At 72.7% G+C, this 55,661-nt stretch carries 53 protein-coding genes and 2 pseudogenes (1 of these 55 cut by a window edge); 31 read left to right on the forward strand and 24 right to left on the reverse strand.

Going from position 1 to position 55,661, the window contains the following annotated elements:
- Positions 1-112: 112 nt before the first annotated feature.
- The 5 genes and pseudogenes from ACIBVP_RS03760 (at position 113) to ACIBVP_RS03780 (ending at position 6,408) form a co-directional block, all read left to right on the forward strand.
- Positions 113-2,296 (forward strand): hypothetical protein, encoded by a 2,184-nt coding sequence (locus tag ACIBVP_RS03760; RefSeq protein ID WP_396104403.1) that lies wholly within the window; start codon positions 113-115, stop codon positions 2,294-2,296.
- Positions 2,296-2,777: pseudogene (locus ACIBVP_RS03765) on the forward strand (AAA family ATPase); the annotation flags it as partial. The gene ACIBVP_RS03760 and the pseudogene ACIBVP_RS03765, both read left to right, overlap by 1 nt.
- Before the next feature lie 150 nt (positions 2,778-2,927).
- Positions 2,928-3,275, forward strand: coding sequence for an AAA family ATPase (locus ACIBVP_RS03770; protein ID WP_396104930.1), 348 nt, complete (start codon positions 2,928-2,930; stop codon positions 3,273-3,275).
- Complete coding sequence (locus tag ACIBVP_RS03775; RefSeq protein ID WP_396104404.1) at positions 3,272-4,399, forward strand: DUF58 domain-containing protein; 1,128 nt, start codon at positions 3,272-3,274, stop codon at positions 4,397-4,399. Before ACIBVP_RS03770 ends, ACIBVP_RS03775 begins: the two co-directional genes overlap by 4 nt.
- Positions 4,396-6,408 (forward strand): DUF3488 and transglutaminase-like domain-containing protein, encoded by a 2,013-nt coding sequence (locus ACIBVP_RS03780; protein ID WP_396104405.1) that lies wholly within the window; start codon positions 4,396-4,398, stop codon positions 6,406-6,408. Before ACIBVP_RS03775 ends, ACIBVP_RS03780 begins: the two co-directional genes overlap by 4 nt.
- Here ACIBVP_RS03780 and ACIBVP_RS03785 read toward each other — a convergent pair.
- Positions 6,405-7,943, reverse strand: coding sequence for a protein kinase (locus ACIBVP_RS03785; protein ID WP_396104406.1), 1,539 nt, complete (start codon positions 7,941-7,943; stop codon positions 6,405-6,407). The two genes, ACIBVP_RS03780 and ACIBVP_RS03785, sit on opposite strands and share 4 nt — an antisense overlap.
- Before the next feature lie 64 nt (positions 7,944-8,007).
- Between ACIBVP_RS03785 and ACIBVP_RS03790 the strand changes: the two genes are divergently transcribed.
- The 4 genes from ACIBVP_RS03790 to ACIBVP_RS03805 all read left to right on the forward strand — a co-directional run bounded on the left by ACIBVP_RS03790 (position 8,008) and on the right by ACIBVP_RS03805 (position 12,112).
- The gene (locus ACIBVP_RS03790) at positions 8,008-9,462 is read left to right on the forward strand and encodes a methyltransferase (RefSeq protein WP_396104407.1); all 1,455 of its coding nucleotides are present in this window, start codon (positions 8,008-8,010) and stop codon (positions 9,460-9,462) included.
- Positions 9,463-9,544: 82 nt separating this feature from the next.
- Positions 9,545-9,883, forward strand: coding sequence for a PadR family transcriptional regulator (locus ACIBVP_RS03795; RefSeq protein WP_396104408.1), 339 nt, complete (start codon positions 9,545-9,547; stop codon positions 9,881-9,883).
- The gene (locus ACIBVP_RS03800) at positions 9,880-10,860 is read left to right on the forward strand and encodes a hypothetical protein (protein WP_396104409.1); all 981 of its coding nucleotides are present in this window, start codon (positions 9,880-9,882) and stop codon (positions 10,858-10,860) included. The genes ACIBVP_RS03795 and ACIBVP_RS03800 overlap by 4 nt, the downstream gene beginning before the upstream one ends.
- 484 nt (positions 10,861-11,344) lie before the next feature.
- The gene (locus tag ACIBVP_RS03805) at positions 11,345-12,112 is read left to right on the forward strand and encodes an IclR family transcriptional regulator (protein ID WP_396104410.1); all 768 of its coding nucleotides are present in this window, start codon (positions 11,345-11,347) and stop codon (positions 12,110-12,112) included.
- On the opposite strand, the gene ACIBVP_RS03810 is transcribed toward ACIBVP_RS03805, so the two are convergent.
- On the reverse strand, positions 12,075-12,869 hold the full coding sequence (locus ACIBVP_RS03810; RefSeq protein ID WP_396104411.1) for an enoyl-CoA hydratase/isomerase family protein: 795 nt from the start codon (positions 12,867-12,869) through the stop codon (positions 12,075-12,077). The genes ACIBVP_RS03805 and ACIBVP_RS03810 overlap by 38 nt on opposite strands.
- Positions 12,866-14,056, reverse strand: coding sequence for a CaiB/BaiF CoA transferase family protein (locus ACIBVP_RS03815; RefSeq protein ID WP_396104412.1), 1,191 nt, complete (start codon positions 14,054-14,056; stop codon positions 12,866-12,868). Before ACIBVP_RS03815 ends, ACIBVP_RS03810 begins: the two co-directional genes overlap by 4 nt.
- Before the next feature lie 187 nt (positions 14,057-14,243).
- On the opposite strand from ACIBVP_RS03815, the gene ACIBVP_RS03820 reads away from it, so the two are divergent.
- Genes ACIBVP_RS03820 through ACIBVP_RS03830 form a run of 3 tightly spaced genes read left to right on the forward strand, consistent with a single transcriptional unit; the run spans position 14,244 to position 15,998 of the window.
- Positions 14,244-14,834 carry a hypothetical protein gene (locus ACIBVP_RS03820; RefSeq protein WP_396104413.1) on the forward strand — a complete coding sequence of 197 codons (591 nt, stop codon included), beginning with the start codon at positions 14,244-14,246 and terminating at the stop codon, positions 14,832-14,834.
- Positions 14,835-14,844: 10 nt separating this feature from the next.
- The gene (locus ACIBVP_RS03825) at positions 14,845-15,195 is read left to right on the forward strand and encodes a hypothetical protein (RefSeq protein ID WP_396104414.1); all 351 of its coding nucleotides are present in this window, start codon (positions 14,845-14,847) and stop codon (positions 15,193-15,195) included.
- Positions 15,192-15,998: a hypothetical protein gene (locus tag ACIBVP_RS03830; protein ID WP_396104415.1), complete on the forward strand. Its 807-nt coding sequence runs from the start codon at positions 15,192-15,194 to the stop codon at positions 15,996-15,998. Before ACIBVP_RS03825 ends, ACIBVP_RS03830 begins: the two co-directional genes overlap by 4 nt.
- Here ACIBVP_RS03830 and ACIBVP_RS03835 read toward each other — a convergent pair.
- Positions 15,995-17,044 carry a hypothetical protein gene (locus tag ACIBVP_RS03835; protein ID WP_396104416.1) on the reverse strand — a complete coding sequence of 350 codons (1,050 nt, stop codon included), beginning with the start codon at positions 17,042-17,044 and terminating at the stop codon, positions 15,995-15,997. The two genes, ACIBVP_RS03830 and ACIBVP_RS03835, sit on opposite strands and share 4 nt — an antisense overlap.
- A gap of 65 nt (positions 17,045-17,109) precedes the next feature.
- On the opposite strand from ACIBVP_RS03835, the gene ACIBVP_RS03840 reads away from it, so the two are divergent.
- Entirely contained in the window at positions 17,110-18,120 is a 1,011-nt protein-coding gene (locus ACIBVP_RS03840) for a DUF5937 family protein (protein WP_396104417.1), read from the forward strand.
- Here the strand turns inward: ACIBVP_RS03840 and ACIBVP_RS03845 are convergent.
- Entirely contained in the window at positions 18,096-18,506 is a 411-nt protein-coding gene (locus ACIBVP_RS03845; RefSeq protein ID WP_396104418.1) for a hypothetical protein, read from the reverse strand. The genes ACIBVP_RS03840 and ACIBVP_RS03845 overlap by 25 nt on opposite strands.
- Between ACIBVP_RS03845 and ACIBVP_RS03850 the strand changes: the two genes are divergently transcribed.
- The 3 genes from ACIBVP_RS03850 to ACIBVP_RS03860 are packed head-to-tail and all read left to right on the forward strand — an operon-like array spanning position 18,505 to position 20,101.
- Entirely contained in the window at positions 18,505-18,909 is a 405-nt protein-coding gene (locus tag ACIBVP_RS03850) for a hypothetical protein (RefSeq protein ID WP_396104419.1), read from the forward strand. The two genes, ACIBVP_RS03845 and ACIBVP_RS03850, sit on opposite strands and share 2 nt — an antisense overlap.
- Positions 18,906-19,514 (forward strand): ClpP family protease, encoded by a 609-nt coding sequence (locus ACIBVP_RS03855; protein WP_396104420.1) that lies wholly within the window; start codon positions 18,906-18,908, stop codon positions 19,512-19,514. Before ACIBVP_RS03850 ends, ACIBVP_RS03855 begins: the two co-directional genes overlap by 4 nt.
- Positions 19,511-20,101 carry a ClpP family protease gene (locus ACIBVP_RS03860; protein WP_396104421.1) on the forward strand — a complete coding sequence of 197 codons (591 nt, stop codon included), beginning with the start codon at positions 19,511-19,513 and terminating at the stop codon, positions 20,099-20,101. Before ACIBVP_RS03855 ends, ACIBVP_RS03860 begins: the two co-directional genes overlap by 4 nt.
- Here ACIBVP_RS03860 and ACIBVP_RS03865 read toward each other — a convergent pair whose 3' ends face one another.
- A complete protein-coding gene (locus ACIBVP_RS03865) occupies positions 20,102-20,449 on the reverse strand; it encodes a helix-turn-helix domain-containing protein (protein WP_396104422.1) in 348 nt (115 codons plus the stop codon).
- A 165-nt stretch (positions 20,450-20,614) separates the two neighbouring features.
- Between ACIBVP_RS03865 and ACIBVP_RS03870 the strand changes: the two genes are divergently transcribed.
- Positions 20,615-20,920, forward strand: a complete 306-nt coding sequence (locus tag ACIBVP_RS03870; protein ID WP_396104423.1) for a hypothetical protein — start codon at positions 20,615-20,617, stop codon at positions 20,918-20,920.
- A gap of 3 nt (positions 20,921-20,923) precedes the next feature.
- Here ACIBVP_RS03870 and ACIBVP_RS03875 read toward each other — a convergent pair whose 3' ends face one another.
- The 3 genes from ACIBVP_RS03875 to ACIBVP_RS03885 form a co-directional block, all read right to left on the reverse strand.
- Positions 20,924-21,310 (reverse strand): hypothetical protein, encoded by a 387-nt coding sequence (locus tag ACIBVP_RS03875; RefSeq protein ID WP_396104424.1) that lies wholly within the window; start codon positions 21,308-21,310, stop codon positions 20,924-20,926.
- 19 nt (positions 21,311-21,329) lie between these two features.
- On the reverse strand, positions 21,330-22,481 hold the full coding sequence (locus tag ACIBVP_RS03880) for a hypothetical protein (RefSeq protein WP_396104425.1): 1,152 nt from the start codon (positions 22,479-22,481) through the stop codon (positions 21,330-21,332).
- A gap of 95 nt (positions 22,482-22,576) precedes the next feature.
- A complete protein-coding gene (locus ACIBVP_RS03885) occupies positions 22,577-26,917 on the reverse strand; it encodes a protein kinase (RefSeq protein ID WP_396104426.1) in 4,341 nt (1,446 codons plus the stop codon).
- A gap of 243 nt (positions 26,918-27,160) precedes the next feature.
- Here ACIBVP_RS03885 and ACIBVP_RS03890 point away from each other — a divergent pair, with 243 nt between their 5' ends.
- Genes ACIBVP_RS03890 through ACIBVP_RS03910 form a run of 5 tightly spaced genes read left to right on the forward strand, consistent with a single transcriptional unit; the run spans position 27,161 to position 32,720 of the window.
- The gene (locus ACIBVP_RS03890) at positions 27,161-28,297 is read left to right on the forward strand and encodes a serine/threonine-protein kinase (protein ID WP_396104427.1); all 1,137 of its coding nucleotides are present in this window, start codon (positions 27,161-27,163) and stop codon (positions 28,295-28,297) included.
- A 40-nt stretch (positions 28,298-28,337) separates the two neighbouring features.
- On the forward strand, positions 28,338-29,144 hold the full coding sequence (locus ACIBVP_RS03895) for a hypothetical protein (RefSeq protein WP_396104428.1): 807 nt from the start codon (positions 28,338-28,340) through the stop codon (positions 29,142-29,144).
- Positions 29,144-30,259, forward strand: coding sequence for a hypothetical protein (locus ACIBVP_RS03900; protein ID WP_396104429.1), 1,116 nt, complete (start codon positions 29,144-29,146; stop codon positions 30,257-30,259). The genes ACIBVP_RS03895 and ACIBVP_RS03900 overlap by 1 nt, the downstream gene beginning before the upstream one ends.
- Positions 30,256-31,839 carry a substrate-binding domain-containing protein gene (locus ACIBVP_RS03905; RefSeq protein ID WP_396104430.1) on the forward strand — a complete coding sequence of 528 codons (1,584 nt, stop codon included), beginning with the start codon at positions 30,256-30,258 and terminating at the stop codon, positions 31,837-31,839. Before ACIBVP_RS03900 ends, ACIBVP_RS03905 begins: the two co-directional genes overlap by 4 nt.
- Positions 31,840-31,880: 41 nt before the next feature.
- Complete coding sequence (locus ACIBVP_RS03910; protein ID WP_396104431.1) at positions 31,881-32,720, forward strand: hypothetical protein; 840 nt, start codon at positions 31,881-31,883, stop codon at positions 32,718-32,720.
- Here ACIBVP_RS03910 and ACIBVP_RS03915 read toward each other — a convergent pair.
- The gene (locus tag ACIBVP_RS03915; RefSeq protein ID WP_396104432.1) at positions 32,701-34,023 is read right to left on the reverse strand and encodes a protein kinase; all 1,323 of its coding nucleotides are present in this window, start codon (positions 34,021-34,023) and stop codon (positions 32,701-32,703) included. The two genes, ACIBVP_RS03910 and ACIBVP_RS03915, sit on opposite strands and share 20 nt — an antisense overlap.
- 158 nt (positions 34,024-34,181) lie before the next feature.
- Here ACIBVP_RS03915 and ACIBVP_RS03920 point away from each other — a divergent pair, with 158 nt between their 5' ends.
- Entirely contained in the window at positions 34,182-34,934 is a 753-nt protein-coding gene (locus ACIBVP_RS03920) for a class I SAM-dependent methyltransferase (protein WP_396104433.1), read from the forward strand.
- A gap of 16 nt (positions 34,935-34,950) precedes the next feature.
- On the opposite strand, the gene ACIBVP_RS03925 is transcribed toward ACIBVP_RS03920, so the two are convergent.
- Both ACIBVP_RS03925 and ACIBVP_RS03930 read right to left on the reverse strand, forming a co-directional pair.
- Complete coding sequence (locus tag ACIBVP_RS03925; RefSeq protein WP_396104434.1) at positions 34,951-35,997, reverse strand: Gfo/Idh/MocA family protein; 1,047 nt, start codon at positions 35,995-35,997, stop codon at positions 34,951-34,953.
- A complete protein-coding gene (locus ACIBVP_RS03930; protein ID WP_396104435.1) occupies positions 35,994-36,572 on the reverse strand; it encodes a TetR/AcrR family transcriptional regulator in 579 nt (192 codons plus the stop codon). The genes ACIBVP_RS03925 and ACIBVP_RS03930 overlap by 4 nt, the downstream gene beginning before the upstream one ends.
- Positions 36,573-36,649: 77 nt before the next feature.
- On the opposite strand from ACIBVP_RS03930, the gene ACIBVP_RS03935 reads away from it, so the two are divergent.
- Positions 36,650-37,828 carry an FAD-dependent monooxygenase gene (locus ACIBVP_RS03935; RefSeq protein WP_396104436.1) on the forward strand — a complete coding sequence of 393 codons (1,179 nt, stop codon included), beginning with the start codon at positions 36,650-36,652 and terminating at the stop codon, positions 37,826-37,828.
- Positions 37,829-37,951: 123 nt separating this feature from the next.
- On the forward strand, positions 37,952-38,302 hold the full coding sequence (locus tag ACIBVP_RS03940) for a nuclear transport factor 2 family protein (RefSeq protein ID WP_396104437.1): 351 nt from the start codon (positions 37,952-37,954) through the stop codon (positions 38,300-38,302).
- 118 nt (positions 38,303-38,420) lie between these two features.
- Here the strand turns inward: ACIBVP_RS03940 and ACIBVP_RS03945 are convergent, their stop codons facing one another.
- The 3 genes from ACIBVP_RS03945 to ACIBVP_RS03955 are packed head-to-tail and all read right to left on the reverse strand — an operon-like array spanning position 38,421 to position 39,962.
- On the reverse strand, positions 38,421-39,524 hold the full coding sequence (locus tag ACIBVP_RS03945) for an acyl-CoA dehydrogenase family protein (RefSeq protein ID WP_396104438.1): 1,104 nt from the start codon (positions 39,522-39,524) through the stop codon (positions 38,421-38,423).
- Entirely contained in the window at positions 39,517-39,777 is a 261-nt protein-coding gene (locus ACIBVP_RS03950; RefSeq protein ID WP_396104439.1) for an acyl carrier protein, read from the reverse strand. Before ACIBVP_RS03950 ends, ACIBVP_RS03945 begins: the two co-directional genes overlap by 8 nt.
- The gene (locus ACIBVP_RS03955) at positions 39,774-39,962 is read right to left on the reverse strand and encodes a hypothetical protein (protein ID WP_396104440.1); all 189 of its coding nucleotides are present in this window, start codon (positions 39,960-39,962) and stop codon (positions 39,774-39,776) included. Before ACIBVP_RS03955 ends, ACIBVP_RS03950 begins: the two co-directional genes overlap by 4 nt.
- 193 nt (positions 39,963-40,155) lie before the next feature.
- Between ACIBVP_RS03955 and ACIBVP_RS03960 the strand changes: the two genes are divergently transcribed.
- Entirely contained in the window at positions 40,156-41,751 is a 1,596-nt protein-coding gene (locus ACIBVP_RS03960; protein WP_396104441.1) for an acyl-CoA synthetase, read from the forward strand.
- A 52-nt stretch (positions 41,752-41,803) separates the two neighbouring features.
- Here ACIBVP_RS03960 and ACIBVP_RS03965 read toward each other — a convergent pair whose 3' ends face one another.
- Positions 41,804-43,663, reverse strand: coding sequence for an acyl-CoA dehydrogenase (locus ACIBVP_RS03965; RefSeq protein ID WP_396104442.1), 1,860 nt, complete (start codon positions 43,661-43,663; stop codon positions 41,804-41,806).
- A 172-nt stretch (positions 43,664-43,835) separates the two neighbouring features.
- Between ACIBVP_RS03965 and ACIBVP_RS03970 the strand changes: the two genes are divergently transcribed.
- Positions 43,836-44,606, forward strand: coding sequence for an endo alpha-1,4 polygalactosaminidase (locus ACIBVP_RS03970; RefSeq protein ID WP_396104443.1), 771 nt, complete (start codon positions 43,836-43,838; stop codon positions 44,604-44,606).
- Here ACIBVP_RS03970 and ACIBVP_RS03975 read toward each other — a convergent pair.
- Complete coding sequence (locus ACIBVP_RS03975; protein WP_396104444.1) at positions 44,603-45,442, reverse strand: class I SAM-dependent methyltransferase; 840 nt, start codon at positions 45,440-45,442, stop codon at positions 44,603-44,605. The genes ACIBVP_RS03970 and ACIBVP_RS03975 overlap by 4 nt on opposite strands.
- A 73-nt stretch (positions 45,443-45,515) precedes the next feature.
- Here ACIBVP_RS03975 and ACIBVP_RS03980 point away from each other — a divergent pair, with 73 nt between their 5' ends.
- A complete protein-coding gene (locus tag ACIBVP_RS03980) occupies positions 45,516-46,430 on the forward strand; it encodes an EamA family transporter (RefSeq protein WP_396104445.1) in 915 nt (304 codons plus the stop codon).
- A 4-nt stretch (positions 46,431-46,434) separates the two neighbouring features.
- Here ACIBVP_RS03980 and ACIBVP_RS03985 read toward each other — a convergent pair whose 3' ends face one another.
- Positions 46,435-47,436: a hypothetical protein gene (locus ACIBVP_RS03985; RefSeq protein ID WP_396104446.1), complete on the reverse strand. Its 1,002-nt coding sequence runs from the start codon at positions 47,434-47,436 to the stop codon at positions 46,435-46,437.
- A 181-nt stretch (positions 47,437-47,617) separates the two neighbouring features.
- Here ACIBVP_RS03985 and ACIBVP_RS03990 point away from each other — a divergent pair, with 181 nt between their 5' ends.
- Positions 47,618-48,622, forward strand: coding sequence for a LacI family DNA-binding transcriptional regulator (locus ACIBVP_RS03990; protein ID WP_396104447.1), 1,005 nt, complete (start codon positions 47,618-47,620; stop codon positions 48,620-48,622).
- Positions 48,623-48,645: 23 nt separating this feature from the next.
- Here ACIBVP_RS03990 and ACIBVP_RS03995 read toward each other — a convergent pair whose 3' ends face one another.
- Positions 48,646-49,095 carry a GNAT family N-acetyltransferase gene (locus ACIBVP_RS03995; RefSeq protein ID WP_396104448.1) on the reverse strand — a complete coding sequence of 150 codons (450 nt, stop codon included), beginning with the start codon at positions 49,093-49,095 and terminating at the stop codon, positions 48,646-48,648.
- Between the two features lie 130 nt (positions 49,096-49,225).
- Here ACIBVP_RS03995 and ACIBVP_RS04000 point away from each other — a divergent pair, with 130 nt between their 5' ends.
- Both ACIBVP_RS04000 and ACIBVP_RS04005 read left to right on the forward strand, forming a co-directional pair.
- Positions 49,226-50,290 (forward strand): GNAT family N-acetyltransferase, encoded by a 1,065-nt coding sequence (locus tag ACIBVP_RS04000; protein WP_396104449.1) that lies wholly within the window; start codon positions 49,226-49,228, stop codon positions 50,288-50,290.
- Positions 50,290-51,387 (forward strand): annotated as a pseudogene (locus tag ACIBVP_RS04005) (MFS transporter); the annotation flags it as partial. The gene ACIBVP_RS04000 and the pseudogene ACIBVP_RS04005, both read left to right, overlap by 1 nt.
- 7 nt (positions 51,388-51,394) lie before the next feature.
- Here the strand turns inward: ACIBVP_RS04005 and ACIBVP_RS04010 are convergent.
- The 5 genes in view from ACIBVP_RS04010 to lysX are tightly spaced (at most 10 nt apart) and all read right to left on the reverse strand, a layout consistent with a single transcriptional unit that may run on beyond the window.
- Entirely contained in the window at positions 51,395-52,321 is a 927-nt protein-coding gene (locus tag ACIBVP_RS04010; RefSeq protein WP_396104450.1) for a DMT family transporter, read from the reverse strand.
- Between the two features lie 10 nt (positions 52,322-52,331).
- The gene (locus ACIBVP_RS04015) at positions 52,332-53,372 is read right to left on the reverse strand and encodes a M20/M25/M40 family metallo-hydrolase (RefSeq protein WP_396104451.1); all 1,041 of its coding nucleotides are present in this window, start codon (positions 53,370-53,372) and stop codon (positions 52,332-52,334) included.
- Positions 53,356-54,264 (reverse strand): [LysW]-aminoadipate kinase, encoded by a 909-nt coding sequence (locus ACIBVP_RS04020; protein WP_396104452.1) that lies wholly within the window; start codon positions 54,262-54,264, stop codon positions 53,356-53,358. Before ACIBVP_RS04020 ends, ACIBVP_RS04015 begins: the two co-directional genes overlap by 17 nt.
- Positions 54,185-55,207 carry an N-acetyl-gamma-glutamyl-phosphate reductase gene (argC, locus tag ACIBVP_RS04025; RefSeq protein ID WP_396104453.1) on the reverse strand — a complete coding sequence of 341 codons (1,023 nt, stop codon included), beginning with the start codon at positions 55,205-55,207 and terminating at the stop codon, positions 54,185-54,187. The genes ACIBVP_RS04020 and argC overlap by 80 nt, the downstream gene beginning before the upstream one ends.
- A protein-coding gene (gene lysX, locus ACIBVP_RS04030; protein WP_396104454.1) for a lysine biosynthesis protein LysX crosses the window boundary here: on the reverse strand, positions 55,204-55,661 show its 3' portion. The gene runs 406 nt beyond the window's last position; the window shows 458 of its 864 coding nt (coding positions 407-864); the start codon falls outside the window, past its right edge — the gene reads right to left on this strand; it ends in the stop codon at positions 55,204-55,206. Before lysX ends, argC begins: the two co-directional genes overlap by 4 nt.

Consider the following 55,661-nt stretch of genomic DNA (forward strand, 5'->3'; position numbering starts at 1 on the left):
CGGGCGCGGGCTCCGAACAACTGCCGGAACCGTGACATCGGTTCCGATGGTCCTTGACGGACCAAGTCGGTAGCATCGCGCGCGCAGGTCGGGGAGACTTGGGGATTCAGCCGTGCTTCAGGGGATTGCCCGGCGACTGTTCGGCACGCGGGGACGCGTGCGTGACTCGGCGAGTTTCGGGGCCGCCTCGCTCGGTGTGCTGCTGATCGCCGGTGCCGTGCTCGGCACCGGCGTGGCGCGCACGGCGGTCGACGTGTCCGACGGGCTGACGTGGCTGCCGGACGACCCGCGTGGCGAGGTCGTCCAGGTGAACCCGGCTTCGGGGCGGCCGGAGGTTCGGCTGCGGGTCGCCGGCGGCGACGCGCGGCTGGAGATCACGCAGAAGGACGGCGTGCTGGTCGTGCTCGACCGGCGGACCGGGCAGATCACCGTGATCGACCTCGCGACGCTGCTCGCGAGCGGGCGGCGGCAGGTCCCGCCGGGCACGGCCAGCAAGGTGCTGGTCTCGCAGGGACGCGTCTACGTGGTCGACCGGGTGGCGGGCACGATCACCAACGCCGACCCGGTGACGCTCGCGGACGTCGGCGGGCCGTGGCGGGCCGGGCAGCCGCTCGCGGACGTCGTGGTGGACGAGGCGGGCGTCGTGTGGGCCGTCGACCACGACGGGCACCTGCACGCGCTCGAGTGGTCCGACGACGACCGGGCGTTCCGCGAGAAGTCCGACGAGACCGTGCGTGGCGCGGGCCCGGCGACCGTGCTCGTCCCGCACAGCACGGGCGTCACGCTGTTCGGGCTCGACGACGGTGTGGTCGTCCAGGTCGGCACGGGACAGGACGTGAGCGGCGCGACGCCACGACTGCCCGGCGAGGTGCTCGCCGCCCAGAACAGCCCGTCCGGGCTCGTGCCCGCGGCCGTGCCCGACCGCGGCGCGGTCGTGCTCGTCTCCGGCGAGCGGGTGGTGCGGGTCGACGCGGCAGCACTGGGCTGCGGACGGCCGGGCAGGCCGGTCGTGTTCCGCGACCGCGTGTACGTGCCGTGCCTCGGGTCCGGGAAGGTCATCGTGCTGGACCGGGGCGGCGAGCGCGGCGCGAAGGACATCCCCACCCCCGGCGGCGGCGACCCGCAGCTGGTGTTCGACGACGGGCGCCTGTTCATCAGCGGCCCCGGCGCCGAGCGCGGGGTGATCGTCGACGCGGACGGGTCCACGAAGCCGGTCACGATCCGCAGCCCGGAACTGCCCGTCGTGAACCCCGACCGGCCGCCGATCCCGGAGGTGCCGACACCGCCGCGGCCCAGCCCGCGACCGGAGGAACCGACCCGGCCCGGCAGCGGGCGCGGTGACCAGCCCAGGCCACCGGACACGCCCGGGCCCGGCACCACCACCGGGCCGTCGCGGCCCGGCGGTGGCACGGGCGGGGCGCCGGGCGCGCCACCGGGTGTCACGGTGATGCTCGCCGAGCGCACCGGCACCGAGCTGACCGCCACCGTCAGCTGGGGCACGCCCGCCGACAACGGCTCCGCGGTCACCTCGTACACGGTCGTCGCGAGCGGCGACTTCACGGGCGGCAGCCAGTCGACGCGGACGACCGAGACGACCGTGCGGCTCACGTTCCCGTGCGCGGGCACCACGTTCTGCGACAACGGCAGCCTGGACGTCGCCGTCACGGCCACCAACCGGGCCGGGCGCGGCGCCACGGGCACGGCCGCCTGGACCGTGCCTCCGCCGCAGCAGCAGCCGACGACAACGACCACCCGGCCACCCGTGCCGACCACGACGACGAACCCGCCCGCGCCGCCCACGACCACGACGCAGCCACCGACCACGACGACGACACCGCCCCCGCCGCCGCCCCCACCGCCGCCGTCGTTGCCGTCCGCGGGCGCGTCGGTCATCGGCACCGTCCTGTCTGGCGGGCGGCAGGACTACACCCGGACCATGGCGCTGAACCCGCCGAGCGACTGGGCGACCCACAACGGCCGCTGCGAGCTGGTGAACACCACCCACGGCTACGCGGTGACGATCGCCTGCTCGGCGACCAGCGCCGAGATCGCCGTCGAGCAGGGCGGCAACCGGCTCGTCGTCCGCGCCCACGCGAGCGACGGCCGGTCCGTGGACTCCGCGCCGAAGTCGGTGCCCGGGCCGAGGGAACCCATGTGCGGGAAGTACCTCTGCTTCGGCACCGGCAAGATCGTCGAGCTGTCACCCGTCGAGCGGCCGATCCGGTTCGGGCAGGCCGGCGCGGGCCTCGGCCTGCTGGTCATCGCGGTTTTCTTGTACGCCAGGAGGAACGACTGATGACCGTGGTGACCGGACAGGGCGTCGGCGAGCACGAGATCGCCCAGTTCAAGGTGCTGCACACGCAGGTGGCGGACGCGGTGGAGACCGCGGTGCGCGGCAAGCGGGACGTGGTCGACCTGGTGCTGGTCGCGTTGTTCGCGGGCGGGCACGTGCTCCTGGAGGACGTGCCGGGCACCGGGAAGACGACGCTCGCCCGCGCGGTCGCCGGTGCGCTCGGCGGGCTGTCGCGGCGCGTGCAGTTCACGCCCGACCTGCTGCCGTCGGACGTCACCGGCACCTCCGTGTACGACCCGCGCAGCGGCCAGGTCAGCTTCCGGCCGGGCCCCGTGTTCGCGAACGTGGTGCTGGCCGACGAGATCAACCGCGCCGCCGCGAAGACCCAGTCGGCGCTGCTCGAGGTGATGGAGGAACGCACGGTCACCGTGGACGGTGTCGCGCACGCCGTGCCGGAGCCGTTCCTCGTGGTGCCACGCAGAACCCGATCGACCTGGACGGCACGTACCGCCTGCCGGAGGCCCAGCTCGACCGGTTCATGGTGCGCACGTCGATCGGCTACCCGGAACCCGCGCACGAACTGGACGTGCTGCGCCCCGGCAGCAGCGCGGGCCGCGTGGCGCAGGTGCCGACCGTGACGAGCCCGCAGACCGTCGCGGGCTACGGCAGGCTGCTCGCCGACCTGCACGTGGCGGAGCCGATCCTCGGCTACATCAGCGAACTGGGCACCGCCACACGGGCGGAACCCGCGCTGCGCCTGGGCGCCAGCACCCGCGGCCTGCGGGCGATGGTGCGGTGCGCGCAGGTGTTCGCGGCCGCCCAGGGCAGGCACTTCGTGGTGCCGAGCGACATCCAGCGGCTCGCTGTGCCCGTGCTGGCGCACCGGCTGGTGCTCACCAGGGAGGCGCTGCTGGCGGGCACGACCACCGAGGACGTGCTGGCGGCGGTCGTCGAGCGCGTGCCGGTGCCGCGGCCGTCATGATCCGGCTGACGTGGCGCGGCACCGGGGCGCTCGTACTCGGCGTGGCGCTGACCGGGCTCGGCCTGTGGTGGCGGTACCCCGGCGTGGCGGGCCTCGGGCTCGCGCTCGTGGGGTTGGCGGTGGCCGGGGTCGTGAGCGTGGTCGTGCCCGCGCCGGTGCGGGCGTACCGGTCCGTGCGGCCGCGCACCGTGCACCGGCTCGGCACGTGCACCGGGACGCTCGAGCTGACCAGCACGGCGCGGCGGCCGCCGGTGCGGCTCGACGCCGTCGAGTCCGTCGGCGGCGAACCGGTGCCGGTCGCGGTGCCGCTGCTGGCTGCGCGGGCGGGCACGACCGTCGAGTACCCGATCCCGACCGCGCGGCGCGGCGTCCTGCGCGTCGGGCCGCTCGAACTGCGCAGGCACGGGCTCGCCGGGCTCGCCGCCTCGCGTGCCGTGCTCGGCGACGCCGTCGACGTCCGGGTCGTGCCGAGGGTGCTGCCGGTGCGCGGGCTGCCGTCCGGGGTGCGGCGCGGCCAGGTCGGCGCGGACGAACGCGTGGAGCGCGGCGGCACCGACCTGGTCGGCCTGCGCGAGTACGTGCCCGGTGACGACCTGCGCAGGCTGCACTGGGCCACGAGCGCACGCACCGGCACGCTCATGATCCGCGAGGACGCCGACCCGGCACGCCCGCACCTGGCCGTGCTGCTCGACGACCGCGTGACCAGCCATCCGGACGCGGACGGGTTCGAGGACGCGGTGGAGCTGGCGGCGTCGTTGCTCACCACCGCGGTCGGGGCCGGGCACCCGGCACGGCTGCTGGCCGCGTCCGGTGCGGTGGACGTCGAGGTGGACGGCGACACCGACCACGTGCTGGCCGCGCTCGCGGACGTCGGGCTCGCCGGCGGGGCCGGGGCGTTGTCGGTGCCCGTGCGGGACCTCGACGTGGTCGCGGTGGTCTCGGGGCCGGGGGCCGAACAGGCGCCGCTGCTGCTCGAGGCAGGGCGGGCGTCGGTGGGGGTGGTCATGGTGGTCGACCGGTCCGTCGACGCGCCGTCGTTCGCCGCGGTCGGCACCGTGCTCGTGCTGACCGGCCCTCGGGCCGAGGACGTGCTTTCCTTGTGGGACACGGTGGTGGCGCGGTGATCGCCCGCGCCGGGTGGTCGGCCGCGGTGCTCGTGACCGGGGCCGTGCAGCTCGCCGCGGGCTGGGCCGGCGGCACCGCGGCCGTCGTGTTCGCCGCCGCCGTCGTGGTCACGTACGCCCTCGTGCTCGGCGCGCGAGCCGTCAAGGTGCCAGCCGGGCTCACCGTGCTCGCCGTGCCGACCGCGGCGGTCGTGGGCGCCTACTACGTCGCACCCGCGCCGGGGCCGCTCGACGCCGTGCTCGACTCCGTGCCCCGGCTGCTCACCGCGCCCCGGCCCGCGCCGCCGACGCCCGACCTGCTCGTGTCCGGTGTGCTGCTAGTCGTCGCGGTCGCGCTCGTCAGCGCGCTGACGCTCACCGGCAAGGCACTCGTCGCGCCCGCGGCGGGCGGCGCCCTCCTGTACCTCGCCGCCGCGCTTCTCACGGCGGGTCAGGCCGACCCGCACGGGCTCGGCGCGGTCGCGCTGCTCGCGGTGATCGCGGTCGGGTGGGTGGTGGTCGACCGGCCCGCCGCGCTGTCCGCCGCGCTCGTGGTCGGGCTGGCCGCCGTCGCCGCGGTGGCCACGCTGCTGCCCGCACGCGCCCCGTTCGAGCCGAGGACGCTCGTCACGGCACCGGTGACCGACCTGCCGGTGTCGAGCCCGTTGCCGAGGCTCGCGTCCTGGGCGGGGGACGGCGACACGGAGCTGTTCCGCGTGCGTGGCACCGAGGCGCCGACCCGCCTGGTCGTGCTCGCCGACTACACGGGCGCCACCTGGCGGGCGTCCTCGCTGTACGGGCCGCTCGGCGCGGTCGCCCCGCCGCTGCTGCCCGACGGCGCCCGGCGCGCCGAGTCCGAGGTCGAGGTGACCGTCGGCGACCTGGCGCTGCCCTGGCTGCCCACCACCGGCAGGCCCGTCGCGACGAGCGCGGCCGACGCGGTCGTCGACCCGGACTCCGGTTCGATGGTCCTGCCGTCCGGGGCCGCCAAGGGCTTCACGTACACCGTCACGTCCACAGTGGACGCGCCGGAGGACGGTGACCTCCTCGCGGCCGGGGTGCCGGACGCCGCGACCGCGCGCCGCTACCTCGCGCTGCCGAACCTGCCGTTCTCGCTCGCCGAGTACGCGCGCCGCGCCGTCACGGACGCCCGCACTCCGTTCGAGAAGGCGGTCGCGATCGAGGAGGTCGTGCGGGCGGGCCGGGCTCCGGACGCGGAGGCCCCGGTCGGGTCGTCGTACGCGCGGCTGGAGACGTTCCTGTTCGGCGCGCCGGGCACGGCCGGGGCGGGTGCGGGGACGGCCGAGCAGTTCGCCTCGGCGTACGCGGTGCTGGCGCGTGCGGTCGGGTTGCCGACACGGCTCGTGGTCGGCTTCCGCCCGGTGGCACCGGGCCCGGACGGGGTGTTCGTGGTGCGGGCGCGGGACGCGACGGCGTGGCCGGAGGTGTACTTCGCGGGCTGGGGCTGGGTGCCGTTCGACCCCGTGTCCGGCACGGACGACGGACCCGGCGCCGCGTCCCGGCGCGAGGTGATCAACCGCCTCGCGACCCCCACCCCGACGCCGTCGACACCGGACACGACCGGGCCGCCGCTGCCCACGCCGAACGGGGATCGCGCCGTCACCGCGGCGCCGGAACCCGTTGGCCTGCCGTGGTTCGTGCTCGTGGCCGAGGCGCCGGTGCTGGTGGTGGCGTTCCTGGGGCTGCTGCGGGCCGGGCGGCGGTTCCGGCTGCGGTGGGCGGGTGCGGCCGGGGCGTGGGCGTACGTGCTGGACTCGTTGTCGCTGGCCGGGCGGACACCCGCGCGGCACCGGCCCGCGCCGGAGATCGCGGCGGACTTGGCCGTGCCGGGCGCCGAGAGGGTCGCGGCACTGGCCGACCGGGCCGCGTTCGCGCCACCTTCCGACCAGCCGTCCGGGCGGGCGGCGTGGCCGTTGGCGCGGCGGGTGCGCGCCGAGCTGCGACGGCGGGTTCCGTGGTATCGCAGGGTGTTCTGGGCCGTGGATCCCCGGCCGCTGTGGCGCCGTTAGCGCTCGGTGCAGCGCCGTTCCGACGCGCCCCGGTCGGTGGCCGGGTCGTCGAGGCCGATGGCGAGGACCACGAAGCAGTACTCGTCCTGTGCCGGGTCGAGCCCGTCGACCGTGTGGGTCGTGGTGCCCGCGGGCACCTGCACGAGTGCCTGTCCCTGTGCCGCGGTCGCGTCCACGACCACGAACTCGGCGTTGCCGTCCGTCGGGTCGGTCCAGGTGAGGGTGACGCGGTCGCCCTGGTCGTCGAGCGGGCTCAGCACGGGCGCGAACGCCGGATCGCCGCCCGTCACCGGCGCGGTGGTCGTCGTCGTGGCTGTCGTTGTCGTCGTGGTGGTGGCCGGTGGCTGCGCGACCGGCTCGTCGCGTCCATTGAGGACGGTGACGAGCACGCCGACCGCGACACCGACGACCACCGCGGCGATTCCGAGGACCAGGCCCTTCCTGCTCCGCCGCCGCGGTGCGGTTACGTCGTCCGGCGGTGGGGGCGTGACGGCGGGCGGTCGCGGCGCATCGGGCAGCCGGACGGTCAGTCCCGCGAGTTCGCTGCCCGGGCCCGCCACCGTGAGGTCGCGCGAGGTCGGGTCTTCGTCGTCCGGCGGTATCTCCGGGAGCGGCGGCGCGGGACGCGGTCCGAAGTCGGGTAGTTCCGCGACCGGCGGTGTCCAGCCCGGTGTCCCGGTCTGGATCGCCGACAGCGCCGCGCGCAGTGCCGCCGCGTCCGGGAAGCGGTCCTCACGACGCTTGCTCAGGCACCGCGCCAGGATCGTGGTGAGTTCGGGCGGGACGTCGGCTCGGCGCAGGGGCCGCGGGTCGGTCGTCCGCACGCGGGCGAGGTAGGACAGCATCGTGTCGTCGTCGGCCGCGAACGGCGGCGCGCCGTCGAGCAGCGTGAACAGCGTCGACCCGAGCGACCACAGGTCGTCGGCGGGGGACGGCTCGGCGCCGTCGATCATCTGCGGCGCCGCGTGCCGGTAGCTCACCAGTTGCAGCGACGACGTGATCGCCCCGTCGGCCATGCGGGCGATGCCGAAGTCGGCGAGCACGTAGGAGGTCGGCAGCACGAGGATGTTCTGCGGCTTCACGTCGCGGTGCAGGAACCCCTGCGCGTGGGCGAAGGCGAGCGCGTCGGCGACGGCGATCCCGGCCGCGACCACTTCGGGCACCGGCAGCGGTCCGTGCTCGCGCAGCCGGTCCTGTAGCGAGCCGAGGTCGTGGTACTCCATCACGATGCACGGCCGCCCGTCCGGCGTCGTGCCGGTGTCGATCACCGTGACGATGTGCGGGTGCTGGCGCCCGAGCCGCACCGTGATCTCCAGCTCGCGCCGGAACCGCGCCACCCGCGCCGGGTCCTCGACGTTGATGACCTTGACGGCGACGAACCGGTCGAGCCCGTCCTGCCGCGCGCGGTAGACGGTGCCCTCGCCGCCCTCGGCGACGAGCCGGAAGGCGCTGTACCCGGGCAGCCGTGGTCCGGGGGCGGTCGGTTCGCCGGTTTTCGGCGCCCAGGCACGGAGTTCGGCGTCCGGGTCGGTCACCTGCGCAGTCTAGTGCGGGGCACCGTGTCGCGGGGCCGCTTGTCGCGTGACAGCATGTCGTTTCGTGCTTCCCGATCTTTCCGCCGACCTCTGTGCTCGGTTGCGTGACGCGTTCCTGACGGCCGGTTACACCGCGGACGGGGTCGTCGCGGCCCTGGGGTCGCAGGCGCACGCCGCGCTCGGCCGTGGCGAGCCGGAGCCCGCGCGGCGGGCGAGCCGGGACGCGGGCGACCTCGGCACCCTCATCCGACTGTTCCTGCTCGGCGACATCGAGCCGGAGCAGGCGGTCCGGGCCGCGCTCGGGCCGGTCGACCTCGCCGACGCGGTCGCGAACGAGGTGCTCACCGCGGACGGGCGGGCCGGGCTGGACATCCGGCCGTACGGGGAGAACTGGTGGGTGGTCGCCGACCTCGACGCGGACCAGCGCGGCGGGGCCGTGCCGGAGGACCACGTGCTCGGGGTCGGGCACGCGTCGGTCAACCTTGCCCGCGCCACGGCGCGCAGGCCCGTCGGCACGCTGCTGGACGTGGGCACGGGGTGCGGGGTGCAGGCACTGCACGCGAGCACGCACGCGTCGCGGATCACCGCGACCGACCTGTCGGACCGGGCGCTCGCGCTGGCCCGCGGCACGTTCCTGCTCAACGAGCTGGACGTGGAACTGCTGGCGGGGCCGTGGTTCGAGCCGGTGGCGGGCAGGCGGTTCGACCAGATCGTGTGCAACCCGCCCTTCGTCGTCGGACCCGCGCGTGTCGACTACACGTACCGCGACTCGGGGCTCGCAGGCGACTCGGCCAGCGCACTGGTGATCGGCCGCATGCCGGAGTTGCTCGCGGAGGGCGGCGTCGGGCAGCTGCTCGCGTCGTGGCTGCACCGCGAGGGCGAGGACTGGGCGGAGCGGGTGACGTCGTGGCTGCCGCCGGGCGTGGACGCGTGGTTCGTGCAGCGGGATGTGGCCGATCCGGTGCTGTACGTGGGCACCTGGCTGCGGGACGCCGGGATCGACCCGCGTTCGGCGGAGGGGCGGGAGAAGGCGTCGGCGTGGCTGGACTGGTTCGACGACAACCACGTCGAGGGCGTCGGGTTCGGGTATGTGACGCTGCGGCGCGCCGACGTCGCCGATCCGGAGATCGTGTGCGAGGACCTGCGGCACGCCTACGACGACCCGCTGGGCCCGGAGTCGTCGCGGTGGCTGGACAACGTGGCGTGGCTGCGCGCGCACGGCGACGAGCTGGCGTCGACGCGGTTCACGGTGCCGTCGTCCGTGGTGCTGGAGGAGGTGTCGTCGCCCGGTGACGAGGGCTGGGAGCCGGTCGTGCGCAGGCTGCACCGGATGGACGGGCCGGGCTGGCAGCACGAGATCGACGAGCCGACCGCGCGGTTGCTGGCCGGGTGTCGTGGTGCGCTGCCGCTGTCGGATCTGCTGGCGTTGCTGGAGGTCGTCTACGACGGGATCGACACGGAGGCCGCACTGCCGATCGTCCGCGAGCTCGTGTTGCACGGGATGCTCGTACCCGCTTGAGATCGGGACGTCCGTTGCCGCCGAACCATTCGTGGGGAACCAGGACTTGCCATAGTCAAGTGATCTGTATATAAAGATCGCCATGCCAAATGCTCCGTTGCGGGAGCCGACCTTCCTGATCCTCACCGCGCTCGCGGCACGGCCGCAGCACGGCTACGGCATCCTGCGCGACGTCGAGGAGATCTCCGAAGGGCGAGTGACCCTGCAAGCAGGCACCCTGTACGCCGCGCTCGACCGGCTCAGTGCCGACGGGTGGGTGGACGTCGACCGCGAGGAGGTCGTCGACGGGCGGCTCCGGCGCTACTACCGGCTGACCGAACCAGGTGCGGCCAGGCTGGCCGCCGAGGTGGAGAAACTGCAGGCACACACCCGCGCGGCGCGGCAACGCCTGCGTGCGCGGCTTTCTGGAGGGACCGCGTGAGCGAAACGAACGACCTGGCCGACCGGTACCGGAAACTCCTGGGCTGGTACCCACGTGACCACCGCGAGCGGCACGGCGAGGAGATGCTCGGCGTCCTCCTGGCGGGCGCGGGCGACCGGACCCAGCCCAGCCGCAAGGAAACCGTCGACGTGCTGCGGGGTGCGTTGCGCCTGCACCTGCGGCGGGTGGTGGGCGCCGACGGTGGTATCGCCCACCGCGACGTGTTCGCGATCGTGAGCCTGCTGGGGCCGATCGTGATGCTCGCTGGTGCGGCGCAGCTGCTGGACCGGCTGGTCGCGTGGGTGCGGCTGGGCTCGGCCGAGTCGTTGGCGAGCGTCGTGGAGAGGCCGGACGCGCCATTCTGGGCCGTCTGGATCGTGGTGGCGGTACTGAGCCTGCTCCGCATGCGCCGCTCTGCGGCGGTCGGCGCGTGGCTCGGTTCGGTCGGCCTGTTGCCCGCCCCCTTCTTCGGCATCGTCACCTTCTACGACGACGTGTTCGTCAACGCGGGCTGGCTGCTGCTGGGCGTGCTGGTCGCCGCGGCGTTGACGTTCTCGCCCGGGCCGGCCCGCGGCTGGGAGCTGGTGGGTGGCAGGCGGGTCCTCATGCTCGCCGCCGCCGTCGCGGCGAGCGTCGTGCTGGTGATGGGGTCGCTCGGCACCTACAACGTGCTGTACTACCCGATGTCCCGGGTGACCGAGGTGGTGGGAGGCGTCCGGATGACGGCCTGGTGCCTCGCGCTGGTGCTGTTGGTCGCCGGTGCCCTCATGGCCGCGGGCGCGCGGACCCGGGAAGGGCGCCGCGCCGCGCTGGTGCTCGCCGTGCCCGTCGTGGTGACTCTGCTCATGGTGCTGACGCCGAGGAACGCGGACTACCTGGTGGGCGGGGCGGTCTGCTACGGCGTGCCGATCGTCGTGCTGCTGGGGCTGGGCACCGTGCCCCGCCGCGTGACCCGGCCTTCCGGAGGGATGGCGTGAGCGCACCGAAGGACGTGGCCGAGCGGGGCTTGCGCGGCTACTGATGTTCCTTCCGTGGTGGCGGCACGAGACGCCCGTCGCCGCGATCACCGTGTCGTCCGGTTCGGCGCGGACCGCCGGGAACAGGCGGTCCGCGCCCACGGTCATCGACGTCTCGTAGTGTTCGGCCTCGAAGCCGAACGAGCCCGCCATGCCGCAGCAGCCCGCGTCCACCTCCTCGACGGTCGTGCCAGGGATGCGGCGCGACAGTTGGGCGCGCCGCCGGGTGCGGGCCGAAGGCGGAACCACCGCGGCAGGTTCTCCCGTTCGAACCTCGGCAGCGGGCGCTTCGCGGTGATGCAGTGCCGCGCTCTTCAGCTTCGCCATGTCCACACCGAGCGGGCACTCGCTCTTGCACGCCTTGCACATCAGGCACAGGTCGAGCACCTCGTGCAGCCGGTCGTCGCCCAGGGCCGCCCGCGGGTGAGCCGCATAGACTGCCGGAATGAGTGAGGGGATGCGGACCGTGCTCGCGGCCTTCCGGGTGCTCGAGGAGGTCGCGTTCACGCAGCCCGCCGGCGTCGGTGAGCTGGCGCGCAGGCTGCAACTGCCCAAGACCACGGTGCAGCGCGCGCTCCAGACTCTGTGGACGGCGGGCTGGATCTGCCCGGACGGCGCGGAGAAGACCCGCTGGGTCCTCACCACCCGCGCACTCCACATCGGACAGCACGCGGTCGCGGACCTGTCCGTCCGCGACGCGGCGCTGCCGATCATGCGGGAGCTGCGCAAGGAGACCGGCGAGACCGTGCACCTCATGGTGCTGGAGGGCGACCGGGCGGTGCTGATCGAGAAGGTGGAGACCGAACACCCCATCCGGGCGGTCATCACCCTCGGCAGCGCCGTCCCGCTCCACGGCTCGTCGAACGGCAAGGCCATGCTGGCGCACCGCCAGGAGGACGAGGTCCGCGCCCTGCTCGGCGGCGAGCTGGTCCGGCACACCGACGCCACGATCGTCGAGTGGGACGCCTTCTTCGCCGACCTGGCGGCGGTCCGGGAGCGCGGCTACGCGACGAACGTGGGGGAGTGGCGGACCGACATCTCGGCGGTCGCGTCCCCGATCTTCGACCACGAGGGGCACGTGTCGGCGAGCCTGTCGATCTCCGCACCCGGCAGCCGGATGCCCGAGGGGCTGCGGGCGCGGTACGGCGCGCTGGTCACGGAAGCGGCGCAACGGGTCAGCGCCACGTTGGGCTACCGCCGCCCGACGAGCTGATGCCCTGCCACCTCGGCGGGCGTTTTCCCAGGAACGCCGCGACGCCTTCCCGGAAGTCCGCGCTGCCGTAGCACAGCGACACCAGGTCGTCGCCCGGTGGCAGGGCCTGGTCCCGCAGGCGTCGCAGCGCGATCTTGCTGGCGCGCATGGTGAGCGGTGCGTTGGCGAGGAGGCGTTCGCACAGTTCGGCGAGGCGGGTGTCCACGTCGTCGGTCAGCTCCGACGCGAGCCCGATCCGCGCCGCCTCCGCCCCGTCGACGAAACCGGCCGTGTAGATGAGGTGCACCGCGCGGGCGGCCCCGATCAGGTGCACCAGCCGCGCGTAGGTCGGCATCGACACGCAGTTGCCGAGCGTTCTGGCGATCGGCAGCCCGAAGCGGGCGTCCGGGGTGCAGACCCGGAGGTCGCACGCGGCGGCGATGCTCAGCCCGCCGCCGGTGGCGTACCCCTGTACCACCGCGATCGTCGGTACGTGCACCTGTTCCAGCCGCGCCAGCACCGACTCGATCCGCTCCTCGTACGCGAGACCGTCGGACGCGTCCCGGAAGTCGCGGAAGTGAGCGATGTCCGTGCCGGACACGAACGCCCTGCCGCCCGCGCCGCGGATCACCGCCACCCGCACGGAGTCGTCGGCGTCCACGCGCTCGCAGAACGCGGCCAGCGCGTCGTACATCGCCATCGTCATCGCGTTGCGTGCCTCGGGCCGGTTCACCGTCGCGGTCGCGACCGGGCCGTCGACCGTCACCTCGATCGTCATGACACCGCTCCCTCGGCACGCAGTGCGGCGATCTCGTCGGCCGTGTAGCCGATGCCGCGCAGGATCTCGTCGGTGTGTTCGCCCAGCGCGGGTGGTGGACGGCGGACCGTGCCCGCGGTCTCGCTGAGCTTGACCGGGATGCCGAGCGCGCGGATCCGGCCTTCGACGGGGTGGTCCATCTCGACGACCATCTCGCGGGCGCGCGTGTGCGGGTCGGCGCACGACTGGGCGTAGTCCCGGATCGGCCCGGCGGGCACACCCGCGTCCAGCAGCCGCCGCACCCACTCTTCGGTGTCCTGTGTGGACAGCGGGTCGGCCAGCTCCGCCGCGAGTTCCGCCCGGTTGCGCACCCGGTCGGCGTTGGTGGCGAACCTCGGGTCCGCGAGCAGGCCGGGCCGGTCGAGCACGGCGCACAACCGGGTCCACAACCGGTCGTTGTTGGCGCCGATCGTCACGTACCCGTCGCGGGTCGGGAACGCCTCGTACGGCGCGTTCACCCGGTGTGCCGAACCGAGCCTGCCCGGCGCCTTCCCGGTGGCCCACAGCTCCGCGGTCTCCCACACCGACATCGCGAGCGCCGCGTCGTACAGGGACGTGTCGACGGCCTGGCCGCGGCCGGTGACCGTGCGGGACATCAGGGCGGAGAGGATGCCGACCGCGCACAGCAACCCGGCCGACAGGTCGGCGACCGGCACCCCGGACTTCACCGGTGTGCCGCCGGCGTCCCCGGTCACGCTCATGATCCCCGACATGGCCTGGGCGATCAGGTCGTAGCCGGGGCGGGACGCGTACGGGCCGGTCTGCCCGAAACCGGAGATCGACGCGTACACGAGCCGCTCGTTGACCGCGCGCAGCGCCGGGTAGTCGATGCCGAGCCGCGCCGTGACCCCCGGCCGGAAGCTCTCCACCACCACGTCGGCGTCGCGGACCAGCCGGTGGAACGCGGCACGCCCGCTCGTGCCGCGCAGGTCGACGGCGATGCCGCGCTTGTTGCGGTTGACGGCGACGAACGCCGAGCTCTCCCCGTTCGGCAGGCGGTGGCCGGTGGCCTCGCGCGTGGCGTCGCCGCGGCCGACGGGTTCGACCTTGATCACGTCCGCGCCGAGGTCGCCGAGCAGCTGGCAGCAGAAGGGGCCCGCCATCACCTGGGTGAGGTCGACGACCGTCAGGTTCGCCAGTGCGGTCATCGCCACCTCTCGCCAAGTGTGCCGTATAGTGGAACGAACGTCGTGCAGTGGAACACCCCGACCATACGATTGCCGTCCGGAAAGGGTCAAGGCGATGGCCGGGATGTGCGCGTCCTGTGCCCGCTGACCAGGCGATCTCGCCGTTCCGCTGCTAGCCTCCGGCCGTTGTCGATCACAAGGGAGACCCATGTCGGGGGACTCGTACGCGCTCGTCGACCTCGAGGTGCTGGGGGACGACGACACCCTCCGCGAACAGGCTGAGGCGGCGCGTGAGGCGGCGGGTGACGAGCCGTCGGACACCTACCGGGCCGACGACCCCACCCGGTCGATCGAGGTCACCGTCGACCGCGACGGCAGGCTGGCGGACCTCCGCCTCGCCGAGTGGTGGTCGGACCGGCTCGACCCGGAGCGGTTCGCCGAGACGCTGTTCGCCGTGTACACGGCCGCCGTCGGCAAGGCGCTCGTCATGGCACTGTCCACACGGGACGACGAGCGGGACGGTCCGGCGCCGGGGAAGCCCGAGCAGTCGCTCGCGTGGATCAACGCGACGCTGGCGGAGAACGACGCGAAGCTGCTCGCGATGCGGCGGGCCGAGCCGCCTGCCGACGACGAGTTCGCACTGCGCAGCGAGCACGGGTACGTGACGCTGCACGTCCGGGGCGGTATCGCCACCGGCCTCACCGCCAACGCCGCGGTGCTGGGCTACGCCAAGGCCGACGTGCTCCGCGCGGACGTGCTGGCGGTCTTCACCGACGCCGGTCTGACCACAGAGGACTGAGGGGAGTTCGATGCCCGGCTACACGGTCATCACACAGGCCGTCCGCGACGAGGCACCCAAGTGGGACGGGTTCGCCGAGCACATGGCGTCGGTCGTGCGCGAGGTCCAGGGCGCGACGCTCGGCGACACCGCCTTCTTCGTCGGCGACCCGGTCACCCTCCCCATCCGCATGCTCGACGCGACGGTGCACGCGCGGGTCTACGAGAAGTACCGGTCGTTCATGGAGGGCGTGCTCGCCGAGGCCCAGACGGAGTTCGGGCAGATCGCCGACGCCGTCGTCAAGATCGCGGAGACCTACGAACGGCAGGAGGAGATCGGCGAGCTGAGCCTGCGGGAGATCTACGGGGAGATGGAGAAGTGACGCTCAAACCGCTCCCGGCGGACGGTCCGGACTGGACGGACGCGTTCGAGAACGGCTTCCGGCAGATGAACGAGGGCGTCCAGATCGTCGTCGACCGCTTCGCGGGCGTCGTCCGCTACATCTACGAGCACCGGTACCAGTTCGCCCCGGTGCTCTTCCTGGTCAAGAAGCACCTCGCCACGTTGAAGGCGGGCATCGACCAGATCGTGAAGCTCGTGCAGTACGTCGTCGAGCACCACGTGCCGGTGCTGTCGCTGATCGTGCAGAGCTTCCGCTGGATCACGCTGGTGCAGACGCCGGTGTCGGACCTGTCCGCGAAGGTGAAGGAGCCGCGCAACCCCGACCTCGCGCACTGGAGCGGCACCGGCGCGAGCGTGTACCAGCAGAAGATCGGCGTGCAGAAGGACGCCATCGACGCGGTCACGAAGAAGGCCGCGTTCATCAGCGAGTGGCTGATGAAGATCGCGACGACCAACGTGGCGTACGTGGTGAAGCTGGCGCAGACCGTGGTCGAGGTCGGCGCGAAGTTCCTGGTGGTCACGGTGGAGGGCGCGACGATCGTCGGGATCGCGTTCGCCATGGACCGGCTCGCCGAGGCGGTGGAGAAGCTCATCGCCGAGGGCGTCAAACACCTCGTCGGCCTCGGCGACGAGTTCATGGCGGTGGTCGCCAACGTCCGCGACATCGTCAGCCAGGTCGGTGACCACACGGTGCTGTCGGCGGGCCGGTGGCCCCAGGCGGTGTACGAGCAGGTGGCGCCTTTCGGACCCGTGCGGGGCGAGCAGAGCCTCGGTCTCGGCTAGCTCGGTGACTCGATCAGGTCCGCCGCCAGGTGGACCGAGGCCAGCGCGTCCTCGTCGCCGGTGCGTTCGTACGACTCGACCGCGGTGTCGGCGAACTTGAGGACGTGTTCGTCGCGGTGGTCGGTGGCGCGGTCCAGCAGGGTGGCCGCCGGGTCGGCGGTGTTCAGCAACGCGGCCGGGCGGTCGGCGGGTGGGCCCGCGTAGGTGACGGTGATCGCCGCCGCGGCGGCCCACGCGGCCACCAGGCTCGGACGCCATACCGCCTTGGGCAGCACGGGCAGGCAGTGCAGGACCGCGTTCGGGGCGGTCGCCGTGTGCACCAGCAGTACCGGCGAGTCCCGGCCCACGCGCAGGTACCGCACGGTCGCCGCGTCGACGAGGGCCGCGAGTGCCGCGGGCACGTCGTCGTCGGCGGCGGGCACCGGCAGCGCCGCGACGGCGGCGGGCCACGCGGGCATCGCCGCGAGACGCGTGAGCCGGTGGGCGATGAACCCGCCGCGGTCCGGCAGCTCGGGCAGCGCCGCCAGTGCCTCGGTGGGGCCGGACGCCGGTGCGCCCGCGCCCTCCACGGGAACCGGGCGCCACCTGCCCGCCCAGAACGCGAGCCCGTTCGCCAGCTCGTCCAGTGCCTGCGGGCTGGTGGCGCCCCGCAGCGTGCGGACCGCGTGCCCGACGCGGATGACGCCGTGCGTCGAGCCGGCGGCGATGCCCGGCAGCAGCCGCGGCCACCACGTGGCGAGCGTGTCCTGCCACGGCCGGGCCCGCAGCTCCTCCCGGAAGTACGCGGTCCAGTCGGGCATCCGCCGCGCGTCGCCGAGTGCCGCGCGCCAGTCGGTGATCCGCGCCGCCGGCTTCGGCAGGTCGGCCAGCCTGCGCACGTAGCCGTCGAGCCACCGGTCGACGTCCACCGGCAGGCCGCGGCGCACGATCACCTCGGCCGCCATCGGGCCGTGGTTGGTCAGGCCGTGGTTGCCTTCCTCGTCGCCGCCGAACTCGGGGCCGTGGTCGTGCAGCCGTTCGTAGGCCGCCAGCAGCGTCTCGCTCATGGCGCCGACGATGGCACCGGCCCCGGCCGCTGGCCGACGATTAGGCACAGGGCTAATCTCCGGGCGTGATCGAGCTGGAGTTCACCCCGGCCGACTACCGGCGGATCCGGTTCGCGTTCTCGCCGGTCGCCGAGGCCGTGACGAGCCTGCGTGCGCTGTCGGCAGGCCGCCGCACCGGGGTCCACGGCCCGTGGCTCACGACCGTCGGCGCCCGGCTGGACGCCGTGGACATGCCCCTGCTGACCGCCCTGGTCCGCCCGGCCGGGTACGTGCCGGACTTCCTGCTGCCCACACCGGAAGGCCGCACCGACGACCTCGACACCGGCCTCGACCGGATCGCGGGCACGGACGTCGACGTCGTGACGCACGAGCTGGCCCATCTCGCCCAGCACGAGGTCGCCCAGCGGGGACCGGGCGTCGACCAGCGTGCCGCGCTGATGCGGGACCTGCTCGCCGACCCGGCCCGGGCCGTCGAGCGGATCGTCACCGAGCTGCGGCGCTACTGGCAGGCCGCGATCGCACCACACTGGCCCCGGGTGCACGCGCTGCTGCAGGCCGACCTCGCCCACCGGCTCGACGAACTGGCGGCGGGCGGCGTCGCCGGGCTCTTCGCCACGCTGCACCCGTCGGTGGCCATGCGCGGTGACCTGCTGACGGTCGTCAAGTACTACGACGGCCGCGCGCGGCTGCGGGAACGCGGGCTGCTGCTCGTGCCGTGCGCGTTCGTGTGGCCGGACGTCCTGGTCGGCACCGCCGACCCGAGGCCCAGCCTCACGTACTCACCGCGTGGGATCGGACGGCTGTGGGAGTCGGCGCCCGACGTCACCGAGACGCCGCTCGCCGGGGTCGTCGGCCGCACCAGGGCCGCGATCCTCGCGCTGCTGGAGCTGCCGATGTCCACCACGCAGCTCGCCGCCCAGCTCGCGCTCGCCGCGCCGACGCTCAACGCGCACCTGAAGTCGTTGCAGGGCGCGGGAATCCTGACCTCCCGCCGGGACGGGCGGGCGGTGCTGTACCGGCGCACCACACTCGGCGACCACCTCGTGGCAGGTCAGGACTCCAGCGCCCCGAGGTAGCCCACCAGCACCCGCTTCAGCTCCTCGACCCAGCGTTCGCGGTCCGTCGCGGTCGCCGACACGATCGTGCCCAGCAGCGACCCGAAGATCTGCGTGGCGACCACGGCGGTCCTGTGCAGGTCGTCGTCCGCCAGGTCGGGCAGCCGGACGCGGATCACCTCGGCGATGCGGCCCGCGACCGCCGCGTGCAGGCGGGTCGCCGGTGCGGCGAGGTGGTCGGGCATGTCGGCGGCCGTGAAGATCGTCTTGAAGCCGGGGTTCGCCACGTTGACCTCGATCATCGGGCGGACCATGCGGTCGACCAGCCCCGGCAGGGGAAGGGACGCGAGGCCGGTGTCGAACGCCTTGGCGTGCGCGTGGGCGACCGTGCTGAACCTGCTGTCCATGGGCGTGATGGTCGGCGTGCTGGTGTGGGTGTTCCAGAACGGCAACCTGTCCGGGCTGCTCGGGTTCACCGCGACCGGCACGCTCGAGTCGAGCATCCCGATCCTCATGTTCTGCATCGTCTACGGGCTGTCGATGGCCGTCGCGGTGCTGGTGGACGCGGTGCTGATCCGCGGGGTGCTGCTGCCCGCGTTCGTCCGGCTCGCCGGGTCGGCCAACTGGTGGGCCCCGCGGTCGTTGCGGCGGGTGCACGAACGGTTCGGCATCTCCGAGGCCGCGCCGCCGGTCGAACGGCGGCTCGCCACGACTCCCTGGACATCCGGTGTCACGCTGCTGTGGGCGGATCCGCTCACAGCAGCGACGGCGGCGGGCCGTGCCGCCGGCGCGGCATCGTCGGAGTCATGACGAACGACAACGGGGCGCCGCTGTTCGACCACCGGCTGCGGGAGAGGTACTTCAGCCAGCGCGTGCTGGTGCTCGACGGCGTGCTCGACGACGACAACGGGACGGTGCTCGCGACGCAGATGCTCTCGCTCGCGAGCGAGGACCCCAAGAAGGACATCGCGCTGTGGATCCACTCGCCCGGCGGCTCGGTGCCCTCGATGCTGGCGATCCGGGACGTGATGCGGCTCGTGCCGTGCGACGTGTCGACGCTCGCGCTCGGGCTGGCGTGCAGTGCGGGCCAGTTCCTGCTGTCCGCGGGCACGCCCGGCAAGCGGTTCGCGCTGCCGCACGCCCGCATCCTGATGCACCAGGGCTCGTCGGGCATCGGCGGGTCCGCGGTGGAGGTGGAGGTCCAGGCCGACGACCTGCGGTACACGAGGGACACCGTGCTGGGCCTCATCGCGGAGGACACCGGCCAGCCCGTGGACCGGATCTTCACCGACTCGCTGCACGACCGCTGGTTCACCGCGACCCAGGCGCAGGAGTACGGCTTCATCGACCACATCGTCGCGAGCCTCGGGCAGGTCGTGCCGGTGCGCACTCACGAACTGGGGTTGTCGGCATGAGCACCTACACCATTCCCAACGTCATCGCCCGCGTCCCGGGCGGCGAGCGGATCATGGACGTCTACTCGCACCTGCTGTCGTCCCGGATCGTGTACCTCGGCACGCCGATCGACTCCGGGGTGGCGAACGCGCTGATCGCGCAGCTGCTGCACCTGGAGGCGGAGAACCCGGAACAGCAGATCGACCTCTACATCAACTCCGAGGGCGGCGACCCGTCGGCGGCCCTGGCCCTGTACGACACCATGCGGTACATCAAGGCCCCGGTCGCGACCACGTGCGTCGGCCAGGCGGTGGCGGCCGCCGCCGTGCTGCTGGCGGCCGGCGAGTCGGGTCGGCGTGCCGTGCTGCCGCACACGAGGGTCGTGCTGCACCAGCCCGCCGCTCAGGGCCGGGGCACGATCCCGGACCTGATCCTGCAGGCGGACGAGGTGGTCCGGGTGCGCAACCAGCTGGAGGAGATCCTGTCGGCGCACACCGGTCGCAGCACGACCGACCTGCGCCACGACACCGACCGCGACCGCGTGTTCGACGCCGTGGACGCCGTGGCCTACGGCCTGGCCGACCACGTGCTGGACCAGCGGCCCTGATCAGGCGGCCATCAGCACCGGGCCGCTGGGGCGCGTGGTGGGGCGTGTGGTGGCGGCGCGCTGCCGCCGCACGTCGCTCGCGATCCCGATCAGCAGGTCAGCCAGGTCGAGCCCCAGCGCCCCCGCCACCGCGGCGATCATCTCGCTCGACGGTTCCTTGCGGCCGCGCTCGATCTCGGACAGGTACTGCGGTGAGATACCCGCCTTCTCCGCCACGTCGACGAGGCGTTCGTGGTGTTCCTCCCGCGTGGTGCGCAGACGTGGGCCGAGGACCTCCCGCCACAGCGGGTCGGGGCCGCGTTCCGGCTCCGGCTCGGGCCTCCGGTGGAAGGGAAGGATGTCCGCCATGAGGCCATCCTGACATCGCGGGCGGTGCGTGGAGCAGCGGTTACGCTCCGGGCAGAACGCCCGCGCCGCTCCTGACAATAACTGGACAGTGTCGCCCGAACGGCCGTAACGACCCCGCGAACAGGCCGATCATCCTGTCATCACCTCGGATGGGGGCGACTCGACATGGTGAGTTTTCGTGAGCCGGCGAGCATCAGCTACCAACGGCGGTACGGGGTCGATCCCGTGCTGGAACCCCTGGGTGTGCCGCGTGTCAGGGGCGCGACCGCCTACGTCATCGCGTGCGGGATGGGCTCGAAGGTGGTGTTCATCCGCTGGTACGGCAGGGACGTCGAGGACGCGCGGCAGTCGTTCCGCGTGTGGCTCGGCCAGACGTGGCAGACGCTGACCACCGACTTCACCGGTCAGGGCGTGCAGAACGGCATGGACTTCAAACCGGGCCGCATCGAATGGTTCAACATCACCGAATGAGAGTCACCGGCGCACCCAGTTGATCGGCACCTCGTCCGGCTCGTCCTCGTCCGGCACCGCGGCGGGCTGGGGCGCGGCGGTGCCGGGGCCCTCGGCTGCCTGCTCAGTGGCCTGCTCGACGGCCCCGAACAGTTCCGCGTGCCGTTCCCTCGCCTCCTCGAGCCCGGCCATGACCCGCTCGCGGTAGGCGGGCACCGCGAACATGTCGGACGGTCGCATGCTGCCGTTCTTCAGCTGCTCGCCCATTTCCCGCCACACCGGGTCGGGGTGTGCGGCGAGCATGTCGTACAGGGCCGACCGCCTGCCCGCCGGGGTGGCGAGCCGCTTGCCCAGGTCGGTGTTCGCCATCAGGTCCAGGTACCGCTCCGGACCGTGCCGTGGTTCGCTCATGCCGGAATCCTTTGCCGGGTCAGGGAAGTTGCGCGATCGCGGAGCCGTCGTCGGCCACCTCGGGCGGTTTCGGCAGGAACGCGTCGGAGGCGTTGAGCTGCCCGAAACCGTTGAGGCTCGCCTGCACCCCGCTCATGAGGTCGTTGGTCAGCTGGTAGACGTCCGCCAACCCGTTGATGAGGTTGGTGATCGTGTACGCCTCGTACACGGCGACCCCGCCGCCGACGACCAGGCCGACACCGGTGGCCGCGGTGGCGGCGCCACCGGCGACGGCCGCCGCGAACACGATCGCGGCGTCCACCAGGTTCGAGATGATGCTGCCGACCGTCGACGAGAAGTCCTTCGCGCCCTGCGCTGCCCGCTCGTACTCGGCGGCGATCTCCTCGAGCACGCCCGCGGCGTCCGGCAGCACCGCGCAGACCTCGGCGAGGAAGAACTCGCAGGAGTCGGCGGCGTTGCCGGTCCACACGGCGGGCACGCCCGCTCGCCCGTGGTGGAGGTTCGTCTGCAGCTGGCGGGCGGCGTCGGCGACGTTCCGGAAGACGTCGACGCAGCCGCGGAACCCGGCCCAGTCACCGATCGCCGGCTTGAGCAGCAGCTCGTACGGGTCGTACGCCCGGTCCAGCCAGCCGATGGCGGCGAGGGCCTCGGTGGCCGCCAGGATGGCGCCGCGCCCGATCGAGGCGAGCGAGATGTAGTCGGCCCAGGTCGGTTCCCACCGCCACGCGCCCTCCGCGGCGTAGTCGGGTGGCGCCGTCAGGCTTTCCTGCGGGTCCACCATCTCGCCGAACCTGCCGTACTGGTCGACGGCCTGGTTCTGGAACCGCGTGTCGCTGCCCTGCGCGACCGGCGGCGAGGTCTCGTAGCCGATGAGCCCGGCGTCGTAGCTCTCCGCGCCGGCGGCGTCGGTGGTCTCGTAGTAGTCGGCGGAGGCGAGGATCTCGCGTTCCGCCGCCTCCAGCGTGTAGGTGCTCAGGTCGGCGAACCAGGTCCTGCTGTCCGCGACCAGGGTGTCGTGCGCCCCGCTCAGCTGGTTGAGCCAGCCCTCACCGCCCTGCAGGCCGGTGTGGTCGAAGATGTGGCTCTGGCACGCGTCGGCGTGCCCGGCCTGCTTGCCGACGAGCTTGCCGAAGTCACGGATGTCGGCGGGCGAGGCCTGGAAGTCGGTCACGCGGTGCTCCCGGTCGTCTGGTCACGATCCCCTTCGTGCGGGGACCAGCCTCCCGGCCGCGCTTTCCTCGTGCTTTCGTTCCCGTGCAAGCGGGCTCAGCACTGGGGCACGAAGTCCACGTCCGGCGCGAACTGGCGCCATTCGTCGTCGTCGAGAGGGTCGAGGCGGGCGCACACGTCGGCGAGCGCCTTCTCCGGGTCCGCGTCCCACGTCGCGATGAGACCACCCGCACCGGTGCCGACGAGGGTGCCGTCGGGGAGGAAGCGGATCGCCTGGATGTCGCCGGGTTCGCGCAGTGCCGCCTGCACCGTGTGGTCGGCGACGTCCCAGATCAGGGGGGTGCCGTCCCAGCCAGCGCTCGCGAGGCGGGTGCCGTCCGGTGAGAACGACACCGTGATCGGGCGGTCCGTGTGTTCGGTGAGGGCGGGCCCGACCTGCTCGCCCTTGTCCGGATCCCACAACCGGACCGTGTTGTCCCAGCCGCTGGTGGCGAGCAGACGGCCGTGCGGCTGGAACGCGATGTCCTGCACGGTGTCGATGTGCCCGGTCATCTCCTCGCCGATCCGGTCGCCGGAAGCGGTGTCCCACAACATGATCCGCCCGTGGAGCGTGCCCGTGGCGAGGCGGTCGCCGCCGGGACTGAACGCGAGGCTCCACACCGCCTTGGTGTCGTCGCCGGTCTCCCACAGCTCGCGCTGGTCTCCGCTGTCCGCGTCCACCAGCAGCAGGGCGCTGCTCTTGGCGGCCCGGTCGGTGCTCACCGCCAGCGTGTCGCCGTCGGGCGACCACGTCACCGCGATCGCGGTGACGTCGGGATACGTGGCCACCTCGTCGCCGCCGACCGTCCGGATCTCCAGGCCCTCCCCGCACGGCACCGCGATCCGCTCGCCGTCCGGCGCGACCGCGAGCGGGCCCACCGCACCGTTGTCGCAGCGCATCGTCGGGCCGGTGGCCTCGCTCGTCGCCGTGTCGAACGTGGTCACCGTGCCCTCGGTGTCGCCGAACGCGACCACCGTGCCGTCGCGGCTGAGGTCGCTGTACGCGGCCCGGCCCGACGCCGCGGGCAGCGACGTCCGCCACAGCACGATGTTGCCGTCACCGCTCGCGACCGCGAGCACCCGGTCGTCCGGGCTGAACGCGACCCCGAACGTGTCGTCGTCGCTGGCACGCATGGGTTCGCCGATCTGCTGGCCCGTCGCGAGGTACCACAGGCGCACCGTGCGATCCTCGCTCGTCGACGCCAGCACGTGCCCGTTCTTGCCGAACGCCAGGTCCTGGATGGTGTTGTTGTGGCCGGTGAGCGCCTCGCCGACGCGGTCGCCGGTCGCGATGTCGAAGCGGCCGATCGCGATGCCGTCGCGGCACGCGACCTGCTCGAACTCCGGGTCGTACGCGAGGAACAGGCACGGGCTCGCCGTGGTGATGGTGCGCACCTGCTCCTGCGTCGCCGCGTTCCACACCCGGATCGTGCCGTCCGGGCCACTGGTGAGGATCCGCTCGCCGTCGGCGGTGAACAGGACGCTGGTGACGATGTCGTCGTGGCCGGCGAGCGGCCGCCCGAGCCGCCGTCCGCTGCCCACGTCCCACAGTTGCGGGGTCCCGTGCGACGACACGACCGTCCTGCCGTCGGGGCTGAACGCGACCGCCACGACGGGCGCGCCGTGCTCGATGCGCTCGCGCACCTCACCGGTCTCGGCGTCGAGCAGGTACAGCGACTCGTCGGTACTGCCGACCGCGAGCCGCCTGCCGTCCGGGGAGAACTCGACCGCGTTGACCGCCTCACCCGGCTCGAACAGGACCCGGCCCTCGCGGGTCGCCATGTCCCACACCCGTATCGTGCCGTCGATCCCGCCGCTGACGAGCCGGTCGCCGTCCGGGCTGAACGCCACCGACTGCACCGGCCCCTCGTGCCCGGACAGCATGGTGTCGAGCCGCTGGTTCTCCGTCGCCAGCAACGCCTCCCGCGCCTGCCTGGTCGGCGCGCGGCGCCACGCGGCGGCGGCGAGCAGCTGCGACTGCCTCGGCCACGTGTCCGCCGCCTGCTCGGCGAGCGTGGCGAGGCGGCGGGACTCGGCCTCGGCGAGCCGGTCGTCGGCCACCTCCGTCTGGTAGTAGGCGACGACGGACGCCACCAGCGACGCGACGAGCAGCACGGCGAGCGCGGCGATGGCGGTCCGCAGCCTGCGGGTGCCGCGGCGCTGTTCCCGTTCGCTCGCACGCAGGAACTCCTGCTGCGGCTGGGTGGGCGGGTGGTGCGCGGCCCAGTCGAGCGCGGCGGCGAGCCGGGCGCCCCGGTACAGGTCGCCGCGGTCGCGTCCGCTCTCCACCCAGTTCGCGGCCGACTCGTCGAGCCGTTGGCGCAGCAGGAGGTCCTGCCGTTCCACGTCGACCCACGCGCGGAGCCGTGGCCACGCGGTGAGCAGCGCGTCGTGCGCGAGCCGCACCCCGTCGTCGTCCGCGGTGACCAGGCGGGCGTCGACGAGGCCGGTGACCGCCCGTTCGTCCAGTTCACCGCGGGCGGCCGTGCGCCGGGTCAGGCCGCCGTCGGGCAGCACTCGCACGAGCCGTAGCAGCGTCGCCCGCAGCACGTCCTGGTGGTGGGGGTGGAGGCGGCCGTACAGCTGGTCCGCGGTGACCGCGACGGCCCGGTCGACGCCGCCGGTCGCCTGGTAGCCGCGCAACGTCAGCACGTTGCCCCACCGGTTCCGCCACGTGGCGCGCAGCGCGTGGGCGAGCCGCGGCAGCGCGCCCTGCGCGAAACCGGAGCCGTCGCGGGCGCCCACGTCGCCGATCAACCGGTCGGCGAGGCCGTCCTCGAGCACCAGCCCGGCGCGGGCCGCGGGGAGCGTGATCACCTCGCGCAACGCGGCCGCGCCGAGCGGGCCGACGACGAACGGGCTGTCGAGCGCGGTCCGCAACGGTTCCAGCGCGATGCAGTCCGGCACGTAGTCGGCCCGGACCGCCACGATCACCAGCGCGGGCCACGCGTGGGCGAGCGCGGTCGCGAACGCCACCCGCTCCGGCCCGCCCGCACCGTCGGTGAACAGCTGCTCGAACTGGTCGACGACGATGACGGGCCGCGCGCCGTCGCGGGCCGCGTGCTCCGCCGCCGCCCGCACCTGCTGCCCGAACCGCGCGGGATCGTGCCGGATGGTGGCGGCGAGCGCGCCGGGGTCGACCTGGACCACCCCGGCGAGCCGGGCCGCGAGCGTGTCGACGGGCCGGTCGCCGGGGGTGAGCACCACGCGGGGCCAGCGGCTGCGGCCGAGGTCGTGCGCGGCCGTGTCCAGCGCCGGGAGCAGCCCGGCGACCAGCAGCGACGACTTGCCGCTGCCGGAGGCGCCGACCACGACCAGCGGGCCGCCGGTGCCGAGCTGACCGGAGAGCCGCACCAGCAGGTCGCTGGTCTCACCGTCGCGGCCGAAGAACCAGTCCGCGTCGCCGGTGCCGAAGCTGCGCAGACCCGGGTAGGGGCAGACGCCGCCGGACTGGTCGGCCGGTGTGGTCGGGTCACCGCCCCGGCGTGCCGCGGTCGTGACGATCGCTCGCATGATCACCTGCTGGCCGGGCTGCGCGGGGTCGCCGTGCGGCAGGGCCACGGCCGGTGTCGTGCGGTCCTCGGCCTGCCGCAGCGCGGCGTGGGCGGCGGCCATCAGCTGGCCCGCGGTCGCGTACCGGCGCCGGGGGTCCTTGTCCATACCGGTGGCGACGACGAGGTCCAGCGCGGGCGGCACGGCGGGCTGGTACGTCGATGGCGCGGCGGGCACGGAGTTGAGCTGGGCGGCGAGCTTCGCGGCCGGGTCGGCGGCGGGGAACGGCACGTGCCCGGTGAGGCATTCGTAGAGCACGCACGCGAGCGAGTAGACGTCGGCCGCGCCGGTGACGTCGAGCCCGCGCAGCTGTTCCGGCGCGATGTAGTCGAGCGAGCCGACGTAGCCGCCGGTCACCGTCATCCTGGTGGCCTCGGGGTCCAGCGGCCGGGCGATGCCGAAGTCGGTGAGGTGGGCGTCCTCGTCGGGGCCGACGAGGATGTTGGACGGCTTGACGTCGCGGTGCACGATCCCGGCGGTGTGCGCGGTGTCCAGCGCCTGCGCGACCTGGGTGAGCAGCGCGAGCGCGCGGGGCGGTGTCATGGGCGCGCCGCCGAGGACCCGCTTGAGGTCGGCGCCCTCGACGAGCCGCATGGCCACGTAGAGTCGGGAGTCGCCGCTGTCGGTGCCGGTGTCGAGCACCTCGACGATGTGCGGGTCGTGCAGGCTCGCGGCGATGCCCGCCTCGCGGCGCAGGCGGTCCGCGTGGTGCCGGCCCGCTTCGGCGGGGAGGACCTTGATCGCCACCGCCTGGTCGTCGGCGGTGTCGATGGCGCGGTACACCTCGCCCATCCCGCCTCTGCCGAGCAAGCCTTCGAGCCGGTATCGCCCACCGAGCAGCGTCACGCGCAGGACGTTACTTGCCTGGCACGGCGTTCCGGGCGAGAACGGTCGGATTCGACCACGGGAAGGTGGCGCGTCCGGCGGAGCGGATGCCGTGCCGGCTCGGGACGCGTCTCCTAATAGGCCGGGAACGCCGAATTCGCGGGTGATGAAGAATCGCTACCGAAATGCACATCCTGGCCCGCCGCGCCGGTGCCACACGTACGATTCCGACGTCCTGACCCGCACTTCGCGATGGGGTGATCGGTGACCGACGTCGTTGGTCCCTACGAGCTGGCCCAGTTGATCGGACGTGGTGGCATGGGCGAGGTCTGGCTCGCCCACGACTCCCGCAACGACCGCGAGGTCGCGATCAAACTGCTGGCCAGGCAGGCGCTGACCGACCCTGAGCTGGCCGAACGGTTCCGCCGGGAATGCAAGCTCGCCGGTCAGATCCGGCATTCGCACATCCTGCCGGTGTGGGACTACTCGGTGGACGGGCGGCCGTACATCGTGATGCCGTACATCGAGGACGGGACCGATCTCGCGACAATTCTGAAAAAGGGGCCAATCGAACCTGAACGTGCGGTGAACATTGTCCGACAAGTCGCCTCGGCATTGGACGCGGCGCACAGAAAAGGACTCCGCCACCGCGACGTCAAGCCGTCGAACGTCATGGTCGAACCGGACGGCGACGACGAACAGGTGCTGTTGTTCGACTGGGGCATCGCCCAGCCGATCGACACCTCGGGCGCACCACCGGTGACCAGGCTCGACCAACTGGTCGGCACCCCGGCCTACATCGCACCGGAACGGCTCGGCGACCGGATCACGCCCGACCACCGCGCGGACGTCTACTCGCTCGCCGTGGTGCTGTACGAGTGCCTCGCCGGCGGCAAGCCGTTCGACGGCGAGGACATGGCGATCCTGACCGCGCAGGTGCTGCGCGACCCGCCGCCGCTGCCGGACCACCTGCCCGCCGCGCTGCGCGACGTGGTGGCGAAGGGACTCGCGAAGGACCCGGAGAAGCGCTGGCAGACCGCGGGAGAGATGGCCGCGGCGGCCCGCGCGGCACTCGCCCGGTCGGTGACCCCACCGGCCGGGGTGCCCCAGCCCGTCAGGACACCGCCGCCCACACCCCCGGTCAACACGCCCGCGGCGCCCGTCGTGGCGGTGCCCGCCAACGGACCGCGGATCGCCGCGACCGGGTTCGGTGGTGCGGCCGTCGCCTTCGCGCTGTTCCTCACCGGGGTCGTGGACGCGGGAGCGTTCTGGCTGCTGCTCCCACTGCTCGCGGCGGGCGGCGCGCTGGTCGGGTTCGGGCTGTGGGGGCCGAGGCGGGCAGCGGTGCGGCCCGGCGACCCGACCCTCGATCCGGGAGGGTTCCCGAAGCCGGGTCCGTAGCGTGGCACACATCGAAACGTTGAGACACAAGAAGGTCGGCATGACAGAGGGCATGTATCCGCTCGGTCGGCTCACCCCCAGCCTCGTGCGGCAGGAGCCGCTGTTCGCGGGGGCGGCGGCACCGGCGGGCACGTTGTTCGTCCTCGGGGACACCGGCGGGTACGCGGCGGCCGCGGTGGCCGGGCGTTCGCTGGTGCTCGGGCGGAACGCACCGGACGTGCACGTCGCGATCGGCGGCGAGGACGGCTACGTCAGCAGGGAACACGCGACGCTGCGGTGCGTCGCGCACGGCACCGGCACCCGCTGGGTGCTGCGCAACGGCGGCAAGCTGCCGATCCGGTTGCCGGACACGGCGCCGCTGCTGCGGTCGCACGAGGCGCCGCTGCCGGTGGGCTACACCCCGCTCTACATCCAGGGCTCACAGCTGCACGTGGTGGAGGTGCTCGTCGCTGACGGGCACCGGCACCGCGGCGGGGTGTCTCCGGAGACCAGCACCGGCAACCTCCGCCTCCCGCTCACCCGCCGCGAGTGGCTGGTGCTGGTGGCCATGTTCTCCACCGTGCTCGGCCGTGAGGACCAGGCGCTCCCGTTGTCCTGGAACGAGACCGGCAAGCTGCTGAACACGGTGCCCGGCCAGTCCGGGTGGAACGACCGCAAGGCCGAGGCCGTCGTCGACGGGGTCCGGCACCGGCTCACCGCGGCCGGGATCGAGCGGCTGACCCGCGAGACCGCGCCCGCCGAGGCCCTCAAGACCAACCTGGCGCGGGTGCTCGTCGACACCGGCACGCTGCTGCCGGAGGACCTGCTGGTGCTCGAGACCGGCATCGACGGGTACGCGGACCGGTGATGGCGAGATCACGCGCCGGCTTCACCGGCATCCGGATCGTGGCGCTCGTCGTGGGCGTCGTGCTGATCATCGTCGCGGCGGTCGTCGTCACGAGGTACCGGGGCGGCGCGGCGAGTGGTTGCGCCGCCGCCGTGCCGGTGCGTGGCGTGATCGGGTCGGAGAAGGAGGCCTTCTTCGACGACGACCGCGTCACGGCGCGGCTCGAGTGCCTCGGCTACGCGGTCGAGGTCGACTCCCGCGGCTCGCGCGAGATGCTCGACAGCCTCGCCCGCGCCGACAACGGGTACGCGTTCGCGTTCCCGTCCAGCACGCCGACCGCGCAGAAGATCGAGCGGACGCTGAAGGTCGGCGAACGGATGCCGCTGTTCTCCACGCCGATGGCGGTCGCGACGTTCCGTCCGATCGTCGCCGTGCTCACCCGCGCGGGCGTGGTGGAGAAGGCGTCCGACGGCACCGACGTCCTCGACATCGCCGCGCTGCTCGACCTGGCGCGGCGCGGGGTCACGTGGGACCGGCTGGCGAACAACGTCGAGTACCCGGCGCGCAAGACGGTGCTGCTGTCCACCACGGACCCGCAGGACTCCAACTCGGCGATCATGTACCTGTCGATCGCCTCGCAGGTCGCGAACGGCGGCGCCATCGTGACCACGTCACAGCAGGTGGAGAAGGTGCTGCCGGACCTGTGCAGGCTGGTCTTCGACCAGGGCGACAAGCCGGAGACCAGCCAGGTGCTCTTCGACAACTACGTCGTCGACGGCGTGGGCCGCACTCCGATGGCGCTGGTGTACGAGTCGCAGTACGACACCACAGCGCCCGCGCCCGCGCTCGGCCCCGACAACGTGCTGATCTACCCGCGGCCCACCGTGTACTCGCGGCACACGCTGATCCCGCTCAACCAGGACGGCCGGGCCGTCGGCAAGGCGCTGCGCGACGACCCGGAGCTGGTGCGGCTCGCCCAGGAACACGGGTTCCGCCCGGAGAAGGCGACCGGGCAGCGGACGGCGAAGCGCGCCCGGCCGGTGGACGTCGTCGAGTCGCCGTCGTTCGAGGTGCTGGAGACGATGCTGTCCGCGCTCGCGCCGACGGCCGAGAACGCGGCGAGGTGCACACGGTGAGAAGGATCCTGGCCGTCCTGCTGGCGGTGGTGTTCGTCGCGGGCTGCACGAGCGAGGCGGAGCAGGCCCCGGCGGGGCCGCCGGTGACGTTGCGGGTGCTCGCCGGGTCGGAGCTGCGGGACATGGAACCGCTGCTCACCGAGGCGGCGAAGGCCACCGGGGTGACCGTCGAGATGAGCTACCTCGGCACGCTCGACGGCGCCGAGACGGTCGCGAGCGGCAACGCCGACGGCCGCTACGACGCGCTGTGGTTCTCCTCCACCCGCTACCTGCAGACCATCCCGGAGGCGAAGAAGCGGCTCGCGAGCACGAACCGGATCATGGGCTCGCCCGTGGTGCTCGGCGTGCGTGAACCGGTCGCGAAGCGGCTTGGCTGGGACGCCAAGGCGCCCACGTGGTCGCAGATCGCGGCCGCGGCGGAGAACGGCGAGTTCACCTTCGGCATGACCGACCCCGCCGCGTCGAACACCGGGTTCTCGGCGCTGGTGGCGGTCGCCGCGGCGCTCGACGGCACCGGCCGCGCGCTCGACGCCGCCGCCATCGACCGGATCGCGCCGCGCCTCACCGGGTTCTTCTCCGGACAGCGGGTGACGGCGGGCTCGTCGGAGTGGCTCGCGGGGTCGTTCGTGCGGCGCGCCACCGGCGAGGACCCGGGCGGCCCGATCGACGGGCTGGTGAACTACGAGTCCACGCTGCGGTCGCTCAACCGCGGCGGGCGGCTGCCGGAACCGCTGACGATCGTGTACCCGGCCGACGGCGTGATCAGCGCCGACTACCCGTTCACCCTGCTCGCGGGCGCCTCCGAGGACATCCGGCAGGGCTACGACCGGCTGGTGGACCACCTGCGGGCGGGGTCGACGCAGAACGCGATCGTCACCCGCACGGAACGGCGGGCGGTCGTGCCGAACGTGGCGCTGCCCGAGGACGCGCCGCGCGGGCTCGTGGAGCTGCCGTTCCCGGACACGCGCGCGGCGATCGACGCGTTGCTGGTGGCGTACTTCGACCGGCTGCGCACCCCGGCGCGCACCGTGTACGTGCTGGACACCTCGGGGTCGATGGCGGGGGAGCGGCTCGCGGCGCTGAAGACCGCGCTGACCGGGCTGACCGGCGTCGACACGTCGCTGTCCGGTCGGTACTGCCGGTTTCGCAGCCGCGAGGAGGTGATCCTGCTGCCGTTCGCGAGCAAGCCCGGCAGGCCGACGACCTACACGGTGTCCGCCGAGTCGCCGCAGTCGTCCCGCGACGCGATCCGCACGGCGATCAACCGTCTGCCCGCGCGGGGCGAGACGGCCGTGTACGACTCGCTCGTCGCGGCGTACGGCCTGTTCGACGACGCAGGCGAACGGTTCCCGAGCATCGTGCTGATGACTGACGGGGAGAGCAACGCGGGCCGGGCGTTGTCCGACTTCATGGCGTTCGCCGAGACCGCGCCGCACCCGGTGCGGGTGTTCCCGATCCTGTTCGGCGAGGCGGCCGAGCAGGAGATGCGCCAGGTGGCCACCGCGACGGGCGGTGAGCTGTGGGACGCGCGGGACGGTGACCTGGGCCGCGCCTTCTGCCAGATCCGCGGATACCAGTAGGCCCTAGTCGATCATGGCTTCCGCTCGATACGGTTGCGGGCATGGCGGGACGGGTCTGGTCGTGGCTCCTCGGTTTCGCACCGGTGCAGGAGGCGGTGCGCGGCGAGGTGCGGGCCGCGGTCGAACGCGTCATGGACGACACCGAGGAAGCCCAGTCCCGCCAGCGGAAACGGCACCGGGATGCGCTCGCCCGCACCGAACGTGAGCTGACCGACGTGCGGACCAAGCTCGCCGAGCTGACCGCCGCCAACACCGACCTGCTCGGCGCCAACGCGTCGCTGCGCGGTGAGGTCGCCGAGATGGCGGAGGCGGCGCAGCGCGAGGTCGTCGAGCGCGAGGAGTTCGCGCAGCGGCTCGTGCGCGAACAGGAGGCCGCGGCCGAACAGCAGTGGAACGGCGCCACCACCGACGTGTTCTGCTGCCAGTCCTGCTGGGCGTTCTGGTTCCTGTCCACCGCACCCGACCGGACCAGCTGCACGGTCCGCGGGCCGTTCGGCAGGCACGACGCCGCGTGCGGGGTGTGCGCGGAGCCGCTGGTCGCGCTGCCCGCGGCGAAGAGCGTGGTGCTCCGCAAGAACGCGGAGGACCGGGTCAGCAGGCCCGTGCTGGACGACGAGCCGCGCTCGGACATCGCGGTCGCGAACGCCGAGTTGGCCGCGGTCGCCGAGGGCGTCGCCAGGTTGCCGAAGGTCCCGAGCCGCACGGCCGCGTGGGTCGCCACCGGGCTGGTGGGCCTGCCGGACCTGCCGGCGAAGGTGCTCGGCGACATCGCCTCCCGCACCACGATGCCCGTGCCGATCGACGGGATCGTCGCGGGCATCCGCGCGTTCATCGAGGTGGGCGCGCCGAAGAAGCCGTCGGTCACGGCTCCCGGCAACTGACCCGCGGGACGCGCGGGTCGTCGCCGGAGCCGTTGAACCCGAACGCGGTCGACTCACCGGCCGGGATCGTGACGTTGTAGTCCTCGTTGGTGACGATCACGTCGCCGCCGTCGCGGGCGAGCCTGCCCTGCCACAGGCCGGCGATGTCCTCGCCGTCCGGCAGCGTCCAGCGCACCTCCCACCCGGTGAGCGGCCGGTCGCCGTCGTTGCGCACGACGACCCGCACCTGGAAGCCGCCCGGCCACGAGTTCACCACCTCGTAGGACGCGACACAGTCCTGGTCCGCCCGCGCGGTGGTGGTCGTGGCGGGTGTCGTCGACGCGGTGCCGCGCGGCTCCCCGTCGGCCAGCACCAAGCCGAGCACGACCCCGCCCGCCACCAGCGCGGACGCACCGACACCGACGAACACGCGCCGCCGCGACACCCTCGGCCGGTCGAGCAGGAGCGTCGACGTCCGCCCAGGTGGCACGGACACGGCCCGGCCCGAGGCGGCGGCCGCGAGCGCCTCGTGCGCGACCCGCATCGTCGGCCGTTCGGCGGGGTCGCGGCGCAGCAGCCACAACAGCAGGTCGGTCAGCGGCCCGGCCCTGCGCGGTGGGAGCACCGGATCGCGGGCCACCTTGTGCAGCAACGCGATCGCGTTGTCCTCCAGACCGAACGGCGGCGCGCCCTCGATCGCCGCGTACAGCGTGGCACCCAGCGAGAACACGTCCGACCGGGCGTCGGCCTCGGCGCCGTTGGCGACCTCGGGCGCCAGGTAGGCGGGGGTGCCCGCGAGGATGCCGGTCGCGGTCACCGACGCGAGCCCGGCGGCCCTGGACACGCCGAAGTCGGTGATCTTCGCGGTGCCGTCCTCGGTGAGCAGCACGTTGTCCGGCTTGACGTCCCGGTGCACCACCCCGTGCGCGTGCGCCTCGGCGAGCGCGGCCGCCACCTGCGCGCCGATCGCGGCCACCTCCCCGGGTGGCAGCCCACCACGCGTGGCCGCGACCTCGGCGAGGCTCTCCGCGGGCAGGTACTCCATGACCAGGCACGGGAGGCCGCCGTGCATGACGACGTCGTGCACCGCGATCGCGTTCGGGTGCCGCAACCGGGCCCCGATCCGGCCCTCCCGCATGGTCCGCGCGACGGCGTCACCCGCGACACCACCCGTGCCGTTACCGTCGGTGCCGACCCGCAGCTCCTTGATCGCGACGTCCCGCTGGAGCCGCTCGTCCCGGGCCAGCCACACGACACCCATCGCCCCACGCCCGACAACGGACACGACGCGGTAGCGGCCGGCGACCAGCTCACCCGGTTCCATCGCGCACAACCTAGCGCGCCAACGGGTTCGGCGGCACCGGTCACGCCTGTGACACTGCGCGCCCGACTTTCGCTTGACCGAAGAGAGTTCGGGAACCGTCCCGGCGTACCCGTCCGACTATGAGACTGGGACCGCCGGCGCTGGGGAACGGGAGTGGAATGCACTGGTACGAGGACGAGGATCTCTGGATCGACTTCCAGTCCGTCATGTTTCCGGAACTGCCGGAGCGGGCGGCGGAGGAGTCGGTCGCCGCGTCCCCGTTGCTCAAGGTCCGGCCGGGGATGCGGGTGCTGGACATGGCGTGCGGACCCGCGGTGTACGTCGTGGCGCTCGCCCGGCGGGGGGCCGAGGTGACGGGGGTCGACCTGTCGCCCGCGATGCTGGCCAGAGCGCGCGCCACCTGCGACCGCGCGGGGGTGTCGGCCTGGTTCGTGCGCGCGGACATGCGGGAGCACGTCGAGCCCGGGGCGTACGACCTGGTGCTCAGCACGCACACCTCGTTCGGCTACTTCACCGGGCCCGGCGACAACCTCACGGTGCTCCGGAACGCGTACGCGAGTCTCACGCCCGGGGGGACGTTGCTGGTGGACGTGCTCGGCAAGGAGGTCGTCGCCAGCCGCGTCGGCCGGCGCGGCGCCATCGACATCGCCGACGACCACGGCGGTGGGACGGTGTTCACCCGCGACACGATCCTCGACGACTGGACCCGGTTGCGCACGGACTGGACGCTGGTGCGCGGGGCGTCGGCCCGGCACGCGTCGATCGTCTGGTCGTTGTACAGCGCCGCCGAACTGCGGTCGCTGTTCGAGCAGGCCGGGTTCGTCGACGTCGAGTGCTTCGGCGGGTTCGACGCCTCCCCGTACGACGATCGCGCGCGACGGCTGGTGGTGCGGGGCATCCGGGCCGAGTGACCGAATGGCACCGGCGTCAGTGCCACGGCTCCGCCGCCACCCGGGCCACGCGGTCCGTGTCGGCCGACTCCTCGACCGCGAGGGCGACGCGGTGGTCCTCGATGCCGTCGGCCAGCGGGTAGGGCGGCGGGCCGTCGCCTGCCGCCCACGCCGCGGTGTCCTGAAGCAGCGTGGCGATCGCGATCTCCTCGTCGTTCCACCGCTGTCCCTGGTACGGGTTGCGGTACAGCACGTCCGCGCCGCAGGTGACGTGGTCCGTGTCGAACCCGTCCAGGTCCAGGTCGTAGCCGGTCTGCCTGCGCACGAGCGGGGTGCGGACGATCGTGCGGTCGGCGGCGAGGCGCACCACCTCGTCGTCGCGCAGTTCGCCGTGGGTGCCGCGGACCAGCAGCCTGCGGTTGAGCAGCTGGTTGTGCCACTGGTTGTCGGTGAAGTCGTAGACCCCGAAACCGCCGCCCGCGAACGTGATCGTGGCGATCGTCGTCGTCGTGTCGCGGACCTCGACGGGGTCGGCCCACCCCGCGCGGGACAGCGGGTCGGCGAGCGGCGCGACCGTCCGCACGGCCCGCACCTCGACCGGCCCCCGGCCGACGCCCAGCAATGCGCGGATCAGCGAGACCGCGTGGTACTGGTGCGTCGACGACACGTCCGCCCGCGTCGGCGCGCCGATCGTCCCCGACCGCACGAGCGCCAGCCGCGCCGCGTGCGCCGGCATCCGGGTGTACTGCTCGGCCACCTGCACCAGCCCGCTCGCACCGACCGCGGCCCACAGCGCCCGCAACCCGTCGAGGTCGGGCGCGGGCGGGGTCTCCGCGAGCACCCGCACACCCCGCTCGACGAGCGCCGCCACCAGCGACGGTGTCACCGCCCACGGCACCGCGGTGACCACGAAGTCCGGCTTGGCGGCGGCGAGGCACTCGTCGAGCGACACGTGCACCGGCACCGGCAGGTCCTTGGGCGCCCGCGACACCACACCGGCGCAGTCCAGTCCGTCGAGCGCGGCGGCCAGCCGCCAGAAGTACTCGGCCCGCCACCCGGTGCCGACGATCGCGAACCTGGTCACGACAGCCTCCTCGCCAGGGACAGCAGTGCGTCGGTGACGTTCTCCGCCCTCGGCGCGTCGTCCGGGTCGAGGAGGTGCTGGACGAGCACGCCCGACATCAGTGCCAGCTGCACCGAACCGATCGAGCGGATGTCCGTGTCGTCCAGTTCGTCCTCCGGTACGCCGACGAGTCCCGCCGCCAGGCCGCTCCGGCCCTCGCGGAGAGCCGCGCTCATCAGCTCGCGGACGCGGGGGTTGTGCTCGGCCTCGACGGCCGCCTCGACCGACGCGAGCCACAGGCGGCGGTTGGCGCCGTAGGACTCGATCACCGTGCGCCAGAAGGTCTCGTAGCGTTCCCGTGCGGTCGCCGACGGGTCCAGCGCGGCACGCACCGCGGTCTCGACCTCGCCGCCCCACTCGTCCATGGCCTGCACGAACGCCTCGATGAGCAACGCTTCCCGGGAGCCGAAGTGGTAGCCGATCGCGGCGTGGTTGACGCCGGCCGCCGACGCGATGTCGCGGACCGTCGTGCGTGCCCAGCCCTTGTCCTTCAGACACCGCAGCGCGCCTGCCAGTAGGTCTTCCCGGTTGCCCATGCCGGTGAGCTTAGCCAGCCACACGGTTTATCCACTTGGATTGACCAGTTGGATAAACCGGCGGTAGTGTCGTCGGCATGAACAGATCAGTGCTCATCTCCGGCGCGGGCATCGCCGGACCGTCGCTCGCGTACTGGCTCGGCAGGCACGGTGACCGCGTCACCGTCGTCGAACAGGCGCCCGGGCCGCGCGCCAGTGGTTCCGCCGTCGACTTCCGCGGCGACCAGCTCGCCCTGCTGACCCGCATGGGCGTTCTCGAGAAGATCCGGGAAGCCCAGACCGGCATGGGGGACCAGGTGATCGTCAACGCGGCGGGTCGCAGGCGGTCGGCGTACCCGGCGGCGGTGTTCAGCGGCGAGGTCGAGATCGACCGCGCCGACCTGGCGCGCATCCTGCATGACCACAGCGCCCCGCACGCCGAGTACGTGTTCGGCGACCGCGTCACCGCGATGACCCAGCACGCCGACGGGGTCGACGTCACCTTCGCGCGCGGCGCCGCACGCCGGTACGACATCGTCGTCGGTGCCGACGGGCTGCACTCGGCCGTGCGCGGGCTGACCTTCGGCGCCGGGCACACCCATTACCTCGGCTACCACGCGGCCTCGTTCGAGGTGGCGAACACGTTCGGGCTCGACCACTCCGGCGTGATCCACAACGCGCCGAACCGGTACGTCGGCGTGGCCAGCGCGCGCGACGCCGGCCGCGCGATCGTGTCGCTCATGTTCGCCACGCCGGAGCCGGCCTACCGGCGAGATGACCTGGACGGGCAGAAGTCGTTGCTGGCGCGGCACTTCGCCGACGTCGGCTGGCGGACCCCCGAACTGCTGGCGGCGCTGCGGGACGTGACCGAACTGTACTTCGCCCCGTTGAGCCAGGTCCGGCTCGACCGGTGGTCGTCAGGGCGGGTCGTCCTCCTCGGCGACGCGGCGTGGTGCGCGGGCCCCGGCGGCAACGGCACCGGGCACGCGATGCTCGGCGCGTACACCCTGGCGGGCGAGCTGGCGCGGGCCGGGCACGAGACGGCGTTCGCGCGCTACGAGGAGGTCATGCGGCCGCCGGTCACCAAGTCGCAGAAGTTCGCGGCGGGCGCGGGCAAGCACCTCGCGCCGCCGACCGAGAAGGCGATCCGCCGACGCGACAGGACGTTCCGGGTGCTGTCCTCCCGGCCGATGACGGGCCTGCTCACCTGGTTGTCCACCCGCACCGCCGACACCGGTGAGCTGACCGACTACCCGTTGCCCGCCGTCACGGGGTGAGCAGATCCTTCTCGATCAGTTCGGCGAGGAACGTCGGCCACCGCGAATGCTCCGCCATTTGGCCCCTTCCGGGTTTCCGGTCCCCGAGAATAGCCTGAAGCGCCTGACCACCGGGAGGAAATCGTGGGTGAGAACGCCGTTCGCCGTTACTACGAACTCGTCGACCAGGGTGACGTCGACGGGCTCGTGGCGTTGTTCGACCCCGAGGCCGTGTACCACCGGCCCGGGTATCCGCCCTTGTGCGGCAAGGAGGAGTTACTCCGGTTCTACTCGTCGCAACGCGTGATCAAGGAGGGGAAGCACACCGTCGGGACCCTTGTCGCGAATGGTGCCGAGGTCGCCGTGCACGGTGAATTCCACGGCACGCTGCACAGCGGCGAAACCGTGGAAGCGCGTTTCGCCGACTTCTTCCGGTGCCATCCCGACGGGACCTTCGCGCGCCGGGACACGTTTTTCTTCGTGCCGCTGATCTGAAACCCTGACCTCCTCCCGTCACCGTTGCGCGGGTCGCCCAGCGGGGGATCGGCGGCGAGCAGGTCAGCGACCAACGTCCACTCGTCCGGCAGTACACAGTGGACTCCGCCGATGCCGGTCATGACCACTCCGTCAGCGCGTACCGGGACAACGCGAGCTGGCAGATCTCCGAGCTGCCCTCGATGATCTCCATGAGCTTCGCGTCGCGGTAGGCCCGCGCGACCGGGTGGCCGTCGCGGGCCCCGGCCGAACCCATGACCTGCACGGCGGCCGCGGCGCCCCGGGCGGCGCTGGTGGCCGCGTGGTGTTTGGCGAGCAGCACCGCCGCCACGGTCTCAGGGGTGGCCGCGTCCCAGCAACGACTGGCGTGGGCGCACGTGTGGGTCGCGGTCCGCTCCGCGACGTGCAGGTCCGCGAGGTGGCGGGCGACCAGCTGGTGCTCGGCGAGCGGCGCCCCGAACTGGGTGCGGGTGGTCGCGTGCGCGGCCGTCGCCTTGAGGCAGGCACGCAGGATGCCGACGCACCCCCACGCCACGGACAGGCGGCCGTACCCGAGCGCGGCGCTCGCGAGCAGCGTCACCGGCAGCCCGGCGCCGCCGAGCAACCCGTCCGCGGGGACACGGACGTGGTCGAGGTGGACGTCGGCGTGCCCGGCCGCACGGCAGGCCATCGGGTCGGGTACCCGCTCGGTCCGGACACCCGGGGTGTCGGCGGGGACGACCACGATCGCGGCCCCGTCGCCGAACCGCCCGAACACCACGAGCAACTCGGCGTGGGCCGCGCCGGTGACCCACACCTTCTCGCCGGTGACCACCACGGAGTCGCCGTCGCGGGCGATCTCGGTGGTCATCGCGGCGAGATCGCTGCCCGCGCCCGGCTCGCTGAACGCGACCGTGGCGAGCGCGCCGAACGTGAGCCGCGGCAGGTACGCGGACTGCTGGTCGGCGCTGCCGAACCGGGACAGTGTCCACGCGGCCATGCCGTGCGAGGTCATCAGGCTGCGCAGCGACCCGCACAGCGCACCGACCGTGGCCGTCAGCTCCCCGTTGTCCACACTGGACAGCCCGAGCCCGCCGTGTTCGGTCGGCACCTCCGCGCACAGTACGCCCTTGCCGGCCAGCGCGGCGATCACCTCGCCCGGGATGCGGCCCGCGAGGTCCCACGCGCCGGCGCGGTCGCCGACCAGCTCGGTGACCAGCGTGGTCGCGTCGTGTTTATTCACGGCCACGGATCCGTGACACCAGGTCGGTCACGGCGCCGACGGTGCGGAAGTGCTCGAGCTTCAGTTCGTCCGGCCCGATCGCGATGCCGAACGCGCTCTCCAGGTGCATCACCAGCTCCAGCGCGAACAGCGACGAGAACGACCCGGACGCGAACAGGTCCTGCTCGGGATCCCACTCGGTCTTCGCGCGCTTGCCCAGGAACTCCAGCAGATTCCCGCGGATCGCTTCCGCGGTGATCGTCGACGCGCTCACTGCACCCCTCCGTGCTCGTAGAAGCCCTGTCCGGTCCCGCGGCCGTGCTCGCCGAGCAGCGTGGCGAACGCGGGCTCGTGGGCGGCCAGATGCGCCAGGCCGGGTGCGTCGGGTGTTCGTTCGCGCCACGTCGCCACGAGAGCCGCGACGCCGGAGCTTTCTTTCGTACGACAGGGAGTAGCCACCGCCCGTAGTCCCCCTAGCGCGTATGGTGACGACCTGGACAGGGAGTCACCGTCCAACCACACAAGGCTCCACAGTAGAGCGGGAGTCGGCGTACAACACAGCTCCAATCGGCCTTATCGGAACGTCGGTCCGACTGGCCCATATGGTCGAATGTTCACCGGCTACCTGCCGGTTACGTGGGACACTCGCGAGATGGAGCAGATGTTCACCGCGGGCACCGCCGCCGCGATCGGTCGTGCACGTCAGCACTCGGTGGGGGACCTCCTGCACCGCACCGCACGGCGGACACCGGGCAAGCTCGCCGTCGTCTCCGGCGATCTGCGCGCGACCTACGCCGAGTTCGACACGGCTGTGAACCGGGCGGCCAACGCACTCGCCGCCCGGGGGCTGGCCAAGGGGGACCGGCTGGCGCTGCTGTCGCACAACTGCTGGCAGTACGGGGTGCTGGCGTACGCCACGGCCCGGCTCGGCGTGGTGCTGGTGCCGGTGAACTTCATGCTGACCGGGCCCGAGGTCGGCTACATCCTCGAGCATTCGGGCGCGTCGGGCATCGTCGCGGAGGACGGGCTGGTGCCGGTGGCCGAGGCGGCGATCGGCGACCGCCCCGTCGGCCTCCGCGCCGTGATCCCGCTGACCGGCGCGGCGTCGGACTGGGAGAACGTGGACGACTGGTGGCGGACCGGCCCCGCGGACGCCCCGGACGTGCCGATCGCCGACGACGACCCCCTGCGGCTGATGTACACGTCGGGCACCGAGTCCCGCCCCAAGGGCGTCATGCTGTCCAGCCGATCCCTGATCAGCCAGTACGTGAGCTGCGCGATCGACGGGGAGATGTCGGCGGACGACGTGGAGGCGCACGCGCTGCCGATGTACCACTGCGCGCAGCTCGACTGCTTCTTCTCGGTGGACGTCTACCTGGGCGCCACCAGCGTCATCCTGCCCGGCCCCGACCCGGCCACCCTGCTGGCGACGATCGAACGGGAGAGCGTGACGAAGCTGTTCTGCCCGCCGACGGTCTGGATCTCGCTGCTGCGCCACCCGGCGTTCGACACGACGGACCTGTCGAGCCTGCGGAAGGGGTACTACGGCGCGTCGCCGATGCCGGTGGAGGTGCTGAAGGAGCTGCGGGAACGGCTGCCGGACGTGCGGCTGTGGAACTTCTACGGCCAGACGGAGATGGCCCCGCTGGCGACGATCCTCCGACCGCACGAGCAACTGCCGCGGGCGGGCAGTGCGGGCCGGGCGTCGGTGAACGTGGAGACGATGCTGGTCGACGACGCGGGCCGGCCGGTCCCGCCGGGGGAGGTCGGCGAGATCGTGCACCGCAGCCCGCACGCCGCCCTCGGCTACTACAACGACGAGGAGAAGACCGCGGAGGCCTTCCGCGACGGCTGGTTCCACTCGGGCGACCTGGGCGTGATGACCGAGGACGGCTACCTGTCGGTGGTGGACCGCAAGAAGGACATGATCAAGACCGGCGGCGAGAACGTGGCGAGCCGCGAGGTGGAGGAGGCGATCTACGAACTCGACGGGGTCGCGGAGGTGGCCGTGTTCGGGATCAGCCACCCGCACTGGATCGAGGCGGTGACGGCGGTGGTCGTGCCCAAGCCCGGGGTGGCGCTGACCGTGGAGGGGGTGCGGGCGCACGCGAAGGGGCGGCTCGCGGGGTACAAGCAACCGAAGTACGTGGTGATCGCCGAGGCGCTGCCGAAGAACCCGAGCGGCAAGATCCTCAAGCGGGAGCTGCGGAGCGCACACGCGGACCTGGCGGAGCAGGCCGCGCACTGAAGGGGTCCTTCAGCACGCCGGGCCGGCCACCCCGGCGACGACCGGGGGTCCGCTACCCGAGGGACGTCGCCACGTACTGCTCCGGAATGGCGAACGCGTCCACCAACGTCCGCGCGTGCGGCCGCAGTTCCCTGCACAACGCGTTGACCTCGGCCAGCACCCGCTTGGCCACCGGCGGCGTCAGCCGTCCGTGCTCCAGGAACCACCCACGCTCAGCCTCGATCGTCGACAGCACGTACAGATCGCACACCCGGTTCAACAACGTCGCCGCCGACGGCGAAGCACACCGCTCGATCCCCGCGACGAACGCCTCCAGCACCACCTGGTCGATGTGCGCACGACCGGCCAGCAACACATGGTCCTGCGCGTCGTTGAACACCTCGAAGGGATCAGCGTCCGACGAGGCCGCCGCCCGCAGTCGCCGCGCCAACCCGGCCAGCACGTGCTGCGCCCGGTCCGCGAACAGCTCCCGGTGCCAGGCCCGGTCGAACAGCTCGGGGCTCCCGAGCTTGCGCGCGGGCAGTCGCTCCAGCACGGCTCCCATCAGCTGCTCGGCCACCAACCGGGCGGTGGCCAGCGGGCTGAGGTCGGCGAAGTTGTCCCGGTAATCGGTCAGCAACCCCTTCGCGACCAGTTGCAGCAGCACCGTGTTGTCGCCCTCGAACGTGGTGAACACGTCCGTGTCGGCCTTCAGCCCCGGCAGCAGGTTCTCCGCCAGGTAGCCCGCGCCGCCGCATGCCTCGCGGACCGCCTGGATCGTGCTGGTCGCGTGCCAGGTCGCCACCGCCTTGACACCTGCCGCGCGAGACTCCAGTACCCGCTGTGCGCGCTCGTCCTGCGAAGGGGCCGAGTGGACGTCGTGCAGCATCGCGACCAGTTCCTCCTGCGCGAAGTGCAGAGCGTACGTGGTCGCGAGCGCGGGCAGCAGCTTGCGCTGGTGCGCCAGGTAGTCGAGCAGCACGATCTCCTCGTCGCTGCCCGGCCGCGCGAACTGACGGCGGGTCTCGGCGCGCCGCACCCCGATCGTCAGCGCGCGCTGTGTGGCACTGCCCGCGCTGCCCGCCACGCTGACCCGGCCACGCACCAGCGCGCCGAGCATGGTGAAGAAGCGGCGGCCGTCGGAGGTGATCGGGCTCGTGTAGGTGCCGTCCTCGGCCACGTCCGCGTACCGGTTCAGCAGCGCCTCCCGGGGCACGCGCACACCGCTGAACCACAACCGCCCGTTGTCGACGCCGTTCAGCCCTGCCTTCGGGCCGCAGTCCTCGATCCGCACCCCCGGCATGGGCCTGCCGGTCTCGTCGCGGACCGGGACCATGAACGCGTGCACGCCGTACGACCGGTCCCCGATCACGAGCTGCGCGAACACCACGGCCATCCGTCCGTCGCGGGCCGCGTTGCCGATGTAGTCCTTGCGTGCGTCGTCGTCGGGGGTGTCGATCGTGAAGCCGCCGTCGGTGAACGTGGCGGTGGTGCGCAGGTGCTGGACGTCCGAACCGTGACCGGACTCGGTCATCGCGAAGCAGCCGGGCAGGTCCAGCGTCATGATGTCGCGCAGGTACCGCTCGTGGTGGCGTCGCGTGCCGAGCATCTGCACGGCGCCGCCGAACAGTCCCCATTGGACACCGGCCTTGACCATCAGCGACAGGTCGCCGTAGCCGAGCAGCTCGAACGACACGACGGAACCGCCGATGTCGCCCTCGCCGCCGTACTCGCGGTCGAACCCGAGCTTCGGGTGCCCGGTCGCGACCAGCTCACGCAGCTGCTCGAACACCTGCGCGCGGTGTGTCTCGGGGTCGAGGTCGTAGGAGTCGGCGAGCTTCGTCGCCGTCATCCGCTCCCGCAGCTGCCCGCGCAGCCGTGCCCAGCGTCCATCGAGGACGGTCGTGAGCGCGTCCACCACCTGTTCTGCCATGGCTCATCAGTACCCCAGCGGGCCGGTCGCCACACGTCCGCGCGCGGCAACGCCTCACCGCGGCGATCTCGTCCGGGTGCGACAGCGCCGTTCGGCGTCGAGGAACAACAGGTCGACCGACCCGACGGGGGAGCGCGGACAGCGCCGCGCCACGCGCCGCTAGGTTGTCCACGTGGCCCGTGCACTGCTCGTCCTCGTGCTGCTCGCGTCCTGCACGGCGGCCGGGGACCCGATTCCCCTGCCGCCGCCGCACGCCTTGTGGGACTACCAGATCGGCGGGCCCTACACCCCGCCCGACGGTGTCGCGGTGGTCGCCCGCGACCACGGCGCCGACCCGGCCGACGGCCTCTACAACATCTGCTACGTCAACGCGTTCCAGGCCCAGCCCGGTGCGGAGGACGAGTGGGGCGACCTGCTGCTCCGCGACGCGGCCGGGGAGATCGTGTACGACGCGGACTGGGGTGAGGCGATCCTCGACACCAGCGCGGGCGACAAGCGCGACCGCATCGCGGACAAGGTGAACGCGTGGGTCGACGGGTGCGCGGACAAGGGCTTCCAGGCGGTCGAACCGGACAACTACGACTCGTTCACCCGCGTCCCGGACGGCCTGCTGAGCGCCGAGGACAACCAGGCGCTGATCCGGCTGCTGTCCGCCCACGCGCACGCACGCGGCCTGGCGATCGCGCAGAAGAACACCGCCGAGCTGGCGGGCGCCCGCGACGCGAACGGGCTCGACTTCGCGGTCGTGGAGGAATGCGGCCACCACGACAGCGAATGCGGTACCTACACCGAGGCGTTCGGCGACCACGTGGTGGTCGTCGAGTACACACAGGAGGGCCTGGACCGGGCCTGTGCCGGGTGGGCGGACGAGCTGAGCATCGTGCTGCGCGACGTCGACGTGTCCACACCGGACGACGACGGGTACGTGTACGGGACCTGCTAAGTGGTGGCGGTCAGCAGGAACGCGGGGGAGGACCAGTAGTCGTACAGCGGCTGCATCGTGACCTCCCGGTACCCGCACGCGGTGAGCTGCGCCGCCCACGCCGTCGCGGGCTGCTCCCACGTGTTGCGGGTCGCGCCCGGGGTGAGCTGGCCCGCGAGCACCGGCATCAGGAAGCCCTGCGCAACCACGTCGCGGTCGGCCTCGTACTCGGCGAGGCCCTGTTCGTAGGTGTCCGCGAGGAATGTCAGGTGCTCGGGGCTCCCGGGCGGGTCGTCCGGCACGTCGAACTCCACCAGCGCCAGCCGGGACACGTGCCCGCGCAACGCGGTCAGCACCGCCGAGCGCTCCTCGTGCGGCAGCGTGTGCAGCGCGAACGTCGACTCGGCGAGGTCGAACCGGCCGGTCAGCGCCGACACGAACGTCGCGGCGTCGGTGTTGTGCGCGGTGGCGCCGGGCAGCTGGGCGACGGCTTCGTCGAGCAGCGCCCGCGACGGTTCGACCAGCGTCACCGCCACGTCGCGGCCCTCGACCGCGGGTACGACCGCCTTGCCGTCGCCGCACCCGATGTCGACCAGCGTCGTGACCTCGTGCCGGTCGTACAGCTCGGCGAGCGCCGAGGAGACCGCCCGGTACAGCCCCACGTTGCCGCCGCCGCGGATGAACGCCGTGAACGCGGCGGGCTGGTCGTACACGCGCCCGTCGTCGCCGGCGGTGAGGTACGTGCGCAGCGCGGCGTTGAGCAGCGGCCGCGTCACCTCGTTCTCGAGTGCCGCCCGCGCCCCGGTCACGTCCCCGTCCGTCAGCGCGCGCAGCGCCGCCACCTCGTTCCCCACCATGCGGAGACCCTAGCCGGTCCCACGATCTGGAAAACCGGCGACGGCTGTCGGTGGTCTCGCGGAGGATGCGGCCATGACCACGATGCGTGTGGACCGGGTGGAGCCCGGTCCGATCCCGAGGGACGGCCTGGTCGCGCTCGCCGGGCGGGCACTGGGCGCGGTGCCGCCGCCCGCGCAGGTGCTGGCCGGGATCCTCAGCGTGCAGGTCGGCGCCGCGCTCGCCAAGCAGCTGTTCGGCGTCGTCGGCTCCGCGGGGACGGTCGCGCTGCGGTTGTTCTTCGCCGCGCTGGTGCTGCTCGTGGTGTGGCGGCCGACCATGCGGATCGGGCGGCCCGCGTGGACCGTGGTCGCCGGTTACGGGCTCGTGCTCGGCGCCATGAACCTGTGTTTCTACCTGGCGCTCGCGAAGATCCCGCTGGGCATCGCGGTCACCATCGAGTTCCTCGGTCCGCTCGCGGTGGCGATCGGCGGGTCGCGGCGCTGGCTGGACGGGCTGTGGGCGCTGCTCGCCGCCGGTGGGGTCGTGCTGCTGACCGAGGGCCGCGGCGACCTGCACATCGCGGGCATCCTGTTCGCCCTCGGCGCGGCCGTCTGCTGGGCGAGCTACATCCTGCTCGGCGCGGCGCTCGGCAGGCACTCGAGCGACGGCGGCGGGCTCGCGCTGGGCATGGCGCTGGCCGCCCTGGTCGTCGCCCCGGTCGGCATCGTCGACAGCGGCGCCGCGCTGCTCGAACCGTGGGTGCTCGCGGTCGGGCTCGGCGTCGCGCTGCTGTCGTCGGTCATCCCGTACTCGCTGGAGCTGGAGGCGCTGCGCCGGATCCCGCCGCGCGTGTTCGGCGTGCTGATGAGCCTCGAACCCGCGGTCGCCGCGGTCGTCGGGCTGGTCGTGCTGGGGGAGGTGCTGGCCCCGGTCCAGTGGGTGGCGGTGCTCCTCGTCGTCGCCGCGTCCGTCGGCGCGACCAGGACGGTGCGGAACACCGCCACCTGACCGGTCAGACCGCGCGGGCCACGGCGATCGCCCCGGACAGGCGCTCACCGGCCTCGTAGAACATGTACTCGACGCCGCCTTCGGTGCCGAACGACGGGGCCGCGCAGCGCCCGTTGTCCGGGGCACCGGAGAGCGGTGTGTGGAACACGCCGAGGTGGTCGCGGCGCGTGAAGCCGTTGCCCACCTCGGTGATCAGCAGGGTGCCTCCCGCCTCCTTGTTGCAGTGGTAGATCACGTACGCGCTGCCACCCCGTTTGACGAGGTGCGGCCCGCTGATGTTCTGCACACCGACGTCCTGCGGGCGGATCAGCGGGGTCTGCGAGAACGTCCAGTCGCGCCCGTCGCGGGACCAGCCCCAGCCGATGGAGCGCCGGTTGGTCGTGTCGTTGATCATGAAGAGCATGACGTAGCGGCCGCCGACGGCGGGCAGGTCGTGGCGGAACACGCGGGCGTAGGACGCCTCGGTGGCGCCCGGGTACAGCATGGACGTCGACAGGACCACCTTGTCGTAGGTGAAGTCGATGCCGTTCTTCGACCTGGCGAGGCGGGTCGTGGTGTTCTCGCCGTGGAAGTACAGCCACATCTCGTTCACGTCGTCGTTCCACATGACGTGCGGGGACGAGATGTGCGAGACGGTGTAGTGCGGCGCCCAGTTCCGCGTCACGATCGGGTTGCCCCGGTACTCGGTGAAGCGTTCGTACAGGTGGTCGCCGTAGGCGAGGCAGATGCCCCCGGGCGCGTCGTGGGGCGCGTAGTACAGGTAGTAGCGCCCGAGCGCGTTCGGCACCCGGCCCGCGGTGCCGCGGATACACGGGAAGATCAGCTCACCGGTCGGGTTGTAGGCGAGCGCGTTCTTGTCGAACGCCACCCCGAGGAACCGGTAGTCGGGAAACCCGCCGGGCGCGGCGGCCGCGGCGGCAGGGAGGGCGCCACCGAGCCCAGTACCGACACCGAGGCCGATACCGAGGCCGGCGGCCGCGCCGAGGACCGTTCGTCTGGTGACCATCGCAGGGCCCCTCACTTCGTCGACGTTGACCTGTTGCCCCGACCGTCCGTGGTGGCGGGGGCCGAGGTCAAGACGCCAATACGTATTAGTCCTGGAACGGACGGAAATCGGACAAAGGGTTGACGGCCGGTCGTCGTGCCCTGACGCTCGAACTGATACGGATTGGCGAGGGGAGGGTGGGATGCCGCCGGGCCGCCCGCCGAGGCAGGTCGACATCGCTCGCATCGCCGGGGTGTCGCAGGCGACCGTGTCCGTGGTGCTCGGCGGCAACCGGGCAGGCGTCCGGATGGCGGAGTCGACGCGGCGGCGGGTGCTGGCGGTGGCGGAGGACCTCGGCTACGTGCCCCACCCCGTGGCGACGCGACTCGCGTCGGCTCGGACCAACATGATCGGCCTGTACACGTTCCGGGCGACGTTCCCCACCGACGTGGCCGACTCGTACTACCCGATCCTCGTGGGCGTGGAGGACGCGGCGGCGGCGCTGGGCCAGGACCTGGTGCTGTTCACGGGGGCGGCCGGCCAGAGCCCGGAGGCGATCCGCCGCGTACGGGTGGCGGACGGCTGCCTGTTCTTCGGTCGTCACGTACCCGACGAGCCGATCGCCCGCCTGGTCGACTCGGGCTTCCCGATCGTCTACATCGGACGCCGCCCGGAACTGGGCGGCCGCATCCCCTACGTGGGCGCGGACTACGTGACCGCGTCGGCCGATCTCGTGACCCGGCTGCGCGGGCTGGGCCATCGGCGCGTCCGGTACGTCAGGGAGACCGACGACGCGCCGTCGTCCGCCGACCGGGAACAGGGGGTACGTCGGGCCGCCCCGGACACCGCGGTCACCCGGCTCGACGGCCCGCTGTCCGTCGACGCGGTGCGCTCGTGGCTGGCGGACGGTGTGACGGCGATCGTGGTTGAGGAGACCGACACGGGCGTGGCCTACACGGCGGTGCGTGCGGCGCTGTCGGCGGCGCGGCTGTCCACACCTGAGGACGTGTCACTGGCGGTGCTCGGCCGCCCGCCCGGCGTGGCCCCGGACGTGACCGGTTTCGAGGTCCCGTACCGGGAGATGGGTGGCGCCGCGGTCCGGCTGCTGGTCGACCTGATCACTGAGCAACCGACGACGTCCCAGCGCCTGCTGCACTGCCCACCGGTACCCGGCGGCTCGGTCGGCCCCGCCGCCGGCGTGCGCTGACGGCATCCCCGCGATCTGGCTGGTCAGGGCGCGTTGCCCGTTCCGTGCAGTCCGAAGATGTCCATGCTGCGGCCCTTGCGCTCCATGTACGTGCCGTCCGGCTCGGCGAACCCGAACGGGCGGTACAGCTCGTGCGCGTCCAGGGTGTGCAGCATCCACCGGAAGTACGGGCCGGGCCCCTCCTCGATCATGGCGTGCACGAGCGCCTTGCCGACGCCGTGCCCACGCGCCTCCTCGACCACGAACACGTCGGCGAGGTAGGCCTGCGCCTCCCCGTCGGACACCGCACGCGCGTACCCGAGCATGGCGCCGTCGGACGTGCGGTACGCGGCCACGACGCGCCACGCGCCCGCCAGCTGCCGCTCGATCTTCTCGCGGTCCCGGAAACGCCCCCAGTAGGCCTTCGTGGACAGGAACTCCCACAACACGTCCCGGTCCACGCGGCTCCGGTCGTCATCGATCTCGAACTCCACGTGCCGCAATCTAGCGCGCGATGTCGGCGGTCGTGGCACAACCGTGGTGCGAGGGCGGCGTGGGTGCCGGGTTACCGCGCGTCGATACGTTCGGGACGGTTGTCGGCTCGAATGCGAGCGGGGGTGCGGTGTGACGGTCACCGGCACGGGACGGATCGCTCCGGCGTACGGCTGGACGGTGTCCGATCGGGTTCCCGACGAGGTGGCGGCGAGCTGCCTCTACGACTCCGCGGGGTGGCTGCGGGGGTGGGAGCGGATCGGCATCGAGCAGCGCACGCGGCACGCGTACGTGTCCGCGGGGCAGGACGTGCTGCCGCTGTACGAGACCACGTTCTCCCCGTTCTGGCACGGCTACGAGCTGCAGTGCGAGCTGTCCGGCCGGTTCGGCGACCCGATCGTGTTCGCGGGCTCGCCGTACTCGATGTACGGCAAGCGCGGCCCGGTCGCCGAGCCGCTCGTCGAGGGCGCGTACGCGACCGCGATGGACTGGATCCGCGGCGGTGCGGCCGACGTGCTGGTGGTGCCGAACCTGACGAGCGAGGGCGTCGACAGCTGGCTCGCGGTCGCGGGGCCGCCGGTCGGCACCGTCCACCTGGAACGGACGTACGCGATCGACGTCGCCGGCACGTTCACCGACCACCTGTACCGGGTCGACAACAAGATCCGCCGCGACGTCGAGCGGCGGCTGCGCCGCGGCGCCGAACGCGGCCTGACCGTCCGGATGGTCGAGGGCGACGAGGCGCACGCACTGGTGCCTGCCGCGTTCCCGCTCACGGTGGACACGAGCGACAAGAACGAATGGCCCGCGCTGTTCGACGAGGCGGCACTGCACGGCATGCTCGACGTGCCGGGCGCGCTGCTCGCGGCGGCCGAGGTCGACGGCAGGCTCGTCGGCGTGTTCTTCGGGTTCCGCCGCGGCGACGAGGTCACGTTCATGTGCGGTGGCGTCGACTACCCCAGCCTCCGCGAGTACAGCACGTACATCGCGCTGATGTACCGGTCGACGCAGTGGGCGTACGACAACGGCATGCGGCGCATCGAGTGGGGCCGCGACAACTACCGCTTCAAGGAGCGGCACGGGCTCGCCGCGACCGAGCTGTGGGCGCTGGTGTACGCGCCGAACCCGCGGCCGGAGCTGGCGCTGGCGGTGCGCGGCATGCACGCCGTGCTGCACGCCTACATCGAGGGCAGCTGATGACCTCCGGCCGCAGCCGTGCGTTGCTGCTGCTCGTCGCGGTCGTCAGCGTCAACGCCTCCTACACGGTGTTGATCCCGTTCGTGCCGGACCTGGAGGAGCGGGTCGGCGCGGGCCCGGTGACGATCGCGCTGGTGTTCGCGTTGTTCGCCGCGGCGAAGGCGTTGTTCCAGCCGGTCGGTGGTTGGTGGGTCGACCGGTGGCGGCCGCGCGCGGTGGCGTGCGTGGCGCTGAACGTGGCGGCGGTCGGCATCGTGCTGACGGCGTTCGCGACCGACGCGGTGACGTTGCTGGCCGGCCGGTTCGTGTGGGGCATCGGTGAGGGCCTGGTGACCCCGGCCCTGTACGCGGGCATGTCGGCGCTGTGCAAGCGGTACGACATCGCGGCGGGCCGGATGATGGGCAACTTCGGGTCGGCGGCGGTGGCGGGTTTCCTGCTGGGGCCGCTGATCGCCGGGGTGGCGGCGCCGTTCGGGCTGGAGACGTTGTTCGTCGTGGGCGCGGTGGCGACGTCGCTGACCGCGTTCGGGTTGCTGCACGCGATCCCGGACGCGCCGGTGGAGAACGAAGCACTGTCCGAGTCCGCGGGCGGCCGCAACCGCTGGTGGGCCTGGGTGCTGGTGCTCGGCGTGCTGGACCTGTTCACGCACCTCGTGTACACGGCGCTGGAACCGTTGCTGCCGCTGTACCTCTCCGGCGCGGCGGAGGGGTCGGCGCGCGGCGCGATCTCGGTCGTGTTCGTGGTCGGCCTCGCGACGTCGGCGGTCAGCATGTGGGCGCTGGGCCGGTACACGGAGCGGTTCGGTCTGGTGCCGATGATCGGCGCGGGCTTGGCGATCCTCGGTGTCGGGCTGGCGGCGATGGCGATCAGCGCGTCGGTGGTGCCGGTGGCGGCGGCGTTCCTGGTCGTGATGGTCGGGTACGCGATCCTGTTCCTGACCGCGCGGCGCGGCATCGTGGAGCTGAAGTCCGCGGCGGACAGCCAGGGCACGGCGTTCGGGTTGTTCGGGCTGGTGTCCGACGTGGGGAACGTGGTGGGCCCGGTCGCGGGCGTGGTGCTGTACGAGCTGACCGGCCGGACGTCGTTCGTCCTGCTGGGCGCGTTCAGCGGGTTGCTGGTGGTCGTTCTGGCGTCGCAGGCGTCTCGGTGGCATCGGCACTTCCCGCGATCCGCAGCTGCGACAGCAGAAGTCCGGCCAGCACGATCAGACCACCCAGCACCGTCAGCAGCGTCAGAGGCTCCCCGAGCAGCGTGACGCCACCCGCGACGCTCACGACGGGGTAGAGGTTCAGCAGCAGCCCGGCCTGCGGTCCGGGCACGCGGGACAGGCCGTAGTTCCAGAGCAGCATCCCGATCAGGTTCGGCCCGAGCCCGTAGAGGAACAGGATCAGCCATCCGGTCGCGTCGAGCGAGGTGGCGAGGATCCCGGGTGCGCAGATGGCGAGCAGCGGCACGGTCCCGATCCACATGGTCACCGCGGACACCCGCAGCGCGCCGTACCGCCGCACGAGCGGCCCCACGGCCACCGAGTAGGCACCCCACATGAAGGCGCCGAGCAACACCAGTGCCGCCCCGCCGAACATGGACGTGGCGACCGTGAGGCCGTTGCCGACGCTCAGGGTCACCACCCCGGCGAACGCGACCGCCAGGCCCCAGGCGAGCGGCCTGGTCAGCCGTTGCTTCAGCACCACCACCGACAGCAGGGCGATCCACAGCGGTTCCGTCGACAGGAGGATCCCGGCGAACCCGGCGTGCACGTCGCGGATCCCGAGCGTCATCGGCACGTTGTAGCCCACCACCCCGACGACCCCGCAGGCGGCGAGCATGCCGAGCGACCGCCGGTTCCACCGGACCTCGCCCAGCTTCAACCACGGCAGCACCGGCAGGTAGCACAGCGAGCAGAGGGCGAACCGGATGCCGAGCACGCCGAGCGGGTCGGCGTTCAGCACGAGGTAGCGGGTCGCGACCGGCGCGAGCCCCCACAGGACGACCGACACCAGGATGGCCAGGTACGCGACACGGGACGGCACCAGGCCGAGACTACTGCCGCAGCTCGACCGCCAGGTGGTTCAGCGCGTCCCGCAGCACGTCGGTCGCGGCGGCGTACTCGGTGAACGAGATGTGCTCGTCGTCGGTGTGGTCGAGCGCGGAGTCGCCGGGCCCGTAGACGGCCATCGGCACGCCCCACACCGGTTCGACGATGTTCAGGTCCGCCGTGCCGGTCTTGAGCTTCAGCGTCGGCCGGGCGCCGCGAGCCCGAATCCCCGCGCACAACGCGCGAACGGCCGCGCCACGGTGGTCGACCCGGACTCCCGGCGTGCGGTCGTCGATCTTGAGCACGCCGTCGCGGGTGACGCCGCCCAGGAACTCCTCGAACGCGGGCAGGTCGAACCCGGGCGGCGTGCGCACCGAGATCACCAGCCGGGCCGACTCGATGTCGCCGGTCATCTCGTTGAGGGTCGCGATGGGGCGCTCGAACGCCTTCTCGCTGGTGGTGACCGAAGCGCAGTACGACACCACGTCCTGCCAGAACCCGACCGCCGCCTCGCTCGCCTTCTCCTCGGGCGACGCCGTGTGCACCGACGGGCGCGAGACGCTGTACCGCAGCATGACGCGGCCCTTGTAGCCGATGCCCACTCCGGCCCACCCGTTCGGCTCACCCACGAACGCCACGGCGGGCCGGAAACATTCGGCGAGGTGCGTCGCGCCCTTGCCGTACGTCTCCTCCTCGACGACGCCGGCCACCACGTACCGCACCCCGTCGACCGACGCCTCGGCCGCCGCGCAGATCATCGCGGCGAGCGGCCCCTTCGCGTCCACGGCACCACGTCCGTACAGCAGGTCGCCGTCGCGGCGGGGTGCCGGGCCGCCCGGCACGGTGTCCATGTGCCCGGTCAGCAGGATCATCGGCGCGTCCGTGTCGCCGCGCTGCCCGATCGCGTTGCCCGCCTCGTCAAGGTGGGTCTCGAAACCCCACTCCCGCATCTCGTCGACGAGGAACCGCGCGAGCGCGTCCTCGTTCCCGGACACCGACGGGATCCCGACCATCCGCGTGAGCAGGTCCTCAGCTCGCTTCGACATGACGCTCCTCCACGAACCTGGTCCCGGCACCCGCACACGCCGTCAGGACGGGCGAGTGCACCCGCCCGTCGGCGAGGACGACGTTCCGCACGCCACCCGCGCGGGCCTCCGCCGCGGCACGCACCTTCACCTTCATCCGCCCGTCCGCTGCCGCGAGGTGCGCGTCGAGCGATCCGGTCGGCACCCGCGTCACGAGGCTCGCCGGGTCGTGCCGGTCGGCCAGCAGACCGGGGACGTCCGACAGCACGACCAGCCAGTCCGCCGCCAGCGCGACCGCGAGCGCCGCCGCGAACCGGTCCGCGTCCACGTTCAACGTCTCGCCGCCGGTGCCCAGCGCGGGTGGCGAGACCACCGGCGTGAAACCGCCGCCCAGCAACGTCTCCAGCACCGCCGGGTCGACGGACGCGATCCGGCCGGACAGGTCGTCCCGCACCACCACCTCGACGCCGTCGACCGTGGCCCTGGCGGGCTTGTTGCGGGTCGCGGTGACCAGCCCACCGTCCACACCGGACAACCCGACGGCGCGGACGCCCAGGTTCACCAGTGCCGCCACGAGATCCGGTTTGACTCGCCCGAGGATGCCGAGCCGCAGCACGTCGAGCGCGGCCGCGTCGGTGTACCGGCTGCGTCGTCCGCCGCGCCCGGTGAGGTACCGGGGCGGACGGCCCAGTTCGGCACCGACCCGGTCGGCCGCGGCGCCACCGCCGTGCACGACCACGACCTCCGCGCCGGCCGCGGCCAGCTCGCGGATGTCGTCGCACGGGCCGGTGATGTCGGCGTCGAGCGACCCGCCGAGCTTGACGACGTACCGCTCAGACCGGGTGGAGCCCGATGAAGCCGAGCCCGCTGGTCTCGTCCCAGCCCGCCGCGATGTTGAGGCACTGGACGGCATTCCCCGCACCCCCCTTGACGAGGTTGTCGATCGCGGACACCACGACCAGGTGCTCGCCGCCCTCGTCGAGCGACAGCCCTATGTCGCAGAAGTTGGTGCCGGACAACAGCTTCGGCTCCGGCATCCGGTGCAGCGCCGACCGCTCGCGCACCAGCCGCACGAACGGCTCGTGCCGGTACGCGTCGCGGTAGACCGCCCACACGTCCCGCTCGGTGACCGGCGACGGCAACATCACGTGGCAGACGACCTGCACACCCCGGACGGCCTCGACCGCGGTCACCGACATGTACACCGGGATCCCGCACGCCTGGATGATCTCGGCCATGTGCCGGTGCCCGTGGGGCTTCGCCATCCGCAGCACGCCGCTGCGCTCGGGGTGGTGGCTGCCCTCGTCGGGCACCCGGCCCGCGCCGGAGGACCCGGTGCGGGCGTCGACCAGCACCGTGCCCGCGACCATCCCGGTCGCGGCGAGCGGGTGCAGCGCCAGGATCGCCGCGTTCGCCATGCACCCGGCGACCGCGATGTGCGTCGCGCCGCGCAGTCCGTCGCGGTTCAGCTCGGGGAGACCGGCCTGGAAGCGTGCGAGCCACTCCGGGTCGGGCACGCCGCCGGGGTAGTAGCGTTCGCGCAGGTCGGTGCTCTGGATGCGGTGGTCGGCGGACAGGTCCACGACGCGGGGTGCGAGCGCGGCCCAGCGGTCGATCTCCTTCATGGCCGCGCCGTGCGGCACGGCGAGGAACACCACGTCGGACTCGCCGACCTCGCTGTCCGGGGTGAACGTGAGGTTCGTGCGGCCACGCAGGTTCGGGTGCGCGGTCCGCAGCGGTCGCCCCGCGTACTTGTTCGAGGTGACGTACGCCAACTCGACCTCGGGGTGGCCGAGCAGCAGCCGCACCAGCTCACCGCCGATGTAGCCGCTGCCGCCGACGACGGTCGCCCTCATGCCGCTGCCTCCAGTTCGACCGGGCTGTTGCGGTCGACGTACGCCACCACCAGGTCGGCGACGTCGACGTCCGCGACCGCCGACAGGCCGTGGAACTCCATGGTGTGGTTGACCTCCGTGACCAGCAACTCGCCGTCGGCGCGCTCCAGCAGGTCCACGGCGAGGATGCCGCCGCCCACCGCCGCGGCGGCCCGCGACGCCAGGTCACGCAGTTCGTCGGTCACGGTGCACACGGCGGTGGTCGCGCCACGCGCGGTGTTGGTGATCCAGTGGTCCGAACGCCGGTACACCGCGGCGACCACCTCGTCGCCGATGACGATCACACGGATGTCCCGGTCCGGCTTGTCCACGTACTCCTGGACGTAGTACACGTTGTGGATCGGCGACTTCAACGACTGCTTGTGCTCGATCAGCGTCTCGGCCGCGTCCCGGTCGTTCACCTTGGACAGCAGAC

The organism is Actinophytocola sp. NPDC049390 (assembly GCF_044466355.1).
In the GTDB taxonomy this organism is placed as follows: domain Bacteria; phylum Actinomycetota; class Actinomycetes; order Mycobacteriales; family Pseudonocardiaceae; genus Actinophytocola.

Excerpts from the sequence above, each read along its gene's own strand:
- ACIBVP_RS03825 (WP_396104414.1), top strand. The coding sequence starts at position 14,845 with ATGCCCGGCTACACGGTCATCACACAGGCCGTCCGCGACGAGGCACCC.
- ACIBVP_RS03985 (WP_396104446.1), bottom strand. The coding sequence starts at position 47,436 with ATGGTCACCAGACGAACGGTCCTCGGCGCGGCCGCCGGCCTCGGTATC.
- ACIBVP_RS03900 (WP_396104429.1), top strand. The coding sequence starts at position 29,144 with ATGGCGAGATCACGCGCCGGCTTCACCGGCATCCGGATCGTGGCGCTC.
- ACIBVP_RS03980 (WP_396104445.1), top strand. The coding sequence starts at position 45,516 with ATGACCACGATGCGTGTGGACCGGGTGGAGCCCGGTCCGATCCCGAGG.
- ACIBVP_RS03845 (WP_396104418.1), bottom strand. The coding sequence starts at position 18,506 with ATGGACAGCAGGTTCAGCACGGTCGCCCACGCGCACGCCAAGGCGTTC.
- ACIBVP_RS03965 (WP_396104442.1), bottom strand. The coding sequence starts at position 43,663 with ATGGCAGAACAGGTGGTGGACGCGCTCACGACCGTCCTCGATGGACGC.
- ACIBVP_RS03930 (WP_396104435.1), bottom strand. The coding sequence starts at position 36,572 with ATGGGCAACCGGGAAGACCTACTGGCAGGCGCGCTGCGGTGTCTGAAG.
- ACIBVP_RS03860 (WP_396104421.1), top strand. The coding sequence starts at position 19,511 with ATGAGCACCTACACCATTCCCAACGTCATCGCCCGCGTCCCGGGCGGC.
- ACIBVP_RS03850 (WP_396104419.1), top strand. The coding sequence starts at position 18,505 with ATGGGCGTGATGGTCGGCGTGCTGGTGTGGGTGTTCCAGAACGGCAAC.
- ACIBVP_RS03775 (WP_396104404.1), top strand. The coding sequence starts at position 3,272 with ATGATCCGGCTGACGTGGCGCGGCACCGGGGCGCTCGTACTCGGCGTG.
- ACIBVP_RS03805 (WP_396104410.1), top strand. The coding sequence starts at position 11,345 with ATGAGTGAGGGGATGCGGACCGTGCTCGCGGCCTTCCGGGTGCTCGAG.
- ACIBVP_RS03865 (WP_396104422.1), bottom strand. The coding sequence starts at position 20,449 with ATGGCGGACATCCTTCCCTTCCACCGGAGGCCCGAGCCGGAGCCGGAA.
- ACIBVP_RS03820 (WP_396104413.1), top strand. The coding sequence starts at position 14,244 with ATGTCGGGGGACTCGTACGCGCTCGTCGACCTCGAGGTGCTGGGGGAC.
- ACIBVP_RS03975 (WP_396104444.1), bottom strand. The coding sequence starts at position 45,442 with ATGGTGGGGAACGAGGTGGCGGCGCTGCGCGCGCTGACGGACGGGGAC.
- ACIBVP_RS04020 (WP_396104452.1), bottom strand. The coding sequence starts at position 54,264 with ATGCCGTCCAGTGCCTCAACATCGCGGCGGGCTGGGACGAGACCAGCG.
- ACIBVP_RS03910 (WP_396104431.1), top strand. The coding sequence starts at position 31,881 with ATGGCGGGACGGGTCTGGTCGTGGCTCCTCGGTTTCGCACCGGTGCAG.
- ACIBVP_RS03915 (WP_396104432.1), bottom strand. The coding sequence starts at position 34,023 with ATGGAACCGGGTGAGCTGGTCGCCGGCCGCTACCGCGTCGTGTCCGTT.
- argC (WP_396104453.1), bottom strand. The coding sequence starts at position 55,207 with ATGAGGGCGACCGTCGTCGGCGGCAGCGGCTACATCGGCGGTGAGCTG.
- ACIBVP_RS03920 (WP_396104433.1), top strand. The coding sequence starts at position 34,182 with ATGCACTGGTACGAGGACGAGGATCTCTGGATCGACTTCCAGTCCGTC.
- ACIBVP_RS03795 (WP_396104408.1), top strand. The coding sequence starts at position 9,545 with ATGCCAAATGCTCCGTTGCGGGAGCCGACCTTCCTGATCCTCACCGCG.
- ACIBVP_RS04015 (WP_396104451.1), bottom strand. The coding sequence starts at position 53,372 with ATGTCGAAGCGAGCTGAGGACCTGCTCACGCGGATGGTCGGGATCCCG.
- ACIBVP_RS03935 (WP_396104436.1), top strand. The coding sequence starts at position 36,650 with ATGAACAGATCAGTGCTCATCTCCGGCGCGGGCATCGCCGGACCGTCG.
- ACIBVP_RS03960 (WP_396104441.1), top strand. The coding sequence starts at position 40,156 with ATGGAGCAGATGTTCACCGCGGGCACCGCCGCCGCGATCGGTCGTGCA.
- ACIBVP_RS03855 (WP_396104420.1), top strand. The coding sequence starts at position 18,906 with ATGACGAACGACAACGGGGCGCCGCTGTTCGACCACCGGCTGCGGGAG.
- ACIBVP_RS03875 (WP_396104424.1), bottom strand. The coding sequence starts at position 21,310 with ATGAGCGAACCACGGCACGGTCCGGAGCGGTACCTGGACCTGATGGCG.
- ACIBVP_RS03815 (WP_396104412.1), bottom strand. The coding sequence starts at position 14,056 with ATGACCGCACTGGCGAACCTGACGGTCGTCGACCTCACCCAGGTGATG.
- ACIBVP_RS03895 (WP_396104428.1), top strand. The coding sequence starts at position 28,338 with ATGACAGAGGGCATGTATCCGCTCGGTCGGCTCACCCCCAGCCTCGTG.
- ACIBVP_RS03835 (WP_396104416.1), bottom strand. The coding sequence starts at position 17,044 with ATGAGCGAGACGCTGCTGGCGGCCTACGAACGGCTGCACGACCACGGC.
- ACIBVP_RS03990 (WP_396104447.1), top strand. The coding sequence starts at position 47,618 with ATGCCGCCGGGCCGCCCGCCGAGGCAGGTCGACATCGCTCGCATCGCC.
- ACIBVP_RS03870 (WP_396104423.1), top strand. The coding sequence starts at position 20,615 with ATGGTGAGTTTTCGTGAGCCGGCGAGCATCAGCTACCAACGGCGGTAC.
- ACIBVP_RS03810 (WP_396104411.1), bottom strand. The coding sequence starts at position 12,869 with ATGACGATCGAGGTGACGGTCGACGGCCCGGTCGCGACCGCGACGGTG.